The organism is Luteibacter sp. TLI7-4A, assembly GCF_056754745.1.
This window is the reverse complement of sequence record NZ_JBPGWO010000001.1, coordinates 1,138,147-1,195,817: the sequence shown is the minus strand read 5'-3', so window position 1 is coordinate 1,195,817 and position 57,671 is coordinate 1,138,147. Positions and strand designations below refer to the sequence as shown.

General features: G+C 66.8%; 43 protein-coding genes (2 of these 43 only partly in view). 14 read left to right on the top strand and 29 right to left on the bottom strand.

Annotated elements, in window-relative coordinates:
- The 4 genes from ACR9Y6_RS05315 to ACR9Y6_RS05300 form a co-directional block, all read right to left on the bottom strand.
- A protein-coding gene (locus tag ACR9Y6_RS05315; protein WP_481280338.1) for a TolC family protein crosses the window boundary here: on the bottom strand, window positions 1–728 show its 5' end (the start). It extends 1,195 nt beyond the left edge of the window; 728 of the gene's 1,923 nt are visible here — the first part of the coding sequence; it begins with the start codon at window positions 726–728; the stop codon falls past the left edge of the window.
- Between the two features lie 55 nt (window positions 729–783).
- Complete coding sequence (locus ACR9Y6_RS05310) at window positions 784–10,428, bottom strand: cadherin-like domain-containing protein (RefSeq protein WP_481280337.1); 9,645 nt, start codon at window positions 10,426–10,428, stop codon at window positions 784–786.
- A gap of 331 nt (window positions 10,429–10,759) precedes the next feature.
- Window positions 10,760–14,320: a ligand-binding sensor domain-containing protein gene (locus ACR9Y6_RS05305; RefSeq protein ID WP_481280336.1), complete on the bottom strand. Its 3,561-nt coding sequence runs from the start codon at window positions 14,318–14,320 to the stop codon at window positions 10,760–10,762.
- Complete coding sequence (locus ACR9Y6_RS05300) at window positions 14,298–15,086, bottom strand: response regulator transcription factor (protein WP_481280335.1); 789 nt, start codon at window positions 15,084–15,086, stop codon at window positions 14,298–14,300. The genes ACR9Y6_RS05305 and ACR9Y6_RS05300 overlap by 23 nt, the downstream gene beginning before the upstream one ends.
- 186 nt (window positions 15,087–15,272) lie before the next feature.
- Here ACR9Y6_RS05300 and ACR9Y6_RS05295 point away from each other — a divergent pair, with 186 nt between their 5' ends.
- On the top strand, window positions 15,273–16,205 hold the full coding sequence (locus ACR9Y6_RS05295; protein ID WP_481280334.1) for a LysR substrate-binding domain-containing protein: 933 nt from the start codon (window positions 15,273–15,275) through the stop codon (window positions 16,203–16,205).
- 27 nt (window positions 16,206–16,232) lie between these two features.
- Here the strand turns inward: ACR9Y6_RS05295 and ACR9Y6_RS05290 are convergent, their stop codons facing one another.
- On the bottom strand, window positions 16,233–24,737 hold the full coding sequence (locus ACR9Y6_RS05290; protein WP_481280333.1) for a glycoside hydrolase family 94 protein: 8,505 nt from the start codon (window positions 24,735–24,737) through the stop codon (window positions 16,233–16,235).
- A 168-nt stretch (window positions 24,738–24,905) separates the two neighbouring features.
- Between ACR9Y6_RS05290 and ACR9Y6_RS05285 the strand changes: the two genes are divergently transcribed.
- A complete protein-coding gene (locus ACR9Y6_RS05285; protein WP_481280332.1) occupies window positions 24,906–25,625 on the top strand; it encodes a Crp/Fnr family transcriptional regulator in 720 nt (239 codons plus the stop codon).
- An 80-nt stretch (window positions 25,626–25,705) separates the two neighbouring features.
- Entirely contained in the window at window positions 25,706–26,779 is a 1,074-nt protein-coding gene (locus tag ACR9Y6_RS05280) for a redoxin domain-containing protein (RefSeq protein ID WP_481280331.1), read from the top strand.
- A 19-nt stretch (window positions 26,780–26,798) separates the two neighbouring features.
- Here the strand turns inward: ACR9Y6_RS05280 and ACR9Y6_RS05275 are convergent, their stop codons facing one another.
- The 3 genes from ACR9Y6_RS05275 to ACR9Y6_RS05265 all read right to left on the bottom strand — a co-directional run bounded on the left by ACR9Y6_RS05275 (window position 26,799) and on the right by ACR9Y6_RS05265 (window position 29,938).
- The gene (locus ACR9Y6_RS05275) at window positions 26,799–27,890 is read right to left on the bottom strand and encodes an ATP-grasp domain-containing protein (protein WP_481280330.1); all 1,092 of its coding nucleotides are present in this window, start codon (window positions 27,888–27,890) and stop codon (window positions 26,799–26,801) included.
- Window positions 27,891–27,952: 62 nt separating this feature from the next.
- Window positions 27,953–28,126 (bottom strand): hypothetical protein, encoded by a 174-nt coding sequence (locus tag ACR9Y6_RS05270; protein ID WP_481280329.1) that lies wholly within the window; start codon window positions 28,124–28,126, stop codon window positions 27,953–27,955.
- Window positions 28,127–28,390: 264 nt separating this feature from the next.
- Window positions 28,391–29,938, bottom strand: a complete 1,548-nt coding sequence (locus ACR9Y6_RS05265; RefSeq protein WP_481280328.1) for an MDR family MFS transporter — start codon at window positions 29,936–29,938, stop codon at window positions 28,391–28,393.
- Window positions 29,939–30,050: 112 nt separating this feature from the next.
- On the opposite strand from ACR9Y6_RS05265, the gene ACR9Y6_RS05260 reads away from it, so the two are divergent.
- Together ACR9Y6_RS05260 and gph are read left to right on the top strand one after the other, a co-directional pair.
- Window positions 30,051–30,713: a TetR/AcrR family transcriptional regulator gene (locus ACR9Y6_RS05260; RefSeq protein ID WP_481280327.1), complete on the top strand. Its 663-nt coding sequence runs from the start codon at window positions 30,051–30,053 to the stop codon at window positions 30,711–30,713.
- A 29-nt stretch (window positions 30,714–30,742) separates the two neighbouring features.
- Window positions 30,743–31,411, top strand: a complete 669-nt coding sequence (gene gph / locus ACR9Y6_RS05255) for a phosphoglycolate phosphatase (protein ID WP_481280326.1) — start codon at window positions 30,743–30,745, stop codon at window positions 31,409–31,411.
- 10 nt (window positions 31,412–31,421) lie between these two features.
- Here gph and ACR9Y6_RS05250 read toward each other — a convergent pair whose 3' ends face one another.
- From ACR9Y6_RS05250 to zwf, 6 genes are all read right to left on the bottom strand, one after another.
- A complete protein-coding gene (locus tag ACR9Y6_RS05250) occupies window positions 31,422–32,795 on the bottom strand; it encodes a serine hydrolase domain-containing protein (protein WP_481280325.1) in 1,374 nt (457 codons plus the stop codon).
- A 132-nt stretch (window positions 32,796–32,927) separates the two neighbouring features.
- A complete protein-coding gene (locus ACR9Y6_RS05245) occupies window positions 32,928–33,689 on the bottom strand; it encodes a LytR/AlgR family response regulator transcription factor (RefSeq protein WP_481280324.1) in 762 nt (253 codons plus the stop codon).
- A complete protein-coding gene (locus ACR9Y6_RS05240) occupies window positions 33,686–34,711 on the bottom strand; it encodes a sensor histidine kinase (protein ID WP_481280323.1) in 1,026 nt (341 codons plus the stop codon). The genes ACR9Y6_RS05245 and ACR9Y6_RS05240 overlap by 4 nt, the downstream gene beginning before the upstream one ends.
- Window positions 34,712–34,832: 121 nt before the next feature.
- Window positions 34,833–35,333: a peptide-methionine (S)-S-oxide reductase MsrA gene (gene msrA, locus ACR9Y6_RS05235; protein ID WP_481280322.1), complete on the bottom strand. Its 501-nt coding sequence runs from the start codon at window positions 35,331–35,333 to the stop codon at window positions 34,833–34,835.
- Entirely contained in the window at window positions 35,330–35,791 is a 462-nt protein-coding gene (gene msrB, locus ACR9Y6_RS05230; RefSeq protein ID WP_481280321.1) for a peptide-methionine (R)-S-oxide reductase MsrB, read from the bottom strand. Before msrB ends, msrA begins: the two co-directional genes overlap by 4 nt.
- Before the next feature lie 120 nt (window positions 35,792–35,911).
- Window positions 35,912–37,399 carry a glucose-6-phosphate dehydrogenase gene (gene zwf, locus ACR9Y6_RS05225; RefSeq protein ID WP_481280320.1) on the bottom strand — a complete coding sequence of 496 codons (1,488 nt, stop codon included), beginning with the start codon at window positions 37,397–37,399 and terminating at the stop codon, window positions 35,912–35,914.
- Window positions 37,400–37,644: 245 nt separating this feature from the next.
- Between zwf and ACR9Y6_RS05220 the strand changes: the two genes are divergently transcribed.
- Complete coding sequence (locus ACR9Y6_RS05220; protein WP_481280319.1) at window positions 37,645–38,391, top strand: glucose 1-dehydrogenase; 747 nt, start codon at window positions 37,645–37,647, stop codon at window positions 38,389–38,391.
- Between the two features lie 10 nt (window positions 38,392–38,401).
- Here the strand turns inward: ACR9Y6_RS05220 and yjjX are convergent, their stop codons facing one another.
- From yjjX to ACR9Y6_RS05205, 3 genes are all read right to left on the bottom strand, one after another.
- Complete coding sequence (gene yjjX, locus ACR9Y6_RS05215; RefSeq protein ID WP_481280318.1) at window positions 38,402–38,962, bottom strand: inosine/xanthosine triphosphatase; 561 nt, start codon at window positions 38,960–38,962, stop codon at window positions 38,402–38,404.
- A gap of 13 nt (window positions 38,963–38,975) precedes the next feature.
- Window positions 38,976–40,622, bottom strand: a complete 1,647-nt coding sequence (gene pgm / locus ACR9Y6_RS05210; protein ID WP_481280317.1) for a phosphoglucomutase (alpha-D-glucose-1,6-bisphosphate-dependent) — start codon at window positions 40,620–40,622, stop codon at window positions 38,976–38,978.
- A gap of 102 nt (window positions 40,623–40,724) precedes the next feature.
- The gene (locus ACR9Y6_RS05205; RefSeq protein ID WP_481280316.1) at window positions 40,725–41,363 is read right to left on the bottom strand and encodes a response regulator; all 639 of its coding nucleotides are present in this window, start codon (window positions 41,361–41,363) and stop codon (window positions 40,725–40,727) included.
- A gap of 93 nt (window positions 41,364–41,456) precedes the next feature.
- On the opposite strand from ACR9Y6_RS05205, the gene ACR9Y6_RS05200 reads away from it, so the two are divergent.
- Both ACR9Y6_RS05200 and ACR9Y6_RS05195 read left to right on the top strand, forming a co-directional pair.
- Window positions 41,457–42,293, top strand: coding sequence for a hypothetical protein (locus ACR9Y6_RS05200; RefSeq protein WP_481280315.1), 837 nt, complete (start codon window positions 41,457–41,459; stop codon window positions 42,291–42,293).
- Window positions 42,294–42,298: 5 nt separating this feature from the next.
- A complete protein-coding gene (locus tag ACR9Y6_RS05195) occupies window positions 42,299–43,123 on the top strand; it encodes an NAD-dependent protein deacetylase (RefSeq protein WP_481282695.1) in 825 nt (274 codons plus the stop codon).
- Here ACR9Y6_RS05195 and tadA read toward each other — a convergent pair.
- The 5 genes from tadA to ACR9Y6_RS05170 form a co-directional block, all read right to left on the bottom strand.
- Window positions 43,120–43,578 carry a tRNA adenosine(34) deaminase TadA gene (tadA, locus tag ACR9Y6_RS05190; protein WP_481282694.1) on the bottom strand — a complete coding sequence of 153 codons (459 nt, stop codon included), beginning with the start codon at window positions 43,576–43,578 and terminating at the stop codon, window positions 43,120–43,122. The two genes, ACR9Y6_RS05195 and tadA, sit on opposite strands and share 4 nt — an antisense overlap.
- A gap of 186 nt (window positions 43,579–43,764) precedes the next feature.
- Complete coding sequence (locus ACR9Y6_RS05185; RefSeq protein ID WP_481280314.1) at window positions 43,765–44,316, bottom strand: DNA-3-methyladenine glycosylase I; 552 nt, start codon at window positions 44,314–44,316, stop codon at window positions 43,765–43,767.
- A 39-nt stretch (window positions 44,317–44,355) separates the two neighbouring features.
- Window positions 44,356–44,817: a nuclear transport factor 2 family protein gene (locus ACR9Y6_RS05180; RefSeq protein WP_481280313.1), complete on the bottom strand. Its 462-nt coding sequence runs from the start codon at window positions 44,815–44,817 to the stop codon at window positions 44,356–44,358.
- An 89-nt stretch (window positions 44,818–44,906) separates the two neighbouring features.
- On the bottom strand, window positions 44,907–46,067 hold the full coding sequence (locus tag ACR9Y6_RS05175; protein WP_481280312.1) for an NADH:flavin oxidoreductase/NADH oxidase: 1,161 nt from the start codon (window positions 46,065–46,067) through the stop codon (window positions 44,907–44,909).
- 74 nt (window positions 46,068–46,141) lie between these two features.
- Window positions 46,142–46,978, bottom strand: a complete 837-nt coding sequence (locus ACR9Y6_RS05170; protein ID WP_481280311.1) for a helix-turn-helix transcriptional regulator — start codon at window positions 46,976–46,978, stop codon at window positions 46,142–46,144.
- Between the two features lie 94 nt (window positions 46,979–47,072).
- Between ACR9Y6_RS05170 and ACR9Y6_RS05165 the strand changes: the two genes are divergently transcribed.
- Window positions 47,073–47,969 (top strand): SDR family oxidoreductase, encoded by an 897-nt coding sequence (locus tag ACR9Y6_RS05165; protein ID WP_481280310.1) that lies wholly within the window; start codon window positions 47,073–47,075, stop codon window positions 47,967–47,969.
- Here ACR9Y6_RS05165 and ACR9Y6_RS05160 read toward each other — a convergent pair.
- Window positions 47,951–48,607 carry a dihydrofolate reductase family protein gene (locus tag ACR9Y6_RS05160; protein WP_481280309.1) on the bottom strand — a complete coding sequence of 219 codons (657 nt, stop codon included), beginning with the start codon at window positions 48,605–48,607 and terminating at the stop codon, window positions 47,951–47,953. The two genes, ACR9Y6_RS05165 and ACR9Y6_RS05160, sit on opposite strands and share 19 nt — an antisense overlap.
- 73 nt (window positions 48,608–48,680) lie before the next feature.
- Entirely contained in the window at window positions 48,681–49,349 is a 669-nt protein-coding gene (locus tag ACR9Y6_RS05155) for an O-methyltransferase (protein ID WP_481280308.1), read from the bottom strand.
- 92 nt (window positions 49,350–49,441) lie between these two features.
- Here ACR9Y6_RS05155 and ACR9Y6_RS05150 point away from each other — a divergent pair, with 92 nt between their 5' ends.
- Window positions 49,442–50,122: a TetR/AcrR family transcriptional regulator gene (locus tag ACR9Y6_RS05150; protein WP_481280307.1), complete on the top strand. Its 681-nt coding sequence runs from the start codon at window positions 49,442–49,444 to the stop codon at window positions 50,120–50,122.
- Here ACR9Y6_RS05150 and ACR9Y6_RS05145 read toward each other — a convergent pair.
- Window positions 50,047–50,931 (bottom strand): LysR family transcriptional regulator, encoded by an 885-nt coding sequence (locus tag ACR9Y6_RS05145; protein ID WP_481282693.1) that lies wholly within the window; start codon window positions 50,929–50,931, stop codon window positions 50,047–50,049. The two genes, ACR9Y6_RS05150 and ACR9Y6_RS05145, sit on opposite strands and share 76 nt — an antisense overlap.
- 121 nt (window positions 50,932–51,052) lie before the next feature.
- Between ACR9Y6_RS05145 and ACR9Y6_RS05140 the strand changes: the two genes are divergently transcribed.
- Window positions 51,053–51,928, top strand: coding sequence for an aldo/keto reductase family oxidoreductase (locus ACR9Y6_RS05140; protein ID WP_481280306.1), 876 nt, complete (start codon window positions 51,053–51,055; stop codon window positions 51,926–51,928).
- On the opposite strand, the gene ACR9Y6_RS05135 is transcribed toward ACR9Y6_RS05140, so the two are convergent.
- Window positions 51,929–52,849 (bottom strand): alpha/beta fold hydrolase, encoded by a 921-nt coding sequence (locus ACR9Y6_RS05135; protein WP_481280305.1) that lies wholly within the window; start codon window positions 52,847–52,849, stop codon window positions 51,929–51,931.
- A gap of 76 nt (window positions 52,850–52,925) precedes the next feature.
- Between ACR9Y6_RS05135 and ACR9Y6_RS05130 the strand changes: the two genes are divergently transcribed.
- On the top strand, window positions 52,926–53,399 hold the full coding sequence (locus ACR9Y6_RS05130; protein WP_481280304.1) for a winged helix-turn-helix transcriptional regulator: 474 nt from the start codon (window positions 52,926–52,928) through the stop codon (window positions 53,397–53,399).
- On the opposite strand, the gene ACR9Y6_RS05125 is transcribed toward ACR9Y6_RS05130, so the two are convergent.
- Both ACR9Y6_RS05125 and ACR9Y6_RS05120 read right to left on the bottom strand, forming a co-directional pair.
- Window positions 53,396–53,872, bottom strand: a complete 477-nt coding sequence (locus ACR9Y6_RS05125; protein ID WP_481280303.1) for a VOC family protein — start codon at window positions 53,870–53,872, stop codon at window positions 53,396–53,398. The two genes, ACR9Y6_RS05130 and ACR9Y6_RS05125, sit on opposite strands and share 4 nt — an antisense overlap.
- Window positions 53,873–53,956: 84 nt before the next feature.
- Window positions 53,957–54,682: a TetR/AcrR family transcriptional regulator gene (locus tag ACR9Y6_RS05120; protein WP_481280302.1), complete on the bottom strand. Its 726-nt coding sequence runs from the start codon at window positions 54,680–54,682 to the stop codon at window positions 53,957–53,959.
- Here ACR9Y6_RS05120 and ACR9Y6_RS05115 point away from each other — a divergent pair.
- The gene (locus ACR9Y6_RS05115; protein WP_481280301.1) at window positions 54,671–56,203 is read left to right on the top strand and encodes an FAD-dependent monooxygenase; all 1,533 of its coding nucleotides are present in this window, start codon (window positions 54,671–54,673) and stop codon (window positions 56,201–56,203) included. The two genes, ACR9Y6_RS05120 and ACR9Y6_RS05115, sit on opposite strands and share 12 nt — an antisense overlap.
- A complete protein-coding gene (locus tag ACR9Y6_RS05110) occupies window positions 56,200–57,336 on the top strand; it encodes an FAD-dependent oxidoreductase (RefSeq protein ID WP_481280300.1) in 1,137 nt (378 codons plus the stop codon). Before ACR9Y6_RS05115 ends, ACR9Y6_RS05110 begins: the two co-directional genes overlap by 4 nt.
- Before the next feature lie 6 nt (window positions 57,337–57,342).
- Here the strand turns inward: ACR9Y6_RS05110 and ACR9Y6_RS05105 are convergent, their stop codons facing one another.
- On the bottom strand, window positions 57,343–57,671 hold the 3' portion of the coding sequence (locus tag ACR9Y6_RS05105) for a carboxymuconolactone decarboxylase family protein (RefSeq protein WP_481280299.1). The gene runs 328 nt beyond the window's last position; the window shows 329 of its 657 coding nt (coding positions 329–657); the start codon falls outside the window, past its right edge; its stop codon occupies window positions 57,343–57,345.

Below are 57,671 nucleotides of genomic sequence, written 5' to 3'. Positions count from 1 at the left end.
TGGTATTCCAGCCCTTCGACCGGCGGCAGCACGCCCGCACGCTCGGCCTGGCGGGTCTTTTCCAGCGCGGCCTGGATGTTGTCGGCGAGCGTCTGGGTCTCGCCGAGGAGGCGCTGCGCACCCAGCGCGCGCCAGTAGGCGTCACGCACGTCCTGCACGATGTTCTGCAAGACCTTGCGGCGGCGCTCGTCGGTCACGTTGACGTCGTCGGCCTGCTGCTTCGCCCGGTAGTAGCTCAGGCCGAAGTCGAGCACGTCCCACGACAGCGTGGCGTCGGCGAGGTAATGCACGCGTTCCTCGGAGGTGGAAGGACGCAGGCTGACGATGCGGTCCTCGATACCGATGCTGGTGCCGCCGGAGTCGTTGCTGCGCCAGCGGTAACCGGCGTCGGCGGTCAGCTTGGGCAGCATGTCGAGCTGGGAGACGTCGAGCAGGCCGCGCGACAGCGCGGTCTCCATCAGTTTGAGCCGATAGTCGAGGTTGTACTTGAGCGACCGCGCCATGACGTCGGACAAGGTCAGCGGAGCGCCGATCGGCTCCTGGTCCTTGTACATCGCCTGCTGGTCGTTCTTGACGCGCGTGGCGACCTCGTCGTGGGTGAGCGGCTTCGGCTTGACGGCGCCACAACCGGTAAGGAACACGGCGAGGGCCAGCGAGGCGACCAGCGGCGCGCGGCGCATGGCGAAAGTCGTCGGTGTGGTGGTCTTCATGGCATGGATGTGGTGCATGGAGATTCGGTCCTTGTGAACGTGGCCGGCGATGCGTGGATCGCCGGGTTCGCGATTAGTGGCGTGGCTGCGTGGGTGCGGGTGCGGTGGCCAACGGCACGGCGGCGGCCTTGGCCATCGCCGCGATCTGTGCCGTCAGCGATGGCGCACCGGCTGGCGTGGACGCCGGTGGTGGCACACGCATGGCGGTAGGTACCTCGTGCGCGGCCTTTGCGGGCTGCGTGCGTTCGACATGGGTCTGGACCGTTTTCTCCAGGTCATGGATGCGCGTGGGCGAGAACGGCGAGAAGTCGTCCCACAACACACTGGAACCCAGCCCGAAATCGTTGAGGGCGACACGCGCGCGGCTGTGCGCTTCGGCGAGCAACTGGCGCGAGAAGGCCACGCCGTCACGCAGCACGTGCTGGGTGTTCGACGGGTCCAGCGGCGCGTCGCCGAGGTCCGAGGTGGGATCGTAGCGGCCCGTGATCCACTGGTTGTGCCAGCGCATCGTGTCGCCCTGCGACTGGTCCACCGCCGGCAGGACGAACAGGCCCGGCTCGTAACCCTGGCGGATGTCGCGCGTGGTCCGGTCGTAGGCGGTGGGGAAGATCTGGTCGCCCCAACGTGCCTGCATCGGCGGCGTCGTGCCCTGGATCGTGATGGTGAGGCGTGCTTCGCTTACATCGCCATCGGCGTCCGTGATGGTGTAGACGAACACTTCGCTCAGCGTGCGGCTGGCGTCCAGCGAACTCACCCTCGGGTTGCGCACATCGAGCTGGTACGTGTACGTGCCGTCCGCGTTGAGGATCAACGTGCCGAACTCGCCACGGCTGCCGCCACCGATCGTTCCCGTGGTGCCGAGATTGGCCGATACCACGCCGGTGAGCGGGCCACCGGCCGCCGGGCCGTCGGCACCGATGCGGTCGGAACCGTCGTGCGAGGAACCCTTGCCGGTGAACACATTGCCACTGGCGCCGGTCTGCCCGGCATCCTGGACGATGGTGGCGCTGTCGTCGCGTGCGACGGGCACGTCATCGGCGATGTCGACCACCAGCCTGCCGGTGGACACGCCACCGGTCACGTCGGTGACGCCCAGCGCGATGACATCGCTGGTGGACGTCGAACCGGGCTGCTGCAACGCATGGTCGAGCGTGTAGGTGTAATCGAGCGTACCCGCCGTGGCCACGCCATTCACCGTCGTGGTGGCGGTGAAGCCGGTGAGCACGAGCGTGCCGTCCGGCGTGACGATGGTGACCGGATGCTGCGGGCTCAGCGCGGACAACTGCTCCGGTGTGAGCGTGGTGCCGCCCACGGTGACGCTGGCGAGGCCGTCCAGGGCGCTCAGGTCGATATGGCCGCTGGTGGTGTCGCTGCCGCCGCCATCGACCAGGCCCGGCTCGCCGACCTCGGCGTGGCCGCCGACGTTGCCGTCCCGGTCCACGGGGACGATCGACGGGTTGCCGTCGGTCACGCCACCGATCGTGATGGTCAGCGTCGCGGTGCTGCTGTCGCCATCGGCATCGGTGATGACGTAGGTGAAGGTTTCGGTGAGCGTCTGCCCGTCCTTCAGTGCGTTCACGGCCGGGTTGTCGTTGTCGAGCGCGTAGCTGTAGCTGCCGTCGGCGTTGAGCGTGAGCGTGCCGTAGCTGCCGCCGAGCGGCGAACCGACGGAACCCGCGGTGCCGTGGAAGCCGACCGCGCTGACCGGCGTGGCGGTACCGTCGGCACCGACGCGGTCGTTCACCAGCACCGACCCGGTGACGCCGGCGGTGTTCTCGGTGACGGCCGCCGTATCGTCGCGGGCCGTCGGCACATCGTCGACGATGTTCACGACGAGGGTTCCCGCCGACGTGTCGCCACCCGCGTCGGTGACGGTCAGCGCGATGTTCTCGGTGCTATCGGTGGTGCCCGGCTGCGAGGCGGCGCGGTCCAGCGTGTAGGTGTAGCTGAGCATGCCGGCCGTGGGGACGCCGCCGACGGTCGAGGTCGGGTTGAAGCCGGTGAGCACGAGCGTGCCGTCCGGCGTCGTGATGGTGACCGGCGAACCGCTGCCGAGCGCGGCGAGCTGCGCGGTGGTGAGCGTGGTGCCGCCCACCGTCACGCTGGCGAGCCCATCGTCGGCGGTCAGTTCGATGCTGCCGGTGGTGACCTGCGACCCGTCGTGATCGACCAGGCCCGCCTCGACGACGGTGGCGTGACCCGCCGCGCCACCGTTGCCGTCCACGGGCGCGATCGACGGTGCGCTGTCGGTATGGCCGTGGATGGTGATGGTGAGCGTCGTGGTGCTGGTGTCGCCGTCCGCGTCGACGATGGTGTAGCTGTAGACGTCGGTGAGCGTCTGCGCGTCCTTCAAGGCGTTCACGGCGGCGTTGCCGTTATCCAGCGCGTAGCCGTAGCTGCCGTCGGCGTTGAGCGTGAGCGTGCCGTACTGGCCTGCCACGCCCGTGCCGACGCTGCCGGCGAGGGGGCCGCTTGCCGTGCCGGCGGCGACGCCCGCCACCGGCGCAGCGATTCCGTCGGCACCGAGGCGATCGGCGACATCGCCCGGACCCGTCGCGGAGACGACGTTGCCATTGACGACCGCCGTGCCGTCCTCGCCGATGTCGGCGCTATCGGGACGGGCGGTCGGCGCGTCGTCCACGATGTTGACCACGAGGGTGCCCGCGGCACTGCCGCCACCAGCATCGGTGACGGACAAGGCGATGTCGTCGGTGCTGTGGTCCGCGCCGGGTTGGGCGATGGATCCGCCCAAGGTGTAGGTATAGGTGAGCATGCCCGCGGTCGGCACGCCGCCGATCTCGGCGGTCGCGGTGAAGCCGGTCAGCACGAGCGTGCCGTGGGCCGTCGCGATGGTCACCGGGGCGCCGGCGCTCAACGCGGAAAGCTCCGCGGCGGTGAGCGTCCTTCCACCCACGGTGACGCTGACGAGGCCGTCCGGCGCGGAGATGGCGACGGTATCCGTCGCGTCACGCGGCTGCCCCGCCGGACCGTTCGGGGTCAGGCCCGACTCCCACACCGTGGTTTCGCCGGTGGTGTTCACGCCATTGCCGGCGCCGTTGCCGTCGTGCGGCACGATGGCGGGGCCGCCATCGGTATGACCCACGATGGTGATGGTCAACGTCGTGGTGCTGGTATCGCCGTCCGCGTCGGTGATCGTGTAGGTATAGACCTCGGTACGCGTCTCGCCATCCTTCAAGGCGTTGACGACGGGATTGGCGTTATCCAGCGTGTAGCCGTAGCTGCCATCGGCGTTGAGCGTGAGCGAGCCGTATTGCCCCGCGATCGGCGCGCCGACGTTGCCGCTGACTGGACCACCCGCGTTGCCGAACACCACGCCGGACACCGGCGTCGGCGTGGCATCGCCACCCACATGGTCGGCACCGCCACCGGTGAGCACGACATTGCCCGTGGCCGGCGCACCGTCTTCGTCCACCGTGTTCGTGTCGGCGTGCGCGACGGGCACGTCGTCGGCGATATCCACCGTGATGCTGCCGCTGTCCGTGAAACCCGCGCTGTCACGCGTGGCGATCGCGATCGTCTCGCTGCTGCCGGTCGCGCCCGGCTGGTCCACGGGACCGTTGAGGCTGTAGTGGTAGACGAGCGTGCCGTGGCCCGCATCCGCACCGGGAAGGTAGCCGGTCACGACCAGGGTGCCGTGATCGGTCTGGATCGTGCGCTCGGCGAGCGGCACGTTGGCGATGTCCTGCAGCTGCGCCAGCGTGAGCGTGACGGAATGACCCGCGCCCGCGACCGGATCGCCGATCGTCACGCTGTCCAGGCCGTTGAACAGGGCGAAGGTTTCGGTTCCGTCCACGCCCTGGCTGCCGCTGTTGTCGGCCAACCCGGCCTCGCTGACCTGGGTGCGGCTGCTGACGGTGACATCGAAGACGCGCGTGGTGACGAGGGCGTTCGAGGAACCCGCCTCGCCGTCGGCGTAACCGTACTGGTCGCCGGCGGTGCTGGGATCGCTACCCGCGTTCGATGCGGCATCGCCGTCGAGCGTCGGCCGGTCCGGGCGGCTGCCGTGGTTGCCGTTGTCGTTCACGGCCACCTGCACCTGGAAGGTGCCGTTCCAGTACGCGTTGTTGTCGCCCGCTTCCGCCGACGGCAACTGCACGCCCACCGCGTTGATCGCCGATTGCACCTGGTCGATGGAACCGGTGATGGTGATGGTGCTGCGGCCCTGGCCATCGGTGCCGAAGGTATACGTGGCACCCGCAAAGCTGCCGGAGGTCGCCGTGGAACCATTGACGTCGTGGATGCTGAAGCCGTTCTGCAGCGTCACCGTGGCGGTGATGCTGTCCGTGCCCGCATCCGGATCGGCCAGGGTGATGTGACTGAGCGTGTACAGGCCGGCGGCGCTTTCGTTGGTGCCGTTGGGACCGGTGATACCGATCGCCGTCGGGTTGTTGATCGAAGACGGGAACACCTCGCGAGACGAGGAGGCCACGTTCTGGGTGAGCCCGCCCGGCACGACCGCATACGGATCGACGGCCGTGGTCGGCACCGCCTGGGTACCGTTCGCGGCGGCGTTCTGGCCGCCATTGGCGGCACCGGACCCGTCGAGGCTTCCGCTGGCCGTGTCGCGCAGGCGATCGTCCGCGATCACTTCCACGCGATACGACTGGTCGGCATTGGCGAGATCGCCGCCGATCGACACCTGCAGGCCGGCGAGATAATCGTTCACCTGTTGCCGCGTGCCGCGAATGACCAGCGCGGCATCGGTCCCGTCGTAGGTGCCGTCCACCGTGGCGCCGGATGTGCCGCCGTTGCTCGAGCCCAGCACGATGTTCGCGTAGGCCGACTGCGCCAGCGGGTTGCCGGCGGCATCGGTGACGCGCACCGTCACCTGCATGAAATCCTGCTCGCCCTGGGTGATCCCGCCACCATCGGTGTAATCGACGTCGCCGACGACGAAGCCGCCCACCGCCGTGCTGCCGTTGAGGTAGACGGTGCCCGCGCCCGCCGTCACGGTAGGCGCGTCGTTCACGGCGACGATGTCGAGCGCGACCTGGATGTCGGCCGGATTGTTGGCGACGCTGCCCGCCCCGGTATCGCCACCGATCTTCGAGCCGGTGTCGTCGAAGTGCAGCGTGACGGTGACATCGCCCGCGGCGGCGCCGTTCGTGTCGTGGTTGACGTTGGCGGCGCTGCGATAGGTGAGGCCGTTGGTCGCGTCGTTGAGCAACGCCTGGATATCGCTGGCACGGCCGGTCAGGACCAGCGTACCGGTGTTGTCGCCACTGATGGTGACGGCGAGGCTGCCCGGCGCGCTCGGCGTGAAGCTGGTCTGGTTGCCGCTGCCACCGATGCCGAGCGTGCCGGTGGGCACGGTCACGCGCACCGTCACCGGCGTATCAAACGCGGCCGATTCGGGATCGGCCACGACGAAGCCGCCACCGATGTGGGTCGCCTGGTCTTCGTACACGGTGCCGCTGGTGGGACCGGTCAAGGTGCCCGGCTCGTTCACGCTGGATGCGCGGACCACCACGGAGGCGGCGGCGATGTCGCCGCTGTTGGTGGGCGCCGCGTCGCTGTACCAGTCGTAGTTCGTGGCATCGATGGGCGTGGTCGCACCGCCGGTACCCGGCGTGGCCGGCTGGTTCACGTTGCCGCCGTTCGCGCCGCCAACGAGGTTGCCGCTGGCGTCGCGCAGGCGATCGTCCGCGATCACCTGTACCTGGTACTTCGCGTCACGGTCACCAGCGAAGTTCACGGTGAGGCCGGCCAGCGCGGCGTTGACCTGCGCGCGCGTGCCGCTCAGCACGAGATAGTCGCCGCCGCCGTTCTTGTCGCCATCCACGACCACGCCGCCACCGGCCGCATAACCGATCGTGACGCCATCGGCGGTGTATTCACCGGCCGAGAACGCGCTGCCGTCGGCATGCAGCAGGCGCACCGTGACCTGCAGGTAATCGGTCTCGCCGCCGCCGACGGTGGTGAGGTCCGGATCGGCCACGCTGAAGCCCGGCACCGGGTTGAACTGCGGGTCCGCGCTGTCGAGGTCGACCGGACCGGCCGGCGCGGTGACCTTCGGCGCATCGTTGGTGGGATCGGTATAGACCCAGAACTCGTTGCCCGCCTGCTCCTTGTCACCGTCGGAGACGGTGAAGAAGAAGCGGTCGTCCGGTGCCGACGGATAGCTGGCGCCGGTGGATTCGGTGCCGTCGTTGAGATAGTAGATACGACCCGCGGCGACATCCGCCTGGGTGAAGGAGGAACCCGCACCGAGGATGTGGAAGGTCGCGCCGCCGTCGGTGGAATACGCCAGTTTGCCGTGCGCCGGACCACCGGTGATCGTGTACTGCACCTGCTCGGCCGAGCTGTCCGGATCGTAGGCCTGGAGCATGGCCGTGGTGATCTGGGCGTAGCCGCCTTCCGCCACGGTGAGCGGATTGTTGACCGGCGTGCCGCCGATGTTGTTCGGCGAGTCGACGGGTACGGACGGATCGGCCTGGGTGGGATCCTTCGCGATCTGCGGCGCGTCGTTGACGTTGGTGATCTGGATCGTGACGGTGGCGTCCGTGGCCGAACGCGCGCCCCAACGGTCCTGCGCCTCGACAGTGAAACTGGCGCTGCGCACTTCCGAGCCGTTGCTGACGAAGCGCAGGCCCGTGGTGCCCGCGCTGCCGGTGATGATGGACGCATCCAGCAAGGTATTCGCGGTCACGTCCTGCCAGCTGGCGCCGCCATCGGTGGAGTATTGCAGCTTGCCGCCCGCAGGCAGGCTGGTGATGACGAACTTCAGCGCGTTGGCGCCCGTGGCGTCGTTGTTGTACGCGTAGTTGGGGCTGCCATCGGGAAGCGTCGGCGAGTTTTCGAGATAACTCGCGCTGGTGGCGTCGTCCGGGTCGGCAAGGCCGAGCTGGTCCTTCGTGATATAGGCGATCTCGCCCTCGTTGATCACCGTGGTGGACGAGCCGACGACCGTTGGCAGGTCGTTGGTCGGCGTCACGTAGATGTCGAACGACGGCTTCCAGCTGTCCACGACCGCCTGGCCGTTCTGCACGGTGATCAGGCCGGCGGACACCGAGAAGTTGGCCGTGGCGTGGAAGTCTTCGCTGGCGCCGTCGTGCTGGAAACGGATGCGGCCGGCGTCGAGGTCGGCCTGGGTGAACGTGCCATAGGCGGCGACGTCGACCCAGGTGCCGTTCACCTGCTTCTGCAACGTGCCGGCGGTGCCGGTGCCCGCGCCGTCGCTGGTGAAACCGAGGAAGGTGTAGACCACCTGCGACGGGTCCACGCCTTCGGCCGTGTAGCTGAGGCCGGGCATGGCGTGGAAGTCGGTCGGCTGCCCGTTCGTCGTCGTACCGTGCAGGACGATGGCGCCGCCTTCGGACACGCTGCCGATGGCGTTGCCGGACGGATCGACACCCGCATAGGTCGACTGCTGCTGGCCCGTGGTCACATCGTGGACCGGGAAACCGCCGTTGTTGCCATCGGGGGTCGGTGCGAGGGCGATGGTGAAGGTGTAGTCGCGCAGGGTGTCCGTGGAGGCGCCACCGGTGTAGTCGCCACCGATGCGCGTGAACGTGGTGCCGTCGGCGTTCCAGCGCAGCGCGGTGGTGTTGTCCACCACCTGGAAATGGAAGGTATCCTGCTGCCCGGCCGTGGCGCCGGTCACCTGCACGTACTGCACGCGGCCGGCGCGCACGTCGGCCATGGTGAAGGTGGCGCCGTCCTTCAACTCCTCGCCGTTGAGCAGCAGGTAGCCATGGGTGAGCCCGGCCTGGCTGGTGACGAAGCTGATGTTCTGTTCCGGCGAATCGACATCCGTCGCGCCGAGCATGGCCGTGGTGAGCACGACCGAGTACGGGCCCGCGCTGCCGTTCCCGCCCGCGGTCACGGTAGCCGTGCGCGTGCTGCCGACGTCCAGCGAGGGATCGTCGTCCACGGCATGCACATCGAGGACGATCGTGCCATCGGCGCTGCCCGGCGTGCCGGTGCCGCCGCCGAGATCGGTGACGCGCACGCCGTAGCTGTCCTGGGTGACGCCGTCGACGCCGTCGTTGCGATAGGTGAGCAGGTTGCGGTTGGCGTAGTCGAAGCTCTGGCCGACCGTGACCGCGACGCCGTTGTAATAGAGCGTGCCGTGTGTCGGCAGCGCCGTGATGGTGACCTGCAGCGCCGTGTCCTGCGGATCGCCACCGCTGCCGGCGACGATGTACTGGCCCACGTTGCCCGTGTCCACGGCGTTGGCCGGCTGGCCTTCATAGACCATGCCGGCGCCACCGACGGTCGGTGCCTGGTTCACCGGCTGCACCGCCAGGTTGACGTGGACGGTGGCGGAACGGTCGAGCGGCGTCGCACCGTCGTTGACCCGGGCGTCGAAGCCATCCGCGGCGTCCTGGTTCGCGCCGGTGGCCGTGTGCACGTAGCTCAGGCGGCCGTCGATCACGTCCTGCTGGGTGAACACGGAACCCGCGCCCAGGCGGTTGCCGTCGAGCGTGAGGTAACCGTACTGCGGCAGCGCCGTGAGGCTGTAGACGATCTGGCTGGCGGACTGCGTGCCGATGGTCACTTCCGCGTCGGAGGCGACCAGGGTGTCGGCGCCGATCACGGTGACGCTCGGGCTGTCGCCGGCGCCGACCTCCAGCACCGTCTTGGTGGCATCGGGCACGGCCACCGGATCGTTCGAAGGCGTGATGGTGACATCGAGCGAGCGCGTCGCCGAGAGCGACTGCGCATCGGTGACGGTGACATCGATGGTCGTGCGCGCGGCGGTATTGCCCAGTTCGACGTCGGCGGCGACGAAGCTGAGCTGGTTGAGCCACGCGTTGGCCTCGGCGACGGTGCCGGTGAACCGGTAGCCGCCGGCGACCGCCGTGGCGGCCGTACCCGTGACCAGGGTGCCCTTGGCGGGGTCCGCGACGACCGCGGTGACGGTCACACGGTCGCCGCCGACGCCATCGTCGACGATGGACCAGCCGGTGAGCGTGCCGCGGTCCGCGCCCGCGGCATTGAGCGTGCTGGGTTCGGAAACGGTGAGGCCGGTGCTGGTGGTGCCGATGCTCGGCGCGACCAGCAGGCCGTCGTAGTCGAGCGCGAGCGAGCGCGTCTCGATGTGCCCCACCGAGCTTTCCAGCACCCAGTCGCCGCCGAGCGCGGCGGCGCCGGTGGCATCGGTGGAAGAGGCCACGTCGGCCTGGGTCAGGCGGCCCAGCTGGGTGACCAGCGCGTTGTCCTGGTGCGACACGTCGCAACCGTAGAGAAGGATGTCGCCGTTCGTCGAAAGCGTGGCGCCGATGTCGCCGAGCTGGCTCGCGTAGGAGGCGATATTGCCGGCGGTGACCGTGTCGGTACCCAGCGAAATGGAATCGCTGGCGCCATGGCTGATGATGTGGATCGCGGCGATGTCGTGTTCGCCACGCAGCGCGTCGGCGATCTGCGTCAGGCCCGAGGACTTGTCGTCCAGCACCACGACCTGGCCGCCCGGCGGCAGCTGGGCGACCAGGGACTGCCAGTTCGCCACGCTCTGGTCGATGACGTAGACCTGGGTCGGCGCAGGGACGCTGGGCGCCGGCGGCGGCGCCGTGGCATGACCCGGCTGTTCCACGGCGGCGCTATGGAACTTGCCGCCGTCATGCGCCGCTTCCGCGGGATCGACATGGTGGCTGGCCGCTTCCACGAGCGCGGCACCGTCGTACATCTGGCGCGGCTCCAGCGCATAGCGGTGTGAACGCGGACGGAAGGGGTTCGGTGACTTTGTCCCTGGCATGGGATCGCCTTCAAGGTGACGGGGCATGACGTAGGCCGACGGGCTCCATCCCGAGGGCCGGGAGGCCTTCGGGAATCGCTATCGATGTGAAGCTGTGATTTACGTCACAGCGGCGGCGCCGATGCTATGCATGGACGTCGACGATGAGAAGGCGGCGGGATGGGAAATTGCGTCATGCAAGGCGTGACGACGATCCGCTCCGGCAAAGGTGGGACGAGGCGGCCGCGCGGGCACGGGGCGGCCAGGCCTTACCGGCCGCCATCGTGGCGTCAGGGTCGTGGAGGCGGGCCTTTGCCCGAAGGGACGCGTGTTCTTTGTGAAGGAGGAAGGATCAGCGCACGTCGTCGCGCGCGACGGCCGCCGTTTCATCCGTTACCGGTTCGAGCAGACGCACGACACGCGCGATGAACTCGGCCGCCGTGGCGGGTTTGAGCAGGACGTCGTCGAAGTCTTCCGTGGTCGCCGCATCGGCGGGACGTCGCGGCGGCAAGGCCGAATAGAGCAGCACGGGCAAGCCCGGGTGCTCACGCCGCAACGTCAGCAACCATCGCCATCCCTCCATGTCTGGCAACCGCTGTTCCGTCACGACCACATCGGGCGCGTCGTCGCGCAGCGTGTTCATGGCGCTCCTGCCATCGGCGGCGGCGAGGCTGCGGAAGCCGTAGCCATCGAGCAGGTCGCACAACACGGCGCGCCGTGCGGGATGCGGCTCGACCACCAGCACGGCCCTGCCCTCGCCGTCGATGTCCCCTATGTCGCCGCCCGTCTCGAGCTCCGGTTCGAGATCGTCTTCGCTCGCCAGGGGCAAGGCCACTTCGAAACCGAAGCGGCTTCCACCGGAAGCCACGGGCTCGGCCACGAGACGGCTGTCCATGTGATCGAGCAACTGGGTCACGATCGCCAGGCCGAGACCACTGCCCTCGTGCTGCGCGGCATTGCCGCCACGGGTGAAAGGCTGCGCCAGCGCGGCGGCCACGTCGGCCTCGAGGCCGATGCCCGTGTCCTCGACCGAGAAGGCCAGGTGCACGCGGAGGCCGTCGCCACCCCGCGGTTCGACGCGGAAGACGACGAGGCCGTCGTGGGTGAACTTGGCCGCGTTGCCGAGGAGGTTCAACAGCACCTGCCTCAGGCGGCGGAAGTCGGCGACCGCCAACGACGGCAGGCGCGGATCGAAGTGGCACTCCAGGCGATTGGCATGGCGTTCCACCAGCGGTGCCGCATGGTCCGCCACGTCGTGGAGGAATCCGTGCAGGTAACCCGGCACGGGTTCGAGCGTGAGTTCGGTCAGGTCGCCGCGGGAGAACTCCAGCAGTTCGTCGATGAGGTCCATCTGCTGGCGCACATGCCGTTCGATGGCCCGTGGATAGTCGCGCCCCGTCCTGCCCGCGCGCCACTGGCGCACCGCATCCAGGATCGCGCCCAGCGGCGAGCGCAGGTCGTGGCCGATGTGGGCCAGCAGCATGCGCCGCGACTGCAGCGACTGCCGCAGTTCCGCCGTGCGTTCCTCGACCACCTGCTCCAGCCGTTGCGCGTGGCGGATGAGCACGCGCGTGCGCCAGCGCCAGGCGAACACGACGAACGCCAGGGCCAGCAGCGCCGCCGCCGCGAAGGCCCAGCGCGTGAGCCACCATGGCGGGGCCACGTTGAAATCGAGCGTGACCGGCTCGGACACGTTGCGCCGGTTCGCATCGATCGCCTGCAACTGGAAGCGGTAATGGCCCGGCGGCAGCGAGGCGTAGCGCACCTCGCGCTGCGCGGTTTCCACCCAGTCCTTGTCGGCTCCGGAAAGGCGGTAACGAAAACGTACCGGCTGCCCCGCGCCATTGCCCGATACACCGAAGCGCAGCACGAGGGGCGCGGCTTCCTCGAAGGACAACGCGGCATCCGGTCCGCCGACATCGCGGTCGCCGTAGCGGGCGGAGATGAGCAACGGGAGGATCCGGCGGGGCGCGAGGAGTTGTCCCGGGTCGAGGATATGGGTCAGGCCGATCGGCGAGCCGATCCAGATGGAGCCGTCGTCGTCGGCGAAGAACGCGCCATGGTTGGTCTCGTCCCAGAGCAGGCCGTCGCGCGTGGAGAGCCGGGTCCAGTCGCCGCCGTCGAAGACATCGACGCCGTTGCCTCCGCCCGCCCACAAGCGGCCGCGCCGGTCGGCGCGCAGGAAATAGAAGCGGGTATCCGCGAGCAGCGGATCGTCCACCGGCGCCATCGTCACCTGGTCCGCGTCCGTGATCCGGCCGACGAGCAGTCCGGGCTGCAACGAGCTCAGCCACAGCCTGCCGTCGGGCGTGACCGCCACGTTCTCGTAGCCGCCGGAGGCTTCCTCAGGCTGCACGCGTACGCGCGCCCAGCCGGCGGCGTCGTGCCGGAACAATCCGCCGCTGCAAGCCACCCAGAGGTCGCCGGCGGCGTCTTCGGCCAGGTCCGAGCACATGGTGGACGGCATGAGCGAGGGCGCGGCGGGTGATACGCGTCCTTGCGCCGGATCGACTTCGTACAGTCCGCCCAGCGTGTAGGCCCAGAAATGCCCGGCCCGGTCGAGGTAGGCGCCGCGCACCAGGTACGGCAACACGGCGACCTGCGTGGTCTTCTCCGTTTTCGGTTCGTAACGCAACACGCGTCCATCGAACAGGAAATACCAGATGATGCCGCCGCCATCGACGATGACGGCGTGCGCCTGGTTGGGCGGCGCGGCCTTCAGCGGCCCGCGATGCGCACGCCCTTCTTCCGGCACGATCACTTCCGCGCCGGCTTCGCCGGCCACCCAGACCGATCGGGCGTCGCCGCGGGCGATCGACCAGATCAGGCTATTGCTCAGGCCTTGCGCCGAGGTCCAGTTCTCGACGGCGTCGGCGTTGCTCCAGTAGACGACGCCGCGGCCGTACGTGCCCATCCAGACCATGCCGTCACGATCGGCCAGCAGCGAGGAAATGCCCACGCCGGGCAAGCCCGAACCGGTGTCGAACAATTCCCAGCGCGCGCCATCCCAGCGGGCGATGCCGACGTCCGTGCGGGTGACGATCCGTCCCGCGCGATCCTCGATGATGTCGATGCTGGACGCCGCGACCTCGGTATGGCCACCGGGGATCTCGTGGCTCGTGAAATCGGAGGCGCCGGCCGCCAGCCGCAACACGTTGCGAATGCCACGCGCCCAGATACTGCCGTCCCGCGCGGCGAGGATGCCCACCCATTTGTCCGCGGGAACGCCCTGCTCGACGCCGTACCGGGTCAACAGGCCATCGCGCAGGCGGCACAAGGCGACGCCGCAGCCGAACCATGTGGTGCCGTTGCGCTGGAGCACCGCGGCGACATCGCCCGGGTCGTCGCCGTGGCGTTCCGCGCCGGCACCGAACAGCGGCGCCCCCGTCCAGCGTCCGCCGGCATCCTGGGTCAACCGCAACAGGCGGTGCCCGCTCACCACGAGCATGCCGTCGCGGTCGTCGGCGGCGAGGGTCTGGCCACGGTCGGCCATGACCTGGATGCCGCCGGGACGCACCCAGTGGAACGTGCCGTCGCTTTCCCGCCGTTGCAGGCCCGCCCGCGAAGCCACCCACAGGTGATCGCCGGCGTCCTCAGCGAAACCGATGACTTCCGAAGTCTGGAAACCATTCGCGGCATCGACCTGGCGGAAGCCCACGCCATCGAAACGGTAGAGGCCTTTTTCGGTGCCGACCCAGAGATAGCCTTCCCTGTCCTGGATCATGCGGATCACGGAGAGGCTGGTCAGTCCGTTGGACTGGTCGTAGACGGTCAAGGGCAGTTGCACGGCCGAGGCGCGCGAGGGCGTCCAGCCGCCGAGGCACGCGACGATCACGAGCCAGGCCATCACGGCATGCCGCAGGAACGGCACGTGGCGGGCGCTCATCCGGTCACGCACCCACGGCATCCGCATCGGCCGGAACATCCTGCCGCGCGGCCTTGCGGTACTGGCTGGGCGTCACGCCCAGGCGCTCGCGGAACGCCGTGGTGAAATTGCAGGCGCTGCGGAAGCCGATGTTCTCGGCGATCTCCTGCATGCCCAGCTCGGTATCGACCAGCAATTGACGGCTCTTGCGCAGGCGTTCCTCGCGGATCCAGGCAAACACGGTCATGCCCAGCCGCTGGCGGAAAATGGTGGAGAGGCGCTTGTCGTAGGTGCCGACGGCGCTGGCGATCTGTTCGAGCGCGAACGGCTCGGACAAGCGCCGACCGATGAACCGCATGGCGGCGCGAAGGATCACCTCGTCCTGGCTCGGCGCCGTCGCGTCCTGGACGTTCGGGACGGACGCCTCCGGCCGGGGGGCCAGGCGCAGGTGGATCTGCACGCGCGCCAGCAGCTCGGCCGGCTCGCAACCCTTGAGGATATAGTCCACGCCGCCCTGGCTCAGGCCCTCCAGGCGTTCCTCGATGCTGGCGGCGGAGGTAAGGAAGAGGATCGGGATATGGCGCACCCGCGGCAGTTCCTGCAACTGGCGGCACAGGGCGAAACCGTCCATGCCCGGCATGCGCACGTCCAGCAGGATCAGGTCGGGTGCCAGGAGCTGGGCGCGCTGGTATCCCTGCTGCGCCGTGGTGGCCAGCGTCACGCGCCAGGACTGGGCGCGCAACGCGTGCAGCAACGACCGGATTTCCTCCGGCGCGTCGTCGATGACCAGAATATGAGCATCCTGAACGGACATGGCTTTCCCCCCTGCGGTCGCTCCGGCCACTGACGGCGGTCCGGCGCGTTTTCGGCGAAGTATATGTCCTTTAACCGATCCATTTCCGCTCCGGCAAAGGAATTCGTCGCCCGTCCAAAAGATGGGCCGTATGGCGCTCACTAGAATGAGGTGTTGGCGCCCGATGTGGCGGCGGGGTACGGGCGGATGGAACAGATCAACAACCTTGGCGATTTCTTCCTGCTCGTCCACGTGGTCGAAGCGGGCGGCTTTTCCGCGGCGGCGGCCCGGCTGGGTACGACCCGTTCGCTCCTGAGCCGGCGCATCATCGCCCTGGAGCAGCGACTGGGCACGCGCCTCCTGCATCGGAACGCGCGCCGGTTCGCGATCACCGAGTCGGGGGAACGGGTCTATCGCCATGCGGCGGCGATGTGTGAAGCGGCGATCGCGGCGGAACACGCCGCGGCTCCCCCGGCGAATGCGGCCAGCCTGGTGCGCATCGAGGCACAGGGCTTGCTGTCGCCCCTGGTGGCCGAACTCCTGCCGGGTTTCGCCGTCACGCATCCGCGCACGCGGCTGGCGGTGACCACCCATGGCAGCGACATCGAGGCGTTGTTGCGGCAGCAGGCGGACGTGATCCTCAGCCTTCGCGAGACCTTGCCCGACAGCAGCGATATCGTCGCTCGTCCGCTCGGAACGGTACGGCTGGTCACGGTGGGCAGCCCCGACCTCGTGCGCCGCCTCGGCAGGCCCGCGCATCCGGCCAGCCTGGACGAAAGCCACTACCTCAGTTACGCCTCGGGCGAGACATCCGGGTACCGGATGTTCCGCGGGCCGGTTTCGCAGCGCCGCCACGCGCGCATGGCTTCGGCCGATCTCGGCGCCTTGCTCGCCTCTGCCCGCGCCGGGCTCGGATTCGCCCAGTTCCCGCTCTATATGGTCGCCGACGACATCGCCAGTGGCCGCCTGCGGATCGTGCTGGAGGCGTTCGAACCCCAGCCCCTGCCCCTGCACGCGCTGACCATGTCGAGCCGGTCGGTCAGCGAGGCGACACTGAACTTCGTGCGCTTCGTGCAACAGAGCCTGACGGCGATGACCGTGCGCTGGCAGGAGAGCATGCCGGCGCCGGCAGGAGCATGATTCGGTCGTTATCGCGCCGGGCCACCGTCAGCGGCGCGGATAGGTCACGTGCACGTCGTGCCGAAGCCCGTCATCGATTCGCTCGAGTTCCCCGCCATCGACCACGACGCCATCGAGGCGAACGCTCGTTTCCTCGCCCGCCTGCGTAGGACGAAGATCGATGTCCCAGGTCGTGGTGCCGTGGCGGTACTCCACGCGGTATCCCGCCCATGCCCCTGGCACGTTCGGCTCGAAGCGCAGCTTGCCGCCGCTGAGCCGTATTCCCAGGAGGGATTCCACGAGCAGCCGGTACATCCATCCAGCGGAACCCGTGTACCACGTCCATCCGCCACGCCCGACATGAGGCGCGACGCTGTAGACGTCCGCGGCGATGACATAGGGCTCGACCTTGTAGCGCTCGACGGAAGCGATGTCGCCCGTATGGCTGGCTGGTCCGATCATGCGGGCAAGCTCCCAGGCCCGGTCCGGCTGTCCTGTCCTGGCGAATGCCATCGCCGCCCAGACCGCGGCGTGGGTGTACTGGCCACCGTTTTCGCGTACGCCTGGAACGTAGCCCTTGATGTAGCCGGGCTCCATCGCCGTCCGGTCGAACGGGGGATCGAGCAACCGGATCAAGCCCGCGTCGCGGTCTATGAGGTGGCCGTCCAGCGAGGCCAGCGCCTGCGTCGCCCGTTCGGCGCCGGCCACGCCCGACAGTACCGACCAGCTCTGCGCGATGGAGTCGATCCTGCATTCCTCGTTCCCGGCCGATCCCAGCGGCGTGCCGTCGTCGAACCATGCGCGGCGGTACCAGTCGCCATCCCAGGCTTCCGCTTCCAGGCTGGCGGCCAGCGTGTCGGCCTCGGCGAGACAACGGTCCGCGAAAGCCGGATCGCCATGTCCTCGCGCGGTCACGGCGAACTCGCGCAGTACATGACTGAGGAAGAAGCCCAGCCATACGCTCTCCCCCTGCCCGCCGATGCCGACCAGGTTCATGCCATCGTTCCAGTCGCCGCCGCCCATCAAGGGCAGGCCATGGCGTCCACGGGGCATCGCGTGCTCGATCGCCTGCACGCAATGCTTGTAGAGGGTCGCGCTCTGCCCGGAGGGGCGTGGCAGATCGTAGTTGGATTCCTCACCGGCCCGCAGGGCGCGTCCTTCGATGTATTCGACCGTCTCGTGCAAGACGTCGCCGTCGCCGCTGCATGCCACGTACCGGCTCGTCGCCAGTGGCAGCCACAGATAGTCGTCGGAGCACGCGGTGCGTACGCCTCGCTCCGTCGGTGGATGCCACCAGTGCATCACATCGCCTTCGACGAACTGATGCGCGGCGCACACCAGCAACTGCGCACGCGCCAGCGCCGGCGCGGCATGCTGCATCGCCATCGAATCCTGCAACTGGTCGCGAAAACCGATCGCGCCCCCGGACTGGTAGTAACCGCTGCGAGCCCACATCCGGCTGGCGATGGTCTGGTAAAGGAGCCAGCCATTGGCGAGCACGTCCATGGCGGGCTCGGGTGTCTCGACCCGTACCCTGCCCAGTACATCCCGCCAGTGGGCGCGCACCGCCGCGAGTGCCGCCTCCGCGGTGCCGTCCATTCGCACACGCTTCACCAGCGCACGGGCCTCGGTGTCGCTGGAGCACATGCCCAGGCGGATGACGATATCCTGGGACTCGCCGGCAGACAGCAATACCTCCATGCGCAGGGTGCCGCAGGGATCGAGTCCCGCGCCGACACGGTTCGACCAGTCCTGGCGGCGCATCGCCAGCGGCGAAGCGAGCGATCCGTTGCGGCCGAGGAACTCGGTGCGGTCACCGCCGATCCTGCGCTCCGGATCTCCCACGTCGAGGAACGCCACGCGCCCCGGGAAGTCGCTGTTATAGGCATTGCGTGCGAACAAGGCACCCGTTGCGGCGTCGATATCGGTCACCACATGCATCACGTTCTTTTCGCGGATGTCTCCGAGCAGCCACTCCACGTACGCGGTGATCGATATGCGCCTGGGAGCGTTTCCCTCGTTCGTTAGCCTCAACACATGAAACTTCACGGGAAGGTCGATCGCGACGAATAGATCGAGCCGCGAACGGATGCCTTCCTCGACGTGTTCGAACGTGCTGTAGCCGAAGCCGTGGCGCGTCGTGTAACCGCCGGCGCCCCGCACGGGAAACGGGGTCGGCGACCATACATGGCCGCTGGCCTCGTCACGCAGGTAGATCGCCTCGCCGCCCGCGTCCTCCACGGGATCGTTGTGCCACGGCGTCAGGCGGCAGGCATGGGCGTTCTCGGCCCATGTATAGGCGGAGCCGCTCTCGGAAACGATGCTGCCGAACGAGGGATTGGCCAGCACGTTGCACCACGGGGCGGGGGTGACCGCGCCGGGGGGCAGTTCGATCACGTATTCGCTGCCGTCGTCTGAGAACGCCCCGGCCGCCGCCGTCCGATCGGCTGGCGGTGATGCCGGTCTCTGCGGCCAGGAGGCCGCTTCGACCGGCGGGGGCCGTGAGTCGAGCCGGTGGCGTTCCATCTGCTCCGCGAGCGAACCGAGGGTGTCCACCACCACGATGCGCGCGCTTGCCTGCATCACCATCCGGTCTTCGTGGGAAAGCGGCTGCGCCGCCCGGATGAAGACACCGCCGGGCCGGTCCAGCAGGCTGGCTTCGGAGCCGGACGCCAGCAATCCGGTCAGCGCGTCGTGCAATGCCTGACGGTAGCCGGTGCTGTCCTCGTTCCAGATCACCAGGTCGACCAGGAGTCCGCGCATTCGCCAGTACGCGGCGGCGCGAACGAGGTCGCGCGCGATATCCAGGCGGGCCATGTCGCCGATCCGGAGCAGGACGATCGGAAGGTCGCCGGAAACGGCCTGGCCCCATAGGCCGGATTGCCCACGCGCGTTGGCCGCGATCAACGAGGGCTCCGCGCGCAAGGCCAGGTTCGGGTACAGGATCGAGGTCGCCATGTGCTCGTAGAGCTGGGCGTCGGCGAGCGTCGCATTGGCCTGACGCAACAGCACCTGGCTATGCGTCCAGGCGAGGTCGAACACGCGATCGCAAAGGTGGCGATCGCGGTACTTCTCGATCAGGCGCAGGCAGGCCTCACGGCCGTCCGCGACACCGGTGACGAAATCCAGGGTCGCCGTCTGCCCGGGATCGAGCGTCACGCTGACGCGGATCGAGACGATGGGATCGAGGACGGCACCGTCGCTTCCCGACAGATGAGACACCCCGGGATCGAGCGCCGCGGGATGCGCGGTGCTTCGCCCCCGGCCGATAAAGCGGGAGCGATCAGTCTCGTACGATATGGCATCCACGTCGGCATCGTGCACCGCCACGAGGTGGCACATCCATGGAATCTGCTCGTCGGCGGATCGTGGCCGGCGTTTGCATAGCAGCGCCTGCATCTCTTCGACGATCTCCGTCGTCACGAAAAGCTTGCTGAAGGCGGGATGCATCGCGTCACCGATCGGATCGGCCAGCACCACTTCGGCGTAGCTCGTCAGTTCGATGCTGCGGCGGGTACGGCCGTGGTTGGTCACGCGCGTTCGGCGCAATTCGATGTCGTCCTCGGGCGAGACGACGATCTCCGTATGCGTCTCGAACCCACGCTGCCGGACACGGAACTCCGCGCGGGACTCGGAAAAAATAGCCTCGAATCGTTCCGTGCGGCGACCGATGGGCTGGTACGACGTCGTCCAGGTATCGCCAGACTCCGGGTCCCGCAAGTAGCAGAACATGCCATGCGCGTCACACGTGATGTCTTCACGCCAGCGGGTGACCGCCATGGCGTTCCTCCGGCTGTAACCGCCACCGCCACTGTTGATCATGACGTGGTAGCGGCCATTCGACAGCAATTGCACGGCCGGCCGCGACCTGCCGGGATCGGTGAACAGGCGCAGGCGCGCTTCTGGCGTCGGTGTCGTGGTGGCGCCATCGGAGAACTCGGTGGCGTGCAGGTATTCCGACGCCGTCCGCGGAATGCGTTCCTGCAACAGCAGGCTCGTGGCCATCACCGAGGGATCCGTTTCGAAGCGGCGCCGCATGGGCTGGTCGAGCAGGAGATGCTCGATGGCCAGCAACGCCATGCCCTGGTGGTGCGCCATGAACGAACGAACCACCGCCGCGCCTTGCCCGGGCGGGACCCGGGAGGGCGTGTAGTCGATCGCCTCGTACATGCCATGACGCGTCGCCATGCCCAGGTCCACGAGGCGGCGAAGGTTCACGATCGCCACTTGCGGAGCGACCATGAGGGCCAGCGCGCTGGCGTAAGGCGCGACGACCAGGTCGTCGCCCAGCCCCCGCTTGAGTCCGAGTCCCGGCACCCCGAAGGCGCGATATTGGTATGTCCCTTGGGCGTCGATGGTGTTGTAGCCCGATTCGGAGACACCCCACGGCACGTCGCGTTGCTTGCCGTAGGCGACCTGCCGCGCGACGGCGGCACGACAGGTCTGTTCCAGCAGGCTTCCCTCGTAGCTGGGCATGACCAGCATCGGCATCAGGTACTCGAACATCGACCCGGTCCACGACAACAACACCGTGGATGTCCCCGACGTGGTGAGCAACCTGCCCAGCGCGAACCAGTTGTCCTGGGGTACCTGGCCTTCGGCGATCGCGACGAAACTGCCCAGCCGGGCCTCCGATGCCAGCAAGTCGTAGAACGAGGCATCGAGGGCCCGCCTTTCGACGTCGTAGCCGATCGAGAACAAGTGCCGGCGCTCGTCGTAGAGGAAAGCGTGATCCATGATCGACAACTCACGGGCGAGCGCCGCGAGTGCCGAGACATCGCGCATGCGCTCGACCGCCAGGACTTGCGCCGGAGTCCCTGGTTCGGAGGCGGCGATACCGCCCAGTGTCGGGATCGCGGAGGACGCGGTGGAAGCGCCTTGCCACTGTCGCGCGTCGGCAAGCAGCTCTTCGCACTGGACGCCCACGCGTTCGAGCCAGAACGCCGCCTCGGCGGATGAGGTGCGCGCCAGTCGCGCGGTCACCGTCCGCAGGTGCTCGCCCTGACGCATCGCCAGGGCGAGCACCTCGTCGAGGTTGCCCGGGGGTGAATCCATCGCGCTCGCCAATGCGGCCGACCAGGTTCCCAGGTCGGCTTTCGCATCGGCCGTGCCGGCTTCATGGGCCAGGATGTCCACCGAGTCGCGCAAGCCGAGCAGCGACGACATCCGGAAGACCGGTTCGTCCGCCAGGGCCAACAGTCCACGCTGCAGCGTGAGCAGGTGACCGGCGAGGTTGCCGCTATCCACGCTGGAGACATACAGCGGCGGCAAGGGAGCGAGCGTGTCGGTGGCGTACCAGTTGTAGAAGTGCCCGCGGTGCCGCTCTAGCGAGCGCATCGTCTCCAGCGTGGCGGATGTCCGCTGGATGAAGCGGCCCATGCCGATGAAACCGAAATCGTAGGCGGCGAGGCCGGAGAGCAGCCCAAGGCCCATGTTCGTTGGCGATGTGCGCCTCGCCACGACCGGGTCCGGGGTCACCTGCACGTTGTCGGGCGGAAGCCAGCGATCCGCCGGACCGACATATTCCTCGAAGAACGACCATGTACGCCTTGCCAGGCCACGAAGGAAACGCCGCTCGGCGTCGTTCGGCTCGAAGGCCGATCCGATCCTGGGGCGGCTGATCCACCAGGCGAGTACCGGCGAAAACGACCATAGGAGAAGAACGGGCATGGCCACCGGCAGCACCGCCGGGCGGACGAAACAGAGCGTGGCGACCAGGCCGGATGCCAGCACGGGTCCGGCCCACATCGCCCGCCATGGAACACTCCGTGATCCACGCCCCCGCCGTTCGACTTCGCTCGACGAACGCCATTCGAGCAGATGCCGCCGGCTCACCGCCATGCGCCAGAGGGAACGCAGGATCGCATCGAGCCCGGATGCCGCCTCGTGGGGCAGCCACGCCATGGACAATATCAGCCTCGCGCCGTGCTGGCCCGCCCCCGCCAACGACACGCGAAGGTGCCGCGACCAATCGATGTCGCTCGATTTGCGCGAGGCCTCCATGAGTGCCTGGAGCAGTACGGGCACGAAGGTCATGGACAGTATCGCCAGGGTCCAGGTCGGCGCGGGCCGTATCCACAACCAGCCCACGACAAGCAGCGCCACCGACGCCAATGGCACCAGGCTGCGCCTCAGATTGTCGAAGATCTTCCAGAGCGACAGCGCCGACAGGTCGTTCCGCCGCCAGCCCGTCCTGCCGGGGACCTTCGGCAGCAACCAGGGCAACAGCTGCCAGTCTCCACGTATCCAACGATGGCGCCGCAGCATGTCGTCGACGTACCGTTCGGGAATTTCCTCGAACACGGTCACATCGCTGAGCAAGGCGGAACGCGCGAAGCAGCCTTCGATCAAGTCGTGGCTGAGGACACGCTCGTCTCGCAGCCGTCCCGCCAGTGCACGCTCGAACGCATCGATGTCGTAGATGCCCTTGCCGATGAACGAGCCCTCGTGGAAGAGATCCTGGTAGACATCGGACACGGCGCGCGTGTAAGGATCGATTCCCGCGTCGCTTCCATAAAGGCGCGCGAAGAGCGAACGCGCGCGTGCAGGCAGGCCGATGCCCGCACGGGGTTGCATGATCCCGTAACCGGAAAGCACCTTCCTTCCGTCGCTGGCGAACACCGGCCGATTCAATGGATGGTCCATCGCGGCGACCAGCAGGTGCGCCGTATCGCGCGGTAGCTGCGTATCGGTATCCAGCGTGATCACATAGCGAAGGAACGGCAGGCTGGACAATCGCCCCACGACGCGCATGAAGGCCTCCGGGCCTTTGCCACGAAGCAGCGCGTTCAGCGCCACCAGCTTCCCGCGCTTGCGATCGGCGCCGATCCACCGGCGCTCCGTCTCGCTCCATGTCCGGGGCCGGTGGAAAAGGAAGAAGCGGTCGGCGTCGGGCGATGCGTACTTCGCATTGAGCGACGCGATCAGCCGGTGCGCCGAATCGAGGATGGCCGCATCGCCTGGCATCGAGGCGGAGTCCGCATCCATGAAATCGGTGAGCAACGCGAAATACAGGGCGGTGTCGCGATTGGCGAGGAACCGCACTTCGAGCGATTCCACGATGGACTCGACATCGTCGATGGAGCCCAGCAACGTCGGCACCACCACGATCGTGGACGCCTGGGCCGGTATGCCCTCCGCATAGTCCATCCGTGGCAGCGAATCGGGTGTCGTGACCAATGTGGCCAGCAGGTTCAACAGGCCTATCGCGAGCTGGCTCGCCACGAGCAGCGAGCCGATGACGATGCCCGCCATCGCCCACGCGGGCACCGGCGGCGACGAAGCCGTCGCGATGACTCCACGGCCCAACACCGCCGTGACCACCACCAGGGCGGACAGCGCGAAGGCAAAGGGAGCCGTGTCGAAGATACGCCGGCAGCGCGTGGCGAATCCGGGCCGTACTCCCAGCTCGTCTTCCATCGCGCGCGCGCCGGCGCCGATCAGGTGAAAACCGACATGCCTGGCCAGTTCGTCGTTGTCCGGTCTCCCGCAGGCGGCCAATACGGCACGCGCCGTCGCCACTTCATCGCGGCGGCTCGTTCGGGCCAGGCGCTCCACGGCATGCCGGTAACGGTCGCGCGTGGCGAAGTCCATCGCCGCATGGATCGACGCCGGATCCTCGCGCAGGATAGCCTCGACCTGGCTCGCTTCCTCGACGAAGTCGCGCCAGTCGATGGTCGCCAGCGCGCGCAGGCTTCCGATGCTGTTCGCGACGGAAACCTGGTTGGCGGCCTGCTGTTGCGATTCGACCTGCACGAGGTAGTCGATGCTGCGGCCGGATTCCGACAGCCGCTGTTCGACCCAGCCCAGTGGCATGGCCAGTGCCGGGCCCTGCCCTTGCAACCGGCGCGCCAGCTCAGCGACGAAGGGTGCGCTCATCACCGGCGAGGAACGCGCCATGTCGGCGACCACGAGGACGATGTTCTTCGGATCGTTCACGGCCATGCGAGTCATGGCGTCCGCCCAGCGCGTGGCACGGTGCCGCCGGGAACGGTCGAGCATCACCCTCACCGCGATGCGCCGCAGGTTTTCGATCAAGGCCAGGCGCAGCATGATGGGAATGGCCCACAACTCGCCCAGGCTGAGCGGCACGATGGCCTGGTAAGCCTTGAGGAAACGCGCCAGGCCTGCCGCGTCGAGCCGGCCGTCGCCATGCGAGATCACTTCCAGGGCGATATCGTAGACCCGCGGCAGGCCCTTCGAGGCGCCGTTCTCCAGTTGTACCAGCTCCCGGCTATAGCCTTTGGGAAAGTCCTTGTGGGCGATCCGTATGTGTTCTTCGATCAGGTAAAGATTGTCGAGCAGCCATTCCCCCGCGGGGGTGGCGCCATCCACACGCCGGCCAGCCGCCACCAACGCCCGGCAGGCTTCGAGGATGACGGTCTCGTTTTCGGCCAGCCGTGGGAGTAGCCATTCCGACGATCGCTTCCGCGCGAGTCCATGGCGGCTCGCCAGTACGGACCCGTGGGCTTCCAGCTGGTCGGCGTTGAAGAGTTCGGAACGGAGCGCCGGTTCACGTTCGGCGGCAGGCGCTTTCGTGGCGGTGCGCCACATGGTCTTGCCGGTCACACGCCGGCGCTGGTGCGGGGAAAAGGGATCATGGCACTCTTTGGGCCCAGGATGCCGGGCAGACGCCCACCCTGCACCCATGCGAGCGTATTGTCGGTGCGCTGGCGCACTTAGGTAGTAGACTCCCGGGGCGGACCCCATGGAGGAAAGCGCATGGCCTCGGCTCTGGATCCGCGCGACAACCGTTTGCTCGCCATGTTGCCCGATGACTCCCTCGCGTCGTGGTCGCCCCTGCTCGAACCCATCGATATGCCCCTGGGGCAGGTGTTGTACGAGCCGGGTGTACGGCTGGGCCACGTCTATTTTCCCACCACGTCCATCGTTTCCCTCCTCTACGTGATGGAAGACGGCGCCTCGGCGGAAATCGCCGTGGTCGGCAACGAGGGCATCGTCGGCATCTCGCTTTTCATGGGCGGGGAATCGACCCCCAGCAGGGCGCTGGTGCAAAGCGCGGGAAAGGGATTCCGGCTGGAAGCGGCGGCGATGCTGCGTGAATTCAATCGCGCTGGGCCGGTTCTCCACCTGCTGCTCCGTTATACGCAGGCCCTCATCACGCAAATGTCGCAGACCGCCGTCTGCAATCGACACCATTCGCTCGACCAGCAGCTGTGCCGGTGGTTACTGCTCAGCCTGGATCGCCTGGGCGGGAGCGACCTCGTCATGACCCAGGAACTGATCGCCAACATGCTTGGCGTGCGCCGCGAAGGCGTCACGGAGGCTGCCGGACACTTGCAGCGTGCCGGGTTGATCCACTATCGGCGTGGACACATCACCGTGCTCGATCGCGAAGGGCTCGAGCGACGTACCTGCGAATGCTATGCCGTGGTCAAACGGGAATACGACCGCCTGCTTCCGCAAGACAGGCAAGGCTGACGCCTCGCCACGAAGGCACGTCCCTCCAAGAGATCCGGTGCGAATTGTAGTGACATGTCGCCGGATACCGGGAGCGCTTCATGAAACCATACACGTTGCTATCGATCTCGCTGGCGTTCACCACCGTGTTTTCCCAGCCGGCCGCTGGTGGCGATGCCGTCGCTTCGCCCCCCTCGGCGATCGAACTCCCGGTCGAGGGCCGAATGCCGTCCCTCACCGGCGCGACGACCTGGATCGGCTCCCCGGCACTCTCGCCCGCCGCGTTGCGCGGCAAGGTGGTGCTCGTCGATTTCTGGACGTACTCCTGCATCAATTCACTCCGGCAAGTCCCTTACCTTCGCGCATGGGCCGCCCGATACGGGAACCAGGGCCTGGTCGTCATCGGCGTCCACTCGCCGGAGTTCGGCTTCGAGAAGAACCTGGACAACGTGCGCACGGCGGTTAAGGACATCGCTCCCGGTTATCCGGTCGCCGTCGACAGCGACCACGCCGTGTGGCGTGCCTTCGACAATGAATACTGGCCCGCCCTCTACATCGTCGACAGCCAGGGACGCATCCGCCACCACGTCTTCGGCGAAGGCGAATACGAACATACCGAAGCGATCATCAGGCAATTGCTGGCCGAAGCCGGGCACGCCGATTTGCCCGCCGGACCGACCAAGGTGACATCCGAAGGCGTCGAGGCGCAGGCCGATTGGGCGCAACTACGTACGGGCGAGACCTATGTCGGTTACGACCGTGCCGACGGCTTCGCTTCCCCAGGCGGCATGCGGCAGGGCCGGAGCAAGACGTACGCACGTCCCGACGACCTGTCACCCGGTGGTTGGGGTTTTGCCGGGGACTGGACGGTCAAGGCGGAATCCGCGCAGTCCGACAAGGCCGACGCTCGCATCGTCTTCCGTTTTCATGCACGCGACGTCCACCTGGTGATGGGGCCGTCGTCGAGCGGCGCGCCCGTTCGTTTCCGGGTGCTCATCGACGGCAAGCCGCCGGGCGCCGGCCACGGTGTCGATGTCGCCGCCGACGGCAGCGGCACGGTGAGCAAGCCGCGGATGTACCAGTTGATCCGGCAGGCGGGTGAGATTACCGACCGGGACGTCGAGATCGAGTTTCTCGATCCGGGTATCCAGGTCTATTCCTTCACCTTCGGATAGCCGCACGCCGCCGCGTCGCCTATTCCAGCGTGAACAGGGACCGTTCCGGCAGGTTCGTCCGTACGCCGGCGCGCAAGGCCGCATAGCTGTCCGACTGCCAGAAGGCCTCCATCGAGACAGGCGCCAACGCATCGATGGACGCATCGGTGCGCCCGGTGACGAGCAAGGCGGTCATGCTTTGCAACACCGGGTATTCGGGCAGCAAATCCTCGACGAACAGGAACTGGCCGGCCTGGTTCACTTCGAGGAAATGGAAATCCCCTTGCTTGTCGACGGCGAGATCGATGCATCCGAACACGAGGCCGAGTTCGCGCATGAACGTGCGCAGCTTCGCTTCAACCCCCGCAGGCAAGGCTATCGCCTCCGCGCGGAAGGCCGGATCCTTGCCTTGGCCCCGCCAGTCGATATACGCGTCGCCCTGCGCCTTGCCCAGGCTCATCGCGAACACGCGATCGCCGATGAAGGTGACGCGCACATCGTGGCGCTTCTCGATGTAACGCTGGTAGATGCCTGGACAGACCGCGATGGCCTCCGCGGGCAATTCGCTGTCGCCGTTGAGCAGCGTGACGCCGACGGCGTGCATCCTGCCGCTCGCGCGCTCCTGCCACTGGTGCACGAGGAAACTCTTGAACACGACCGTACCGCACCGCCGGGTCAGCGCTTCCACCTCGGCGACATCGGTGGTCACCAATGTCTCCGGGAACGGAATACCCAGGCGCCGGCAGGTGTCGAGTTGCACGAGCTTCAACTCCGCCCGCTGCGATGCCGCCAGCCCATTCACCCACAAGGCATCGCCGTAGGTGCTTTCGAGACTGAAGACATTACGCTGGAACAGTTTCCATTCCCACGTGGCGAAGTTCCTGTCTTCCTCCGCGCAGTCGGGCACAGGGTCATGCAGCCGCCTGTTCCATACCGACCCGATGCTGTCGCCGGCCAGAAGCGAATCGCTGAACGACGTACCCTCGCCTCCCGTCCGCACGCTGTAGTGGATGCCTCTCTCCGCGCGTAACGAAGGCATCCATAAAGGCTCGACGCCTTGCTGGCGGATCGCCCATGCCAGTGCGCACGCATGTGGGTCGTTCGAAGGAGCGAGGATCAGGGGACGACGCATGGAACCTCCCATGACGATGCGCCCCGCGAGTGCGGGGCGCGGGGTCGGACGATGCGTACGTATCAGCCGCCGATGATGCCGATTTCCGGTTCCGGACGGTCAGGATCGGTGTAGATGGTCAGGAACAGGCCACCCTTGTCGTCCTCGGGAACCGCGGCCACCTCGAAGGCGCTGAGGCGGGCGAAGGCACGGGTCTTCGTGGATGCATCGTGGGACTGCGAAGCGTTGTTCGTCATAGCGGATGACTCCTTGGTGGATCGCACGGGGTTTGATCGTAAGGAATAACGCTGTAACCCAAGCGCCGCGGCGATGGGCCGATCGATACTACGTCGCCCGATGGCCGTGAATAGCGTCTGCCCATCATCCCTGCCGGAAATGCACACCCACTCCACCATGAAAGCCCTTCAAGGCGGCAGCCCAGCTCAGTGGCAACCCCTTTGGTAGGAGCCGCTCTGGTGGGAGCCGACCTTCCCGCTCTGGTGGGAGCCGACCCCCACACGTCAGTGCGCGCGGCGCAATGGCACGTCGCGCAGCCACCACGCCAGGACGAACGCCACCGCCATGACCACCGCCGCCACGTGATACACCGTGTGCAGCGAGGCGCCGAAGGCGTGGAGGTAGCGGTCGTGGATCGCCGGCGGGAGCGCGCGCACCGCGTCGGGCCCCAGGGAGCGCGGCGTGCGGGGACCCTCGGGCATCACGTCGTTCAATCGCGACTGCAATCCATTGCTGAAGATGGCGCCGAACGCCGACACGCCGATGGAACCCCCGATCGAACGGAACAGGGTGACACCCGATGTCGCCACGCCGAGGTGTTTCGCCTCCACGCTGTTCTGCGTGGCGAGGATCAACACTTGCAAGACCATGCCCAGGCCGAGGCCGAGAAAGCCGGCATAGAGGTAGATCAGGTACAGCGGATCGCTGTCGCGCACCGTGCCCAGCAGGACCAGGGCGATCCCCGCGATCAGCGTGCCGAGGATCGGAAACACACGGTACCGGCCGAACCGGCTGATGAGGCGCCCGGACGCGATGGAACTGACCAGCACGCCACCCATCAGCGGCAACAACTGCAAGCCCGCACCAGTGGGCGACACGCCCTTCACCACTTGCAGGTACAGCGGCAGGTAGGTCGTGGAACCGAACAACGCCGTGCCCACGAAGAATCCGATGAGGCTGCTGAGCAGGAAGGTGCGGTGGCGGAACAGGTGCAACGGGATGATCGGCTCCGCCGCCACGCTTTCCTCGTAGATGAAACCGACCACGCCGACCACCGCGAACGCGAGGATGAACCACAACTGCGCCGAATCCCACGGCAGCGTGGTGCCTCCCTCGGTGGTGAACAGGATGAGGCAACTCAATGCCAGCGCCAACCAGCCCGCGCCCCAGTAATCGATCGTATGGCGGACGTGGCGCACGTGAGGATGGAACACCGCGGCGATCACGGCGATGCACAACACGCCCAACGGCAGGTTCACGTAGAAGATCCAGCGCCACGAAAGGTGGTCGACCATGAAGCCGCCGAGCAAGGGGCCGATCACCGTGGCCAGTCCATAAACGCCACCGAACAAGCCCTGGTACTTGCCGCGCTCGGCCGGAGGGATCACGTCGCCGATCGACGCCATGGTCACCACCAGCAGGCCACCGCCACCCAAGCCCTGCAAGGCACGCATCAGGATCAACTGGGTCATGTCCTGCGCGAGCCCGCACAGGATGGAACCTAGCAGGAAGATCACGATGGCGGCCTGCAGGACGATCTTGCGACCGAACAGGTCGCCGAACTTGCCATACAGCGGCACCACCACCGTCGAGGTGAGCAGGTACGAGGTCACCACCCACGACAACTGGCTCAAGCCCCCCAGCTCGCCCACGATGGTCGGCAACGCGGTCGAGACGATGGTCTGGTCGAGGGCGGCCAGCAACATCACCAGCATCAGGGCGACGAACAGCAGGCGCAGCGACGGAACGGGTGCTGGCGCGACGGGAACGGGATCGGGCGCGGCGATGCTGGCCGGCGTCGCCGCGGCATCCTGGGCTGTTTCGGTCGTCACGGCGCGCCGCCTGCAATTAATTAAGTGGTGAGTTAATATATGCCCGTCACCGCATGCGGTCAAATGCCGGGCCATTCATGGTATCCATGCGGTCATCGATTCCGGAGACACCGTGGTCACTACTTCCCCCCGCAAGGCTCGCCGTCCGGGCCGTCCACCCTCCCACCCCGACGGCCCGGACCAGCGAGAACGGCTGGTCGGCATCGCGCTGGAGTTGTATGCGCGACAGGGCTACACCGCGACCACCCTCGCCGCGATCGCACGTGCCGCCGGCATGACGCCCGCCGCGGTGCACTACTACTTCAAGACGCGCGAGCAACTGTTCGACACCATCTTCGACGTACACATCGCGCCGATGCGAGCGCGGATCGACGACATCTTCCAGACGCACGCGAACGACCCGGCGGCGGCGTTCGCCCGGCTCGCGGAACGTTTCGTCGAGCTTGCCGCCGAACATCCGTGGATGGGCCCCGTGTTCTTCGGCGAGCTGCTCAACGACCACGACCTGTTCAAGCAGCACCTGCGCAAGCGGGTCAAGGCGAGTCGACAGGCCGCCCTGGTCACGGCCATTCGCCGCTGGCAGGACGAGGGCCGGCTGAACAAGGCGCTGGACCCCGTCCTGCTGATGACCTCGGTACTCAGCCTGACGGTGTTGCCGATGACCGCGCTGCGCAAATGGAAGGACGACCCCCTGCGCAAGCACATCGGGCCGGAGGAGATCACGCGACACGCCGTGGCCCTGCTCGGCCACGGGCTGGCGGCGCAGAAGGCGTAGAATCGTTGTCTTTCGCGCGGAGCGGTGCCTTGTCCTTCCCCTACTCCCTCGTCATCTTCGATCTCGACGGCACGCTGGTCGACAGCGCGGCCGACATCGCCGAATCGGTGAACCGCACGTTGCGGGACTGGAAGCTGCCCACCTACGACACGAGCCAGGTCACCGGCTGGATCGGCGAGGGCTCGCGAAAGCTCATCACCTATGCCTTCCGCCATGCGGGAAGCGACGCCGATATCGACGAGGTCATGCCGGGTTTCCTCGCGCATTACGCGGAAACCGCACTCGACGGCATCGCCTACGATGGCGTGGTCGAGACGTTGAAGGCGCTTCACGCGCGGGGTGTGAAGCTGGCGGTATGCACGAACAAGAACGAGGAATTCGTGCGTCCCTTGCTGGAGGTACGCGGCATGCTGCCTTACATCGACGGCATCGTCGGTGGCGACACCTTGCCCGAGCGCAAGCCCAGCGGCGTGCCCCTGCGCCACCTCGCCGACGAGGCGCGCGTGCCGATCGGACGAAGCCTGATGGTCGGCGACTCCGAGAGCGACGTGCTCGCCGCGCGCGACGCGGGCATGGACTTCGTCCTGGTCAGCTACGGCTATCGCAAGTCGCTCGACCTGCACGGTGCCGGCGCGGTGGCGGTGATCGACCGCATGCCGGAACTCCTGTCCCTCGCCTCCTCCGAAGCCGTCGGCTGACCCGGCTTCCTCACCGCGTGGCCGCGATGGCCGCCTCGATCAGGCCCACGTCGTCGACGATGCCGTAGTCGGGCGGCGCGGAGTAACCGAAGCGCACCACCACCAGATGCTCGGACGGCACGATGTAGATGCGCTGGCCCATGGTGCCGCTGGCGAAGAATCCGTCCTTGGGGAAGCCACCCTCGACGCGTCGGCGGGCCAGGTCGCTCGGGCCGTCGTTGGTCCAGAAGCCGGCGCCGTAAGGGGCTCCCAGCGTGGAGGTTCGCGACCAGCCGACCCAGCCTTCGGGAAGCAGCCGCCTACCGTCCGGCGCGATGCCATCGCTCAGGTAGAGCATGGCGAAGCGCGCATAGTCGCGGGCGCTGGCATACACGTAGGTGGAACCGACGAAGCTGCCTCGTCCGTCGAATTCCATGGTGACCTCGCCCATGCCCAGCGGATCGAACAATTCGCGCCGTGCGAACGCGCGAAGCCCCGCGGGACCTCCGCCCACCTTCTCGCCCAGCAGGCGATCGAGCAGTATCGTGTTTCCCGAGGTGTATTCGAAGGACGAGCCCGGCGGCTCCTTCGCCGGTTGCGCGGCGGCGAATCCCGCCATGTCGGCATGCAGGAATTCCATCCTCGCCACGGGGCTGAAGGCCGATTCGGCTTCCTCGATGGCGAGCCCGCTGCGCATCCGCATGAGGTCTTCGATCGTGATCGCGGCGCGTGCGTCGCCCGGCGCCTTCCACTCGGGCGCGTCCACGGGCTGGTCCGCGCGCAGCCTGCCCTTCCGCGCGAGGATGCCGAGGAAGGCATTGGTGAACGACTTGGCGACGGAAAAGCTGATCAAGGGCGTGTGCACGCCGAATCCAGGCGCATAGCGTTCGGCGATCACGCGGCCATCCTTCACCACCACGACCGCTTTCACGCGCTTCGGCGGCTTGCCCGGTGCGTCCCGGAAGACACGGTCCACCGCGGCGGCGATCGCGGGTTGCGTGGCGGCGACGACATCGGCCGGTGCGAATCCATCGGCAACCGCCACGGCATGGCTCGTCGCATCGGCGGGCAGCGGGCGGTTGCCGGGCAAGACGAGGCGGCAACCGTACCCGGGTACGAACTCGGCGCGGGCCAGCGACCGGAACGGCCCGGAAACCTCGACGCCAGCCGGATCTCGCGACACATGCGGCGTGAGCAGACGGGCGGCGGTATCGCCGATCATCGGCGTCACCAGTTCGTCGTACGTCCGCTTCGGGTCCTGATTCCCCACGAAGGTCATCGAACAGACGTGGTGGGCCGCGACACCCGCGGCGACACGCAGCGCCTGATCCGGACGGAATACCGCCCATCCCACGGCGCCGAGCGCGACAAGGATTCCGGCAGCGACAAGGGCTTTCTTCGCCATGATTGATCTCCGACAGGTGGACGGAGTGTGGAGCGGCGCGTGCCGCCCGCAGGTGCCGCCAGGGACGAAGCCAGGAGTGCCGGGGACGAATCCCGGCCAGGAAGGATGCGGCGACAGGAAGCGGAGCCAAGCTCAGGCCCCGAGGGAGAGGCCTTCGGGCAGGTTCGCCAGGTAGCGGCGCGTCCAGGTGACTCGCGCGCCGTCGGCCAACAGGAGCCGCCGTTCGCCGTCGGGCCAGGGCTGCACCTCGCGCACCGCGTCGAGACGGACGATCGCCGATCGGTTCACCCGCACGAACTGACGGGGATTCAGGCGACCCTGCATCGCGTCCAGCGTTCCCCTCAGCCGATGGGCCGTGCCGTCCACATACACGTCCAGGTAGTTGCGGTCGGATTCGATGCGGTCGATGCGCTCGACGCGCACCAGTTCGGCGGCATCGCCACTGGGCAGCAGCAGGCGATCCAGATAGCGTTGCGGAGGCGGCGCGTCCCCTAGCAGGCCCTCCACGCGTCCCGCTATCCCGAGCGCGGGTGCCACCTTGTCGCGCAAGCGCGCCAACGCACGGGCGAAGCGCTCCGGTCCCACCGGCTTCAGCAGGTAGTCGAAAGCATGCACCTCGAACGCGCGTACCGCCTGGTCGTCGTGCGCTGTGACGAAGACGATCTCCGCCGGCAACGGATCGCCCAACGCCTGCAAGACGGCGAAGCCGTCGAGGCCGGGCATGCTGATGTCCAAGAAGACCACGTCGGGGCGGTCGCGCTGGATCAACCTCACCGCTTCACGGCCATCGGACGCTTCGCCGATCCATTGCACGCCCTCGCTTTCGGCGAGGTAGCGACGCAGCTTGGCCCGTGCGGGAGCCTCGTCGTCGACCACGACCGCGCGCAGGCTCATGCGACCTCCCAGCGCCTGGCCGGCAGCCAGACGCTGACGACGCTGCCGCCGCCGACCACTGGCTCGAGCCGTACCCCCGCCTCTTCGCCATAAAGGTGCCGAAGCCGCGCCCCGACATTGCCCAGGCCGATGCCGTGCCCCGGCCGGGCCATGGCACCGCCGCCGTCATCGCGCACGCGAACGGTGAGCCGGCCGGCTTCGCGCGAGGCATCCACGCGCACGCGCCGTCCATCGCCGGAGCCGCCGTGTTCGATGGCGTTCTCCACCAGCGGCTGGAGCAGCAGGAAGGGAATCCGCAGGTCGTCGAGCGAGGGATTCGCCTCGACCTGCACGTCCAGCCCGTCGCCGAAGCGAACGCGCTGGATGTCCGTGTATAACGAGACCAGGCGCCATTCTTCGGCGAGGCTGTGCTCATGGCTGGATGCGGACAACGTGTTGCGCAGCAACTCACCGATACGTGAAAGCATTTCGTCGGCCACGCGCGGCCGCTCGTACATCAGCTCCGACACGGCGTTGAGCGTGTTGAAAAGGAAGTGCGGGTTGAGTTGCAGGCGCAAGGCGTCCAACCTCGCCTCGGACAATGCGGACTCCAGTTGCGCGGCGCGCAATTCCCGCGCCTGCCCCTCCCTGTAGCGGTCGAACAGCCACACCCCGGCCACGATCACCACGTAGAAGAACAGCTGCGTCGGCATCTCCATCAGGTAGCGCCAGTGCGTCGGCGAATAAGCGAACTCGGGCATGCCGGCCGCACCGAACACGAGCTGGCGAAAGGCGATCATCAAGCTGGTCTGGGCGATCGACAGCGCGAGGAACAAGCCCGCGTGCGCAAGCCAGGTACGCGGCATGCGCCGCAGCATCAGGAACAGTGCCGGCAGGAAGACGCCGAAGCTCAGCGAGCCGGTGAGTTCGTCGATCAGCTTCGGCGCGAAGAGCGACGGATGGCCATTGGCGACGTCGACGAGATACCGGTTGGTGGCGCGCAGCACGCCGATGGCGACGAGCAGGGCGAGCCAGGGCCACACGCCGTGGCCATGCCGCCAGGACGGTCGAGATCCCTTACCGATCGCACTCTCCATGCCTTGCCCGCCCCCTGCGTTGCCAGCACCCCGCGGCTCTTATACCAGAGCCGGGGGTGCTGCCGGGTCAAGTGGCGCGGCGGGGCAATACCCAGTCCGGCCGGATGAAGTGGCAGGTATATCCGTTGGGGTACTTCTCCAGGTAATCCTGGTGCTCGGGCTCGGCTTCCCAGAACGGTCCGGCCGGCGCCACCTCGGTCACCACCTTGCCCGGCCACAGGCCGGAGGCGTTCACGTCGGCGATGGTGTCCTCGGCCACGGCCTTCTGCTCGTCGTCGAGGTAGAAGATCGCCGAGCGATAGCTCTCGCCCAGATCGTTGCCCTGCCGGTTCAGCGTGGTCGGGTCGTGTATCTGGAAGAAGAACTCCAGCACCTTGCGGTAGCTCAGCTTGTCCGGATCGAACTCGATCTCGATCGCCTCGGCGTGGCTGCCGTGGTTGCGATAGGTGGCATGGGGCACGTCGCCGCCGGTATAGCCGACGCGGGTGGAGATCACTCCCGGCTGCTTGCGGATCAGGTCCTGCATGCCCCAGAAGCAACCGCCGGCGAGAATGGCGCGCGCGGTCATGCGACACCTCCCTTCGCGTCGGCGAACAGGCTCGCGTACTGCCCGTAGCCCTCCTTCTCCAGGTCGGCCAGGGGGATGAAGCGCAGCGAGGCGGAGTTGATGCAATAACGCAGGCCGCCGCGGTCGCGCGGGCCATCGGGGAAGACATGGCCCAGGTGGCTGTCGGCGTGGGTCGAGCGGACCTCGGTCCGGACCATGCCGTGGCTGACATCCTGCTTCTCGACGACATGCTCGTTTTCGAGTGGCTGGGTGAAGCTCGGCCAGCCGCAGCCGCTGTCGAATTTGTCGAGCGAGGAGAACAGCGGTTCACCCGAGACGATGTCGACGTAGATGCCCGGCGCGTGGCTGTCGTGGAACTCGTTGTGGAACGGCCGCTCGGTGCCGCTCTGCTGGGTGACCCGGAACTGCTCGGGGGTCAACTTCGCCAACGCTTCGGGGGTCTTGCGATACTCGGACATGGAGGCCTCCAGGGGAAGGAAGGTTGCCTGGGAATGGGGCTCGGGGACCCTCTTCCCGGCACTCTCCACATAATGCGGCCGCCCGTCTTGGATGCAATGGGACAGGCGGCCGGAGGCCCTTCAGGCGGCGATGTCCTCGACCCACTGGTGACCCGCCTGGCGCAGCAGCTCGCGGGCCGAATCGGGGCCCCAGGTGCCGGCTTCATAGGTGTCGGGACCGTTCTCGTCCTCGCGCCAGCCTTCCAGGATCGGCGTCACCCACTGCCAGGCCGCCTCGGTCTCGTCCTTGCGGACGAACAACGCGGGACTGCCTTTCACGGCGTCCAGCATCAGCCCCTCGTAGGAGTCGCGGTAGCGAATGCGGTCCGGCTCACCGAGCCGGGACAACGCGTCGACCTCGTCCAGGCCGAAGCTGTTGCCGGGATGCTTGACGAACAGCGGCAAGGTGACGCTTTCGTTCGGCTGCACGCGGATCACGAGGCGGCTGCCCGGCCGCGCCTCGCCGAACAGGCCCGGCTCGCCCGCCCGGAACTGCACGACCACCTCGGTAAGCTTCTCGGGCATGCGCTTGCCCGAACGCAGGTAGAAGGGGACGCCACGCCAACGGGCATTGTCGATCTCCGCCTTCAAGGCGACGAAGGTCTCGGTGTTGCTGGGCGTCTCGCCCGGCAGCTCCTCGCGATAGGCAGGCACCGGCTTTCCGCCTGCCGTTCCCTGCACGTACTGGCCGCGCGCGACGTTCGCCCGCAAGTTGTGGCGATCGAGTGGCTTCAGCGATTTCAGTACGCGCACCTTCTCGTCGCGCAGCGCATCGGCGTCGAGCGACACGGGACGTTCCATGGCGACCACCGTGAGCACCTGCAACAAGTGGTTCTGGATCATGTCGCGCAACGCGCCGGACCCGTCGTAGTAACCGCCCCGGCCTTCGAGGCCGACGGTCTCGGCGGCAGTGATCTGCACGTACTCGATGGAGTCGCGATCCCACATGCGTTCCAGCATCGGGTTGGCGAAACGCAGCGCGATGATGTTCTGCACGGCTTCCTTGCCGAGGTAGTGATCGATGCGGAAGATGCTCCCCTCGGGGAAATAGCGGCCTACGCCTTCGTTGACCTTGCGTGCCGTTTCCAGGTCGGTGCCGATCGGCTTCTCCAGCACGATGCGCGACGACTCGCTGCGCAGTCCCTTCTCCGCCACGTTGCGTGCGATGTCGCCGTACAGGTCCGGCGCCGTGGCCAGATAGAAGACGCGCACCCTGTCGGCCGCGACATTCGATGCCAGCAGGGACTTCAGTCCCTCCCAGTTACCCGTGGATTCGGCGCCGTTGAGGCTCACATAGTGAACCATGCGCAGGAAGCGGTTCACCGTCCCGTCGATGAGTTCGTCGGCTCGCACGTGCTCGCGCAGCGCCTGGCGTGCTCGCTCGCGGTAGCCCTCGTCGTCCAGCGGTGAGCGTGCGGTACCCACGATGCGCGAATCGGCGGGAACCTGCCCTTCGGCGAAACGCCGGTACAGCGCAGGCAACAGCTTGCGCATCGTGAGGTCGCCTGTGGCACCGAAGATGACGTAATCGAAAGAATCTACGGGTTCGAGCGCGGTGGAACTGTTCATGTGGGGATTCCGATGGCGATTGGGTGGGCGGCATGCTGCCGTCACCTCGACCGGAACATGAATAAGGCGCCGTTCGCGCCTTTCAAGTACGTCTTTCCCAATCACCATTGCCTTGGCGGCATAAGTGTTATGAGCCGGGAGGTATGACAGCCCGCGCGCCCTCGTCCCCATGGATCGGTGCAGGGCCCCACATCGGGGCCGACCGCCCGTTGGGCGGACTCTCACTTAGTCCAAGGAACATCAACATGAGCAAGCTCAAAGACAAGGTCGCACTGGTCACCGGCGCATCCAAGGGCATCGGCGCGGGCATCGCCAAGGCGCTGGCGGCCGAAGGCGCATCGGTGATCGTGAACTACGCCTCCAGCAAGGCCGGCGCCGACAAGGTCGTGGCCGAGATCGAGGCGGCCGGTGGCAAGGCCGTGGCCGTGGGTGGCGATGTCTCCAAGCAAGCGGACGCGGAAAACCTCGTCGCTAAAACCATCGAGCATTTCGGCCGTCTGGACGTCCTGGTGAACAACTCCGGCGTCTACGAGTTCGCCTCGATCGAGGTGACGACCGAGGAGCTGTACCGCCGCACCTTCGACATCAACGTGCTCGGCACGCTCCTTGTCACCCAAGCGGCCGTGAAGCACCTGGACAAGGGTGCCAGCATCGTCAACATCGGTTCCACCGCCACCCGCATCACGCCGCCCGAGAGCGCCGTCTACACCGGTACCAAGGGTGCGGTGGACGCGATCACGGGCGTGCTCGCCCGCGAACTGGGTCCGCGCGGTATCCGCGTGAACGCGGTGAACCCGGGCATGGTGATCACCGAAGGCGTGAAGGCGGCAGGCATCGAGGGTTCCGACTTCGAGGCCTTCGCGGTCAGCCAGACGCCGCTCGGCCGTGTCGGCCAGGTGGACGACATCGCCCCCATCGTCGCCTTCCTGGCCTCGGACGACGCGCGCTGGATCACCGGCGAACTGATCATCGCCTCGGGCGGCATGCGCTGACGCAGGGCGGTCAGACGGCAGGCCGGAGCCCGTAGAGTTCCGGATGGAGGAACGGCGCCATCGCCAGCACCATCGCCTGTGTGTACGCGCTCTCGCGTGTCGCATGGCCGTTGGTGACCAGGCCGATGGCGCCGCCCTGCTGCTTGATGTTCACCGTGTCGAACAGGCGGTCCATCACGTCGCCGAGTTCCTCGCCTTCGAGCAGGGCTTCGTAGACCGCAGGCGGCAGGGGCAGCCACGCGCTGCACCCTACCGATACGTCGACACCGTTCGCGATGGCGACATAGCCGAACGTACCGGGACCATCCTCGGTGACATCGACGCCGCCTTCCAGCGCGACGTAGAAATCGGCCTCGCCATGCTGCCGGCAGAAGTTCATGCGATTGATCGCGCCCTCGCGGGTTTCCGCGGCGGACATGGGCTGGTCGTGAACGCCCGAAGGCGCGTGCATGCCCTCGCACTCGACCAGGCGGCCGGGGAACAGCGGCGCCAGCGCGTTACGCACGGCGCCGATCTTGACCGGATTGCGCGAGCCGACCAGGACCTTGATCGGCGTGTTGTCGTTGGACATCGGAACCTCGGTATCAGCCGGAAAGAGCGCGGTCGACCATCGCCTGGGCCTCGGCGAGGACGGTCTGCAGATGCTCCTTGCCGCGGAAGCTCTCGCCATAGACCTTGTAGATGTCCTCGGTGCCCGACGGACGCGCGGCGAACCAGCCGTTCGCCGAGATCACCTTGATGCCGCCTATGGCCTGGCCGCCCGCCTTGTTGGTCACCTCGACGATCGGATCGCCCGCGAGGGTCCGGGAAGTGACCTGCTCCGGCGCCAGCTTCGACAGCTTCGCCTTCTGCGCATGGTTGGCCGGGGCGTCGATGCGCGCGTTGGCTGGTTCGCCCAGCTGCCTGGTGATGTCCGAATACAACTCACCCGGGTCCTTGCCGAGGCGAGCCGTCATCTCGCCGGCAAGCAAGGCCGCCACGATGCCGTCCTTGTCGGTGGACCATGCCGACGCATCCTTGGCCAGGAACGACGCGCCGGCGCTCTCCTCGCAGCCAAAGCCGAGGCTGCCGTCGTACAGGCCCGCGACGAAATACTTGAAGCCCACCGGCACCTCGCGCAACGGGCGGCCCAGGTGCCCGGCGATGCGGTCGAGCAGCGCGGTGCTCACGGCGGTCTTGCCGATGGCCGCGTCGGCACGCCAGCCGGGGCGATTCTGGAACAGATACCAGGCCGCGGCCGCGAGATAATGATTGGCCTGCATCAGGCCCGAACTCGGCGCGACGACGCCATGCCGGTCGTGGTCCGTGTCACAGGCGAAGGCCACGTCGAACTTGTCCTTCAGGCCGATCAGCCGTTGCATCGCATACGAGGACGATGGGTCCATGCGCACGCGGCCATCCCAGTCGAGCGACATGAACGAGAACGTCGGGTCGACGGTCTCGCTCACCACCGTGAGGTTCAGGCCATAGCGCTCGCCGATCGCGCTCCAGTAATGGACGCCCGCGCCACCGAGCGGATCGACGCCCATGCGCACGCCCTTCGCGCGGATGATTTCCAGGTCGAGCACGTCGTCCAGGTCGCCGACGTAGCGTTGCAGGAAATCGAATTCGTGCGTGCTTCCGGCCTTGCGGGCCTGGGCGAAGGGAATGCGTTTCACCTCGCGCAGGCCGCCTTCGATCAAGGCGTTGGCACGCGCCGCGATCCACGAGGTGGCGTCGGTATCCGCGGGACCGCCATGCGGGGGGTTGTACTTGATACCGCCACTGTCGGGCGGATTGTGCGACGGGGTGATGACGATGCCATCCGCGCGGCCGGTGTCGCGGCCGCGGTTGTGGACCAGGATGGCGTGAGACACCGCGGGTGTCGGCGTGAACTCGCCGCCGGCGGATACCTGCGTCTCCACGCCGTTTCCGGCCAGCACTTCCAGGGTGCTTTCAAAAGCCGGACCGGACAACGCATGGGTGTCGATGCCGACGAACACCGGACCATCGACGCCATCCTTCGCACGATATTCACAAATCGCCTGGACCACGGCCAGCACGTGCCATTCATTGAATGAACGGTCGAACGAAGACCCCCGATGACCCGACGTGCCGAAGACCACCCTCTGTTCGGGCACGGATGGCTCGGGCTTGAGGTCGTGGTAGGCGGCGAGCAAGGCCGCCACGTCGACAGGCTGGCTCTCCGTCGCGGGCTTTCCCGCGAGTGGGCTGATCTTGGCACTCACCATGGCTCTCCTGGGATCCGGTCCCCAAGCATACGACGTGTTTTAAGAAATCTTCCATGTCCGTCGCGTCCGGCGATGGTTATCGTTGTGCCTGGCGATGGCGCATCACAAGCGCAGCCGCTCGATGTATTCGAAAATTTCGGCATCCGTGTCCAGTCGCAACTTTCGCATCGCGTTCGATTTCTGCTGGCTGACGGTCGACAATCCACGCCCGGTCGCCTTGGCGATATCGGTGACGCTGTTACCGGCCGCGAACAGCCGCAGGATCTTCAGTTCGCGCGGTGAAAGGTCGGCCAGCGTCCCGGACTTGCCCAGTGGCTCGCCATGTGGCGTGGCGACCAGATCGCGCACCGAACTACCGAGGTAGACATGATTCGACAGGATTTCCATCAACGCCTCGGGAATTTCCCGGGTGTCGCCGGACTTGCCGATGAGGCCGAGCACACCTGTCCCGATGATTTCGCGATACAACGCCGGATTGGCCAACGTCGTGATCACCATCACCGGAAGCGTGGGATGTCGCCGGCGTATCTCGTGCAACAGGACGAGACCATCCTGCCCCGGGGCGGGCATGCTGAAATCGGTGATCAGCGCGTCGCAGGGCGTCACTGCGAGCAGGTCGAGGAGTTCGGCCGGCGACTGGGCTTCGCCTACCACCGTCGCGAGGCCGTCTTTGGCCAGGGCGAGGCTGAGGCCCTTCAACACGACGGGGTGATCGTCCGCCAGAATGACGCGGTAGACCATGAGTGATCCATCCTTTCTTGCTTGTCCAACCACCCACGTGCCGGTCTGGAGCATCGTGGGCGGGCCGCAGAGTTGAGCACATCGCGCCTTCCGATGCCACTCCTGCATCGCATCGCCGCATGGTGGAAGCACCGCGGGACCGTCGCTTCACGACGGCGCATCGAGGCCAGCACCAGCCTGCCGCAACTACTGGGCAGGGTTGGCCGCCACTACGCGCGGGACGCGCTCGTACGCGGCATCCGGCTCGACTTCGAGATCGACCCGGCGCTCGACGGCGACCTGCACGGTCCGTTTTCCGCACTTGGCCGTGCGCTGTCCCTGCTGCTGGAACACGCGCTCCATGCCTGTACACGGTATGTCGCGCTACACGTGGACGTCGTCGGCGACGACGCGGCGACGCAGATCGTGCATTTCACGGTGGCCGACGAACACAGGCCCACGGCGGACGACCATGCCTGCCTGGACGAGGTGGCGAGGATGGTCGCCGCCGTCGGCGGCGTGGTCCATCGTGAATGGGACGCGGACATCGGCAACCGGATCATCGTCGAACTCGCCTTCGAACGGCCGCGCGTGCCACCACGCATCGACGTGGAGGCCTTGCGTTCCACGCTCGGTGGCGAACACGCGCTGCGGGAAGTGATCGCCGCACTCGACCGCGCGCTGAGCAGCGACCTCGCCGGCCTCGGGGCGCTGCTCGGCGAGCCGGGAACCGGCCACCTGCAAACCTGGCTGCACAGGGTATCGGGCGCCCTCGGCATGGCCGAGGCCACCGAATTGTCCTGCGTGGGGCTGGCGCTCGAACGGGAGCTCGGGCAAGGGCGCAACCGCTACCTCGACCAGGCGATCCTGCGCTTCGCCGACGATGCCGGCCAGGTGCTGCAGGCCCTTCGGGAACACGCCGGGCCGATGGGCTATAGTCCCGGGTCGTGAGTACCCTGCCCTCCCTCGACACCGCCATCGCGGACCCGCTGCGCGGATTCGTCGACGCGTATCCTCGCTTGTTCGTCCTGACCGGCGCGGGCATCAGCACCGATTCGGGCATTCCCGATTATCGCGACGACCGCGGGGCGTGGAAACGAAGTCCGCCGATGACGTTGCAGGCATTCATGAGCGGGCCTGCCGCGCGGGCTCGCTATTGGGCGCGCGGCATGATCGGCTGGCGCCACTTCGCCGGTGTCGCGCCAAACGTGGCGCATCGCGCCCTGGCCGCCATGGAGCGCGCGGGCCGCATCGAACTGCTGCTCACGCAAAACGTCGATGGCCTGCACGAACGAGCCGGCAGCCTGAATGTCGTCGACCTGCATGGCCGGCTCGATCGCGTGCGTTGCATGCAATGCGGCGACCTCACCACGCGCGAGGCCATGCAATCGCGCCTGGAAGAGGCCAACCCCACGTGGATGGCCTTGCAGGCCACCATCGCGCCGGACGGCGACGCCGATCTCGATGAAGTCGATTTCTCCGCGTTTTCCATTCCGCCCTGCACGGTGTGTGGCGGCATCCTCAAGCCGGACGTCGTCTTCTTCGGCGAGAACGTGCCCCGCGCCCGCGTGGACACCGCGTGGGCGCACCTGGGCCGGGCCGATGCCATGCTGGTCGTGGGCTCGTCGCTGATGGTTTATTCGGGCTACCGGTTCGTGCTCGAGGCATCGCGCCGCGGCCTGCCCATCGCCTCGGTGAACCTTGGCGTGACGCGAGCCGACGGCCTGATCTCGCTGAAGATCGAGCGCTCCTGCGCTGAAGCACTGGCGCCGTACGCCTAGCGCCTGTCGCGGAAAAAGCGGCGCAGCAGATCGCCCGCCGCCTCGGCTTCCAGGCCACCCGTCACCTCGACGCGATGGTTGTGCCGGGGCGACACCAGGGTGTCGAAAACGCTGCCTGCCGCCCCGGTCTTCGGATCGGTGGCCCCGAACACCACGCGGGCGATGCGCGCGTGCACCATCGCCATCGCGCACATCGCGCACGGCTCCAGGGTGACGTAGAGCGTGGCCCCGGGAAACCGGTAGTTCGAAAGCGTCTCGCCCGCCGCGCGCAGGGCCTGGATCTCCGCATGCGCGGTGGGATCGTTGAGCGTGATGTTCCGGTTCCAGCCCTCGCCGACCGCTACGCCATCGAGCACGACCACGGCGCCGACCGGTACCTCGCCTTCGGCATCGCGCGCATGCACGGCCAGTTCGAGCGCGCGGGCCATCCACGCGCGATCGGCCTCGTCGAACATGGCGTGGCTGGCGGACGGAATGGCGTCGGTCGGAAGCAAGGCGGCAACCCGGTATGCGGAACGGGGAATTCTACGCCACCAGCCCCGCGCCAGTGGGAGCGGACCCCACCGTACCCATGCCCTGGTGGGACCGAACCTTTCCATAAGCATGCCTGGTGGGAGCGGACCCTGTCCGCGATGTCCCCCTCAGCGCCTGAAACACCCCAGCGCATGATCGTCCACGATTCCCACCGCCTGCATCCAGGCATAGGTGATCGTCGGTCCCACGAACTTGAAGCCGCGCTTCTTCAGGTCTTTCGAGATGGTGACGGAGAGCGGCGTCTGCGCCTGTACCGTACGGCCATCCCCACGCAGCACCTTGCCGCCGGTGAACGACCAGCAATAACGGTCGAAGTCCTCTCCACGGGCGCTCATGTCCTCATAAATGCGCGCGCCCTCGATCGTGGCCTCGATCTTGGCCCGCGAGCGGACGATTCCCGGATCGTCGAGTAGTCGCAGGATGTCCTTCTCGCCGAAGCGGGCGACCTTGGCGGGGTCGAATCCCTTGAACGCCTTTCGGAAGTTCTCCCGTTTGCGCAGGATGGTGATCCACGACAGGCCGGCCTGGAAACCCTCCAGCATCAATTGCTCCCACAGCATGCGCGAGTCGTGCAGTGGCACGCCCCATTCCATGTCGTGATATTCCAGGTATAGCGGGTCCGTTCCCGCCCAGGCGCAACGCTTGGGTTCTTTGCTCATGAATCGTCGGCCTCGTGTCCACGCAAGCCGGGGAAGATATCAGAGGCCGAGATCCGACAGCCCCGGATGGTCGTCGGGGCGGCGGCCGAGTGGCCAATGGAACTTGCGCTCGCTTTCCTTGATCGGCAAGTCGTTGATGCAGGCGTAGCGATGGTGCATCTCGCCCACGTCGTCGAATTCCCAGTTCTCGTTGCCATAGGACCGGAACCAGTTGCCGCTGTCGTCGTGCCATTCATAGGCGAAACGCACGGCGATGCGGTCGCCGGTGAAGGCCCAGAGTTCCTTGATCAAGCGGTATTCATGCTCCTTCGCCCATTTTCGGGTGAGGAAGGCGACGATGTCGGCCCGTCCGTTGACGAACTCCGCGCGATTGCGCCAGCGGCTATCCGGCGTGTACGCCAGCGCCACCTTCTCGGGGTTGCGGCTGTTCCATCCGTCCTCGGCCAGGCGGACCTTCTGGACGGCGGTTTCGTGCGTGAACGGGGGAATGGGCGCCGCCATGCTCGCGCTCCTTGCTGGAGGGAGCACCCAGTGTAACGACGGCTGCGACAGGACGACTTGCATCATCTTGTCGCAGCCGCTCCGTCACCTCACCAGTACGCGCCGTTCTCGTCGCGCTCCCACGACGCCGTCGGCCCCACCGGCCCATCGACGCCGAACAGGTGACGGTGCCGTGCCGGTTGCGACCGCAGGTACTGCTTTGGCGGGAGCACGGTGGCCCCCAACTCGGCCGCCGCATGCCAAGGCCAGCGGGGGTCGTAGAGGATCGTGCGCGCCAGTGCCACCATGTCCGCGTCGCCCGTGGCGACGATCGCCTCGGCTTGTTCGGGGCTGGTGATGAGACCGACCGCCACCACGGGCATCTTCACCGCCTGCTTCACGGCACGCGCGAACGGCACCTGGTAACTCGGGCCGACCGGGATGCGCTGCGCGGGGTGGAGCCCGCCGGTGGAAACATGGATGGCATCGCAGCCACGCGCTTCCAGCGCCTTGGCGAAGGCGATCGTCTGCTCCAGGTCCCAGCCGCCTTCCACCCAGTCGGTGGCCGATACGCGCATGGTGACCGCACGGTCGACGGGGAATGCCGCGCGCACCGCCTCGAAGACCTCGAGCGGGAACCGCATGCGGTTCTCCAACGAGCCGCCGTATTCGTCGGTGCGCCGGTTCGACAAGGGCGAGAGGAACTGGTGCAACAGGTAACCGTGCGCGCCGTGCAGCTGGACGAAATCCAGGCCCAGGCGCGCTGCGCGGACCGCCGCCGCCGCGAAGGCATCGCGGATACGGACCATGCCCTCGCGATCCAGGGCCACGGGGGTCACGTCGCCCTCGTTGAACGGTACGGCGGATGGCGCGACCGTCTGCCACCCGTGCGGATCGTCCGGCGGGAGCTGGTGCCCACCCGCCCAGGGGACCTCCGTGGATGCCTTGCGCCCCGCGTGGCCGAGCTGGATGCCGATCGCGGTGTGCGACCAGCGGCGGACGCTTTCGAGGGTGCGCCGCATCGCTTCCTCGGTCGCGTCGTCGTACAGGCCGACGTCGCCCCAGCTGATGCGGCCTTCGGGCAGCACGCCCGTCGCCTCGATCGTCAGCAGCGATGCGCCGGACATGGCGAGCTGGCCGAGGTGCATCTGGTGCCAATCGGTCATCCGGCCGTCCTCTGCCGAGTACTGGCACATGGGTGCGATGACGATACGGTTGGGCAACTCCAGGCGACGTACCTGGATCGGCTTGAATAGCGCGGGTTGCGCCATGGTGGTTCTCCTGAAGGGGTTTCGAAGGTGCAAGCCCACCACATGGTGTCACCCGGGGGATTGGCAACCCTTCTTCAATCCGGCGATGCGGCGAGGAGCGCCCTTATGCGCGCCGCGTCCGCGGGCGCGGCCGGGTTGTATACGATCATGCTGAGATCGGGCCGGCCATCGACCGTGAACGCGGAGTATTCCAACGTCAACAGTCCGCCATCCGAGTGACGAAAGATCTTCGTGCCTCCGCCATGGTGGCCGACGTCGTGATTACGCCACATCGCGTCGAACTCGGCGCTCTCGCCACGCAACTCGGCGACGAAGGATTCGATCTCCCTGGATGCCCCCGCGCGCGCGACGTCCGCACGGAACGATGCGACGACGAAACGCGCGACGCTTTCCCAGTCGAGCTGCCGCTCCCTGACGCGGGAATGGGAGAAGATCAGGCGCAAGATGTTGCGGTCCGCGGCCATGAGTTCGCCGTAATCGGTCAACACCGCCGCCGCGGCGCGGTTCCAGGCGACCACGTCCCACGTGGCGGTACGCACGATGGCCGGGCTGAGGTCGAAGGCGTCGAGCACGCGCTGCAAGCGCGGCGTCACGTCCCCCTTCGCCTGATAGCGAACCTCCGGCGGCCGGCCCAGGCCGAGCAGGAAGAGATGCTCGCGTTCGACATCGGTAAGCATGAGCGCACGCGCGATGCGGTCGAGCACGTCGGCCGATGGAGCGCCACCCCTTCCCTGTTCGAGCCACGTGTACCAGGTGGCGCTGACGTTGGCGCGTTGGGCGACTTCTTCACGGCGCAAGCCCGGCGTGCGCCGCCGTACCGACGGGAATCCCAGGGCGGCCGCATCGAGCTTCTCGCGGCGGTCCCTCAGGAACTCTCCCAGCGCGTTGTTCCTGGCGAGCGGCACACTCATCGTATTAGTTCCCATACCCGTATAACGTCACTACTTCACCCCGATCGATCATCTGCGGAGAGTACGCCCATCATTCGATCGACGGGAGATTTCCATGCGTGTGTTCGTGACAGGTGCAACGGGTTTCGTCGGCTCGGCCGTCGTGAAGGAATTGCGAAATGCGGGACATGCCGTGCTCGGCCTCGCCCGCTCCGATGCAGGCGCTGCGTCACTGCGCGAGGCGGGTGCGGAGGTGCATCGCGGCTCGCTGGAGGATCTGGACAGCCTGCGCCGCGGGGCGTCCATGGCGGATGCCGTGATCCACGCGGGCTTCAACCACGACTTCTCCCGCTTCGCGGAAAACTGCGCGATGGACCGCGCCGCCATCCTTGCGCTCGGCGACGCCCTCCAGGGCTCGCAGCGCCCCCTGCTGGTCACCTCCGGCGTCGCGCATCTCGCCCATGGTCGTCTCGCCACGGAAGAAGATGGCCCGGTGCCGACATCCAGCACCTATCCGCGCGCCTCGGAAACGACGGCGTTCGAACTCGCGGCGCGTGGCGTGCACGCATCGGTGGTTCGCCTTCCTCCGTCCGTGCATGGCGAAGGAGATCACGGGTTCGTGCCTCGCCTCATCCAGTTCGCTCGCGAGAAAGGCGTGGCCGCATATATCGACGAGGGAACCAACCGGTGGCCTGCCGTGCATCGCATGGACGCCGCGCGCCTGTACCGCCTCGCCCTGGATGCCAATGCGATCGGCGGCCGGTTTCACGCCATCGCCGAAGAAGGCGTACCGTTCCGGGACATCGCCGCGGTGATCGGCCGCCGCCTGGGCGTTCCCGTCGCAAGCAAGACAGTCGAGGAAGCGAAGGCCCACTTCGGCTGGTTCGCCATGTTCACCGGGATCGACGCGCCGACATCGAGCGAACGGACGCGCGCGCAGCTCGGCTGGCAACCGACGCAGCCGGGGCTGCTTGCCGATATCGACCAGCCGGCTTATTTCGGGGGCGTTTGACGAGCCAGCACCACGTGCATGGCGTTCTCACCCTGGGCATGTTCGACCACCGCATAGCCCAGGGCGGGAAGATCGATGCCCGTGAACAAGGCCTCGCCCCGGCCTAGCAGCACCGGCGAGATGGCCAGGTGCAACTCGTCGATCACGCCGGCTTGCAAGTATTGGCGGACGGTCGAGGCGCCGCCGCCGATGCGGATGTCGGCTGCGCCGGCTGCTTTCCTGGCTGACGCCAGTGCTTCGTCGATGCCACCGGTGACGAAATGGAAGACCGTGCCGCCTTCCATCTCGACCGGCGCCCGCGCATGCCGTGTCAGGACGAAGACAGGGCAATGATAGGGCGGTGTATCGCCCCACCAACCCTTCCAGCGGTCGTCGGGCCATGCGCCGCGAACGGGACCGAACATGTTGCGGCCGAGAATCCAGGCGCCCATGCCTTGCATGGATCGCGCGGCATACGTCTCGTCGACCCCCGACGTGCCACCTTCCTCGCCCGTCATCGCATGGAAGGTTTTCGTACCGACCAGCCATCGGTGCAGCGCCTCGCCTCCCAGCCCGAGGGGTTGATCCAGGCTTTGCTCGGGTCCGGCCGCGAAGCCGTCCAGCGACAAGGTGAATCCAGCGACACGTACCTTCGTCATGCTCCGTCCCCTCTGTGCATACTTGTATGCTTCATGATGCCTTAGAGGGGGACAAGGCATCACGAAGATGACATCAACCTCCGATCCGCACGGACAACTCGACATCCTCGTCGAAGGGCATGGACAGGTAGCCACGTGCCGGCGAACGCACGCGTGCCACATAGTCGGGGCTGTAATCGGCGTTGTCGGCGACGATGAAGGCGCCCTGCCTCAAGCGGCTTTCCACCAGGTCGAGGACCGCGGGATAGAGAGCCTTGGCACCATCGAGCAAGAGCAGGTCGATGGTCTCGGGAAGGCCGGTGGCCAACGTCTCCAGTGCGTCGCCCTCGCGAATCTCTACCAGGTCGGCGAGACCACCGGCAATGAGGTTGTCCCGGGCCCGCGCCACCTTGGACGGCTCGAACTCGGTCGTGATGAGACGGCCGCCACCGTTGTCGCGCAAGGCGGCGGCGAGATGCAGGGTCGAGATGCCGAACGAAGTGCCGAACTCGACGATCGTCCGCGCGCCGCTTCCGCGTGCCAGCATGTAGAGCAGCTTGCCCGTCTCGCGGGAAACGGCCAGCGGCATGTCCTTCAGGCGTCCATAGAAGTCCAGGTATTCGGTCGTGCTGCGCATGAGGCGCTCATGGTCGTCGCGCGAGAGCTCGGCGATGGCGGGGGCGCTTGCCGGGGAGGTCTGGTCCGCCTCGTGGAACAAGCGGTCGATCAGCGTGGCGAGCGGCGTGGCGGTAAGGGTGGACATGCGGTTTCTCCGGTCTGAAATGCGCTTGGGTTCGCGCCGGATTAGAATGCGATGGTTTAATCGCGTTTTCTAATCGCATTACGGCGCCGCCCATGACCGAACGCAGAAATCCGCCTATTTCCTCGCGAAAACAGCCCAAGCAGGCCCGCTCGTCCGGGCTTGTCGCCACCATCCTGGAAGCCGCGGCTCAGGTTTTGGCCAAGGAAGGCGCGCACCGCTTCACCACGGCACGGGTGGCCGAAAAAGCGGGCGTCAGCATCGGTTCGCTTTACCAGTATTTTCCGAACAAGGCGGCCATCCTCTTTCGCCTGCAAAGCGATGAATGGCGACAGACGACGAACCTGCTATGCGAGATCCTCGAGGACACGCGCCACCCGCCGCTCACACGCCTGCGCACCCTCGTCCACGCTTTTATCCATTCCGAGTGCGAAGAGGCCACGATGCGCGTGGCCCTCAACGATGCAGCTCCGCTTTATCGTGATGCGCCCGAAGCGCGAGAGGCGAAGGCAGCGGGCGAACGTACGATCAGGCTTTTCATGCGGGAAGCACTGCCGGATGCTCCGGAGGCGCTCCGCATGCTCGCCGGGGACCTGATCACCACGACGTTCAGCGCGGTGGGCAAGCAGTTTTCGGAAACGCCACGCACGCACGCGGAGATCGAGGCGTATGCCGATGCCATGGCCGATATGTTTTGCGCCTACCTGGAGGCGGAGGCACGAACGAAGTCGACGAAAGCCTTGAGCGGCGGCGGCACGAGTCGCCGCCCGGGGTAATAGAGGAAGGGTCCGGAAAAGCTCTGCCACCAAGGCTGGAGGATCGGTTCGAGCGCGCCACTGTCGAGGTACGGACGAAGCCAGTCCTCGAACAGGTAGATGATGCCTGTGCCGGCGAGAGCGGCCTCGACATTGAGATCGGCACCGCCGCCGATCCGCACGATCAACGGTCCGGCAGGGTCGACCCGAACGACCTCGCCATCGCGTTCGAACTCCCACGGTGGAATCGTTCCGCTGGGGAACCGGCCCCGCAGGCAGGCATGTTCGAGAAGGTCGTGCGGATGTTCCGGGCGACCACGACGCGCGAGGTACGACGGCGCCGCGGCCGTGGCGAAACGCTGCACGCGAGGCCCTATCGGCACGGCGATCATGTCTTGTTCCAGGCGCTCGTCGTAGCGAATGCCGGCGTCGCATCCAGCTTCGAGGATGTCGACGAAATTCTCCTCGGCGACGATCTCGAGGCGGATGTCCGGATAGGCGGCGAGGAACGGCGGCACGATCGCGGGCAGCACCAGTCGTGCGGCGACCACGGGCACGTTCAGGCGAAGCGTCCCCGCTGGCCTGTCGCGAAAGTCGTTCACCGTCTCGAGCGCCGCTTCCACTTCGGTCAATGCGGGGCCCAACCGCGACAACAAACCCTTGCCCGCATCGGTGGGGGCGACGCTTCGGGTCGTCCGGTTGAGCAGGCGGACGCCCGTCTGCGCCTCAAGGCGGCGCACCGCCTCGCTGAGGCTGGACGCGCTGGTCCCGTTCACCCGCGCGGCCTCACGGAATCCACCGGCACGGGCCACCGCGACGAATGCGTTCAGATCGTTCAGGTCGACTTTCATCGTTCGCCGTTCCGTACAGCCCGTACGGATTGTGCCGGATTATCGAAGCGGTGGAGAGCGGCTACCTTGAAGGTTCATCCGCACACGAAGAGATACCACCATGTCCAGCATCGACCGCGCCGGAACATTCACCCTCGGCGACCGCCGGGTGAAGCGCCTGGGCTACGGCGCCATGCAACTCGCCGGCCCCGGCGTGTTCGGCCCACCCAAGGACCATGACGCGGCGGTGGCCGTGTTGCGCGAAGCCATCGCTTCCGGCGTGAACCATGTCGACACCAGCGACTTCTACGGTCCGCATGTCACGAATCGCCTGATCCGCGAAGCGCTCGCGCCCTACCCCGACGACCTCGTCATCGTCACCAAGATCGGCGCCCTGCGAGGCGAGGATAAGTCATGGCGCCCGGCCTTCTCGGCGAAGGAGCTCACCCAGGCGGTCCACGACAACCTGCGCAACCTCGGCGTCGACGTGCTCGACGTGGTCAACCTGCGAATCATGTTCGATGTGCACGGTCCCGCCGAAGGCTCGATCGAGGCACCCCTCACCGTCTTGGCCGAACTCCAGCGGCAAGGCCTCGTGCGTCGTATCGGGCTGAGCAATGTCACCTCGACGCAGGTCGCGGAGGGACGGCGCATCTGCGACATCGTGTGCGTGCAGAACCAGTACAACCTCGCGCATCGGGGCGACGACGCGCTCATCGACGAACTCGCCCGCCAAGACATCGCCTATGTGCCGTTCTTCCCGCTGGGTGGTTTCAGCCCGTTGCAGTCGTCCGTTCTTTCCGGGGTCGCCCAGCGACTCGACGCCACGCCGATGCAGGTGGCGCTCGCCTGGCTGCTTCGTCGCGCTCCGAACATCCTCCTGATTCCGGGCACCTCGTCCGTCGCGCACCTTCGCGAGAACCTTGCCGCCTCGGCTTTGGAGTTGCCCGAGGACGTGATGACGGAACTGGACGGCGTGGCGACACGGCCAGAGTGATCAGGTTCGCGCCAGGAATTCGACGATTAACCGGCCGATCGGCCCTGGCGCGTCCTCCAGGCTGTAGTGCCCGACACCGTCGAGTGTGTGCACGGGCGCGTCTGGAAACACTTCGCTGAAGAGCGGAAGGAAATGCTCCGCCTGCAAGGTACGGTCGGCCGTCCCCCAGATCGCCAGCGCGGGCCTCGATGAAAGCGCGCGCACGGCGTCGGCGTCGGGAACCTCGAAACGATGCGCACCCGTGGCGAAACCCTTGGCCCAACCGATCGCACCCGCGCAATCCGCGGGCGTTTCGAAGTGCGATCCATAGGCGCGCAACCATGTATCGCCGATCAACGCATGGTTCTCGAAACCGTTGAGCTTCAACGTGCTCAATATGTTGAAGCGCAATTCGCCCAGTACGTTCTCGAGACGACCGTGCGAGTCGGCCTCCACGATCCACTGGAACCATGGCGACGATCGGGCGTTCGCCAGCAGGTGCTCGCCGAGTCCGGCTTGCCCGAAAGGGGTCGGGCCATTGGTCGTGACGACGCGGCGAATGCGCCCGGGGTGACGCGCGGCGAGGCCCATGCCGACGGGGCCGCCGAAGTCGTGGAGAACCAGCGTTATCGCCGCCAGGTCCAGCGACAGCACGAAGTGTTCGAGGTTGTCGATGTGATCCTGCAGCCAGTAGGTGCGGTTCGCCGGCGTCTCGCTCTTGCCGAAACCCATGTGATCGGGAACCACGACCCTGTGTGTTCCGGCCAGCGCCCGCACGAGGTGGCGGAACAGATAGCCCCATGTCGGCTCGCCGTGCAGGCACAGGACGACCTCCCCATCGCGCGGCCCCTCGTCCACGTAATGCATGCGGAACCCCGCGGCCTGGGTGAATCGAGGCATGAAGGGAAACGTGCCGTCGAAGGATGCATCGGAGCGGATCATGGGAAATCCTTTGAGGAATTATGGTTTCAATATGAAACCATTTGTCTTTTAGCAGACAAGGTTTTACCTTGCAACCATGGTCAAGAGAATCACCCATGAAGACTCCGCGTGCGGCGTCGCGCGCCCGCTCGACGCGATCGGCGATGGCTGGTCGTTATTGATCGTCCGCGACGCGTTCGGCGGGCTGCGCCGCTTCGGCGAATTCCAGAAGAGCCTTGGCCTCGCCAAGAACATCCTGGCGGCCCGGCTGAAGCACCTGGTGGCTTACGGCATCATGGAGGCGGTGCCCGCCTCGGACGGCGGCGCCTACCAGGAATATGTGCTCACCGAAAAAGGACGCGGCCTGTTTCCCCTGCTCGTCGCGTTAAGGCAATGGGGCGAGGATTTCTTCTTCGAACCGGGCGAACGGCACGTTTCTCTCGTGGACCGTCACGCGGGGCGCCCCCTCGCGAAAATGCGGCCGCGTTCCGAAGACGGCAGGGTTCTTCAACCGGAAGATACCGTCGTCATGATGCGTCCCGTGCGGGGTGGCAAACGGAAGGTCGACTAACCGCCGCGAACGGCCGCCTCGATCTTCGCGATATCGATCTTGTGCATCGACATCATCGCCTCCATCGCGCGCTTGGCGGCGGCGCGATCGGGATGGCTCATCGCCGCGAGCAAGGCGCGTGGCGTGATCTGCCAGGAGTAGCCCCAGCGGTCCTTGCACCAGCCACAGGCATTCTCCTTGCCGCCACCGCCGACGATCGCGTTCCAGTAGCGATCCGTCTCGGCCTGGTCGTCGGTCAGGACCATGAAGCTGACCGATTCGTTGGCCTTGACGTCCGGTCCACCGTTGATGCCGACGAAGGCCTGGCCGAGCACGGTGAACTCGACGATCAACTCGGTGCCCGGCGGGCCGCCGGGATGATCCGTCGAGGCGTCCACATGGCTGTCCGGGAAAGTCGCCGCGTAGAACTCCGCGGCCTCGCGCGCTTCATTGCCATGGAACAAGAGACAGTTCGTGAATTTACCGTCGGTCATCTCGCTTCTCCGTGGTCGGGGTGGCGTCGCCCGCGACTTTAACCACACCGGCGGGATGTGTCGAACCGGTCGGAAACGCGTACGTCAGCGCCCGCCCCGCGCCGCGATGCCACCCAGGATGAGATCGACCCCCGCGAGGAAATCCGCGCGGTCGTCGTGCTCGCGCATGCGGCCGGCGACACTGCGCGTGAAGGGATATTCGTTCGGATCGAGTTGGGACCAGACCGTCGCCATCGCGTCCAGGAAATCGGAGCGGTCGATGTCGTGCGTGCGGGCGAATTGCGTGTTGGCGGCGTTCTGCCCGGCAACGCCCAGGATGTAGTGCAACAGTGCCGAGGCCGCCGTCCACTGGTCTTCATCGGACAGGCCGAGGGCTCGAACCTGCTGGCCCAGGCACTCGACGATCCTCAGCATGGGCGCCTGCCCCGCCGCGCGGGTGAGTGTCGAGCCCACCCAGGGATGCGCGTCTATCGCGTCGAACAGGCCGAGGGCCAAAGCGCGGATGGTGTCTTCAGGCGAGGCTCCGGCCGCGCAGGGCGCCATCGTGCGCGCGACGACCGCATCGCAGGCCGCGGTCAGCAAGTCGCCCTTGTTCTCGACGTGCCAATAGATCGCGCCGGCCCCGGTCGCCAAGTGCTCGGAGAGCGCCCGAAAAGTGAGCCCGTCTTCTCCACGGCTGTCCAGGAGCGCGATCGATGCCTCGATGATGCGGTCCCGCGATAGCGATTCTTCTCGTCGTGCACGTTTGCCCATGTGCCATATATTGACATAAATGGAACGGCGTTCCAATATTATGGAATGACGTTCCATGACAACGAAAACTACGACGCGATCATCTCCGGCGCTGGCCCTGTGGGTCTGTTCCTCGCCTGCGAACTGGCCCTGGTCCGGTGCTCCGTGCTGGTGCTGGAAAGGACGGAAGACCCCTGCTCGCCGCTGAAACGGGTGCCCTTCGGGATGCGCGGGCTCTGGGTGCCGACGATCGAGGCCCTTCACCGGCGCGGGCTGCTGCGTGAACTGCAGATCCACAAGCGCATCCAGAGTCCGCATCAACATGTCGGGCAGGGGCCACGCCGGCAAGCGGGGCATTTCGCCGGCATCCCCTTTCATGACGACGACATCGACACCGCCCGATGGCCCTATCGTCTGCCGGGCTCGGTACCCTCCCATCTGCTATCGGAAATGGAAGAACTCGAATCCGTGCTGGCCCGGCGCGCGGAAACCCTTGGCGTCCGCATCCTGCGCGGTCGGGCCGTAACGGGCTTCGAGCAGACCGGGCACGGGGTTGTCGTCCATTCCCACGAACAGGCTTTCGAAGGCCGATGGCTCGTGGGTTGCGATGGAAGCCGCAGTGCCGTTCGCAAACTGGGCGGCTTCGAATTCGCCGGTACCGAGCCGGAGTTCACCGGCTATACGGCGAAAGTGGACATCGCCGATCCGGAGAAGCTGAAGCCGGGCCGCATCGCGACGCCCTACGGGATGTACTTGCAGTCGCAACCGGGTCATCTGGTGATGCAGGATTTCGACGGCGGTGCGTTTCATGCGGCCGGCACGCCCATCACCCGGGAACACGTGCAGGACGTTCTACGACGGATCTCCGACACCGATGTGAGCATCGACGCCTTGCACATCGCGGCGACGTGGACCGATCGCGCGCGACAGGCCACGGTCTATCGCAAGGGCCGCGTTTTCCTGGCAGGCGATGCCGCGCACATCCATTCGCCACTCGGCGGCCAGGGACTCAACCTGGGATTGGGCGATGCGATGAACCTTGGCTGGAAGCTTGCCGCGGCCATCAGGAACAAGGCACCAGGCGACTTGCTGGACAGCTATCACGCGGAGCGGCACCCGATCGGCGAAAGGATCCTGGACTGGTCACGCGCACAGGTCGCCATCATGCGACCCGAGCCGCACGCCCGCGCGCTGAACGCGATCGTCCGCGACCTGATGGATACGCGCGATGGCGCGACCTATTTCGCTGGAAAGGTATGGGGCATCTCCGCCCGCTATCCCTTCGGCGAGGGCCATCCCTTGCTGGGCCACAGTGTTCCCGAGTTCGAATTCGACGACGGCAGGACGATGGGTGGACTGATGCATGACGGCCGTGGTGTCCTTTTTGATTTCGTGGGGAACGCCTCGCTCGAAAAGTTCGCCGGCCAATACGGCGGTCACATCGCTTATGTCACAGCACGTCCGAAGGATTCCTTCGGACTGGGTGCCTTGTTGGTACGCCCGGACGGATACGTCGCATGGGTGTCGGAAGGCGTCCCCGATGTCGGCGGCCTGGATGACGCAGCCGCCCGCTGGTTCACGCGAGGAGCATCCTCATGAACTCCCCTGTCGCCATCATCGGTGCGGGCCTGGGTGGGCTGACGCTTGCGAGGGTGCTTCATGTCCATGGCATCGCGACGACGGTCTACGAAGCGGAAACCTCGGCAGACGCCCGCGGTCAGGGAGGACTGCTCGATATCCACGAGTACAACGGCCAGCTCGCGCTCAAGGCGGCGGGCCTCTTCGACGCGTTCCTCGGGATCATCCAGGCGGGCGCCGATGCCCAGAGGGTGCTCGACAAGCATGGCATCGTCCTGCTCGATGACCTGGACGAGGGCAACGGCAGCCGGCCCGAAGTGCACCGAGGCGACCTTCGCCGCATTCTGCTCGACTCGCTTCCCGCCGGCACGATTCAATGGGGACACAAGCTCACCGCCGCGAACCCGGTGGACGGCGGTCGGCACGCGCTCGCCTTCGCCAATGGCGCAACGGCAACCGTCGGTCTTCTCGTGGGTGCCGATGGCGCCTGGTCGAAAGTCCGCCCTCTTCTCTCCGACGCCGCACCCGCTTATGTCGGTACCTCTTTTATCGAGACGTACCTGTTCGACAGCGACAACCGCTATGGAGCCACCGCGAAAGCAGTGGGTGGCGGTTCGCTGCTGGCGATCGCGCCGGGCAAAGGCATCCTGGCCCACCGGGAGGCCAACGCCACGCTGCATGCCTACGTGGCCTTGAACGAGCCGGAGGAATGGATCGCCAGCATCGACTTCTCCGACCCGGCGACCGCGTTGGCACGCATCGCGGAAGAGTTCGACGACTGGGCACCCGAATTGACCACGCTCATCCGGCGCAGCGAAACCCCGCCCGTGCCCCGCCCCATCTATGCCCTTCCCGTCCATCACCGCTGGGAGCGAGTGCCCGGAGTCACCCTGTTAGGAGATGCCGCGCACCTGATGTCACCGTTCGCCGGGGAAGGTGCGAACCTCGCCATGTTCGACGGCGCGGAACTGGCGAAGGCCATCATCGCCCATCCAGGGGACATCGAAGCCACGCTCCTCGCGTACGAAGAGGACCTCTTTCCTCGCAGCTCGGCCACGGCGGCCGAGTCGGACCGGAATCTCAGGCTGTTCTTCAACGACCGCGCGCCATGGAGCGTGGTGGAGTTTTTCACCGGCCCCCGCATGGCCGGGTGAACGCCCTTACGCAGCGGCTAGCTGCCGCTCCAAGGCGTCACGTGCTCGCCTCGCCGCTTCGGCGTCCACACGATCGGCCAGCGTCTGGCCGAGTTGGCCTAACTGGCTCGCCGAAAGGCCGATATTCATGCTGATGCGCATGTGAGCTTGCAGTTGCGGCTCCACGCCCGGCAACGCGGCCAACACGGCAACCGTCGCCAGTTCCCGGCTTTGCCAGTCGAGGTTGTCGCGCTCGAAGATGTCACCGAACACATGTGTCTTGATGTATTCATCGATCGCCGGCGCGAAATCGAATACTGGTCCCTTCACGGGGCCGCCCGCCAAACGGGTCTGGT

What these genes read in the sequence shown, in the direction of transcription:
- ACR9Y6_RS05165 (WP_481280310.1), top strand. Translation starts at nt 47,073, where the DNA reads ATGCGTGTGTTCGTGACAGGTGCAACGGGTTTCGTCGGCTCGGCCGTC.
- ACR9Y6_RS05160 (WP_481280309.1), bottom strand. Translation starts at nt 48,607, where the DNA reads ATGACGAAGGTACGTGTCGCTGGATTCACCTTGTCGCTGGACGGCTTC.
- zwf (WP_481280320.1), bottom strand. Translation starts at nt 37,399, where the DNA reads ATGAACAGTTCCACCGCGCTCGAACCCGTAGATTCTTTCGATTACGTC.
- msrA (WP_481280322.1), bottom strand. Translation starts at nt 35,333, where the DNA reads ATGACCGCGCGCGCCATTCTCGCCGGCGGTTGCTTCTGGGGCATGCAG.
- ACR9Y6_RS05275 (WP_481280330.1), bottom strand. Translation starts at nt 27,890, where the DNA reads ATGCGTCGTCCCCTGATCCTCGCTCCTTCGAACGACCCACATGCGTGC.
- ACR9Y6_RS05125 (WP_481280303.1), bottom strand. Translation starts at nt 53,872, where the DNA reads ATGACCGACGGTAAATTCACGAACTGTCTCTTGTTCCATGGCAATGAA.
- ACR9Y6_RS05155 (WP_481280308.1), bottom strand. Translation starts at nt 49,349, where the DNA reads ATGTCCACCCTTACCGCCACGCCGCTCGCCACGCTGATCGACCGCTTG.
- ACR9Y6_RS05200 (WP_481280315.1), top strand. Translation starts at nt 41,457, where the DNA reads ATGCCACTCCTGCATCGCATCGCCGCATGGTGGAAGCACCGCGGGACC.
- yjjX (WP_481280318.1), bottom strand. Translation starts at nt 38,962, where the DNA reads ATGTCCAACGACAACACGCCGATCAAGGTCCTGGTCGGCTCGCGCAAT.
- ACR9Y6_RS05110 (WP_481280300.1), top strand. Translation starts at nt 56,200, where the DNA reads ATGAACTCCCCTGTCGCCATCATCGGTGCGGGCCTGGGTGGGCTGACG.
- ACR9Y6_RS05295 (WP_481280334.1), top strand. Translation starts at nt 15,273, where the DNA reads ATGGAACAGATCAACAACCTTGGCGATTTCTTCCTGCTCGTCCACGTG.
- ACR9Y6_RS05250 (WP_481280325.1), bottom strand. Translation starts at nt 32,795, where the DNA reads ATGGCGAAGAAAGCCCTTGTCGCTGCCGGAATCCTTGTCGCGCTCGGC.
- ACR9Y6_RS05270 (WP_481280329.1), bottom strand. Translation starts at nt 28,126, where the DNA reads ATGACGAACAACGCTTCGCAGTCCCACGATGCATCCACGAAGACCCGT.
- pgm (WP_481280317.1), bottom strand. Translation starts at nt 40,622, where the DNA reads ATGGTGAGTGCCAAGATCAGCCCACTCGCGGGAAAGCCCGCGACGGAG.
- ACR9Y6_RS05220 (WP_481280319.1), top strand. Translation starts at nt 37,645, where the DNA reads ATGAGCAAGCTCAAAGACAAGGTCGCACTGGTCACCGGCGCATCCAAG.
- ACR9Y6_RS05280 (WP_481280331.1), top strand. Translation starts at nt 25,706, where the DNA reads ATGAAACCATACACGTTGCTATCGATCTCGCTGGCGTTCACCACCGTG.
- tadA (WP_481282694.1), bottom strand. Translation starts at nt 43,578, where the DNA reads ATGTTCGACGAGGCCGATCGCGCGTGGATGGCCCGCGCGCTCGAACTG.
- ACR9Y6_RS05245 (WP_481280324.1), bottom strand. Translation starts at nt 33,689, where the DNA reads ATGAGCCTGCGCGCGGTCGTGGTCGACGACGAGGCTCCCGCACGGGCC.
- ACR9Y6_RS05305 (WP_481280336.1), bottom strand. Translation starts at nt 14,320, where the DNA reads ATGCGGATGCCGTGGGTGCGTGACCGGATGAGCGCCCGCCACGTGCCG.
- ACR9Y6_RS05170 (WP_481280311.1), bottom strand. Translation starts at nt 46,978, where the DNA reads ATGAGTGTGCCGCTCGCCAGGAACAACGCGCTGGGAGAGTTCCTGAGG.
- ACR9Y6_RS05300 (WP_481280335.1), bottom strand. Translation starts at nt 15,086, where the DNA reads ATGTCCGTTCAGGATGCTCATATTCTGGTCATCGACGACGCGCCGGAG.
- ACR9Y6_RS05130 (WP_481280304.1), top strand. Translation starts at nt 52,926, where the DNA reads ATGGTCAAGAGAATCACCCATGAAGACTCCGCGTGCGGCGTCGCGCGC.
- msrB (WP_481280321.1), bottom strand. Translation starts at nt 35,791, where the DNA reads ATGTCCGAGTATCGCAAGACCCCCGAAGCGTTGGCGAAGTTGACCCCC.
- ACR9Y6_RS05185 (WP_481280314.1), bottom strand. Translation starts at nt 44,316, where the DNA reads ATGAGCAAAGAACCCAAGCGTTGCGCCTGGGCGGGAACGGACCCGCTA.
- ACR9Y6_RS05140 (WP_481280306.1), top strand. Translation starts at nt 51,053, where the DNA reads ATGTCCAGCATCGACCGCGCCGGAACATTCACCCTCGGCGACCGCCGG.
- ACR9Y6_RS05120 (WP_481280302.1), bottom strand. Translation starts at nt 54,682, where the DNA reads ATGGAACGTCATTCCATAATATTGGAACGCCGTTCCATTTATGTCAAT.
- ACR9Y6_RS05205 (WP_481280316.1), bottom strand. Translation starts at nt 41,363, where the DNA reads ATGGTCTACCGCGTCATTCTGGCGGACGATCACCCCGTCGTGTTGAAG.
- ACR9Y6_RS05150 (WP_481280307.1), top strand. Translation starts at nt 49,442, where the DNA reads ATGACCGAACGCAGAAATCCGCCTATTTCCTCGCGAAAACAGCCCAAG.
- ACR9Y6_RS05310 (WP_481280337.1), bottom strand. Translation starts at nt 10,428, where the DNA reads ATGCCAGGGACAAAGTCACCGAACCCCTTCCGTCCGCGTTCACACCGC.
- ACR9Y6_RS05285 (WP_481280332.1), top strand. Translation starts at nt 24,906, where the DNA reads ATGGCCTCGGCTCTGGATCCGCGCGACAACCGTTTGCTCGCCATGTTG.
- ACR9Y6_RS05290 (WP_481280333.1), bottom strand. Translation starts at nt 24,737, where the DNA reads ATGTGGCGCACCGCCACGAAAGCGCCTGCCGCCGAACGTGAACCGGCG.
- ACR9Y6_RS05135 (WP_481280305.1), bottom strand. Translation starts at nt 52,849, where the DNA reads ATGATCCGCTCCGATGCATCCTTCGACGGCACGTTTCCCTTCATGCCT.
- ACR9Y6_RS05180 (WP_481280313.1), bottom strand. Translation starts at nt 44,817, where the DNA reads ATGGCGGCGCCCATTCCCCCGTTCACGCACGAAACCGCCGTCCAGAAG.
- ACR9Y6_RS05115 (WP_481280301.1), top strand. Translation starts at nt 54,671, where the DNA reads ATGACGTTCCATGACAACGAAAACTACGACGCGATCATCTCCGGCGCT.
- ACR9Y6_RS05175 (WP_481280312.1), bottom strand. Translation starts at nt 46,067, where the DNA reads ATGGCGCAACCCGCGCTATTCAAGCCGATCCAGGTACGTCGCCTGGAG.